At 68.9% G+C, this 53849-nt stretch carries 61 protein-coding genes, 3 tRNA genes and 1 other RNA gene (2 of these 65 only partly in view); 23 read left to right on the top strand and 42 right to left on the bottom strand.

Going from position 1 to position 53849, the window contains the following annotated elements; genetic code table 11:
• The 3 genes from murA to leuC all read right to left on the bottom strand — a co-directional run.
• On the bottom strand, nt 1–974 hold the 5' portion of the coding sequence (gene murA / locus DEA06_RS02405; protein WP_116646341.1) for a UDP-N-acetylglucosamine 1-carboxyvinyltransferase. Its footprint begins 391 nt before the window's first position; only the first 974 of its 1365 coding nucleotides appear in the window; it begins with the start codon at nt 972–974; its stop codon lies off the left edge, out of view.
• Nucleotides 975–1037: 63 nt separating this feature from the next.
• The gene (gene leuD / locus DEA06_RS02400; protein WP_116646340.1) at nt 1038–1634 is read right to left on the bottom strand and encodes a 3-isopropylmalate dehydratase small subunit; all 597 of its coding nucleotides are present in this window, start codon (nt 1632–1634) and stop codon (nt 1038–1040) included.
• 1 nt (nt 1635) lies between these two features.
• Entirely contained in the window at nt 1636–3129 is a 1494-nt protein-coding gene (gene leuC / locus DEA06_RS02395) for a 3-isopropylmalate dehydratase large subunit (RefSeq protein WP_116646339.1), read from the bottom strand.
• 350 nt (nt 3130–3479) lie between these two features.
• Here leuC and DEA06_RS02390 point away from each other — a divergent pair, with 350 nt between their 5' ends.
• The 3 genes from DEA06_RS02390 (at nt 3480) to DEA06_RS02380 (ending at nt 6499) form a co-directional block, all read left to right on the top strand.
• Complete coding sequence (locus DEA06_RS02390; RefSeq protein ID WP_116646338.1) at nt 3480–3743, top strand: GlsB/YeaQ/YmgE family stress response membrane protein; 264 nt, start codon at nt 3480–3482, stop codon at nt 3741–3743.
• Between the two features lie 135 nt (nt 3744–3878).
• Nucleotides 3879–5189 (top strand): PLP-dependent transferase, encoded by a 1311-nt coding sequence (locus DEA06_RS02385; protein WP_116646337.1) that lies wholly within the window; start codon nt 3879–3881, stop codon nt 5187–5189.
• Nucleotides 5186–6499, top strand: a complete 1314-nt coding sequence (locus DEA06_RS02380; RefSeq protein WP_116646336.1) for an LLM class flavin-dependent oxidoreductase — start codon at nt 5186–5188, stop codon at nt 6497–6499. The genes DEA06_RS02385 and DEA06_RS02380 overlap by 4 nt, the downstream gene beginning before the upstream one ends.
• Nucleotides 6500–6531: 32 nt before the next feature.
• Here the strand turns inward: DEA06_RS02380 and DEA06_RS02375 are convergent, their stop codons facing one another.
• A complete protein-coding gene (locus DEA06_RS02375; RefSeq protein ID WP_116646335.1) occupies nt 6532–7611 on the bottom strand; it encodes a TerC family protein in 1080 nt (359 codons plus the stop codon).
• Between the two features lie 159 nt (nt 7612–7770).
• Here DEA06_RS02375 and DEA06_RS02370 point away from each other — a divergent pair, with 159 nt between their 5' ends.
• Both DEA06_RS02370 and DEA06_RS02365 read left to right on the top strand, forming a co-directional pair.
• The gene (locus DEA06_RS02370; RefSeq protein WP_116646797.1) at nt 7771–8325 is read left to right on the top strand and encodes a sigma-70 family RNA polymerase sigma factor; all 555 of its coding nucleotides are present in this window, start codon (nt 7771–7773) and stop codon (nt 8323–8325) included.
• Nucleotides 8322–9428, top strand: coding sequence for a DUF4349 domain-containing protein (locus tag DEA06_RS02365; protein WP_116646334.1), 1107 nt, complete (start codon nt 8322–8324; stop codon nt 9426–9428). The genes DEA06_RS02370 and DEA06_RS02365 overlap by 4 nt, the downstream gene beginning before the upstream one ends.
• 25 nt (nt 9429–9453) lie before the next feature.
• Here the strand turns inward: DEA06_RS02365 and DEA06_RS02360 are convergent, their stop codons facing one another.
• Nucleotides 9454–9846 carry a glucose-6-phosphate dehydrogenase gene (locus DEA06_RS02360; protein ID WP_116646333.1) on the bottom strand — a complete coding sequence of 131 codons (393 nt, stop codon included), beginning with the start codon at nt 9844–9846 and terminating at the stop codon, nt 9454–9456.
• Between the two features lie 139 nt (nt 9847–9985).
• On the opposite strand from DEA06_RS02360, the gene DEA06_RS02355 reads away from it, so the two are divergent.
• The 5 genes from DEA06_RS02355 (at nt 9986) to DEA06_RS02340 (ending at nt 11727) form a co-directional block, all read left to right on the top strand.
• Entirely contained in the window at nt 9986–10243 is a 258-nt protein-coding gene (locus DEA06_RS02355; protein WP_240606773.1) for a hypothetical protein, read from the top strand.
• A gap of 24 nt (nt 10244–10267) precedes the next feature.
• A complete protein-coding gene (locus DEA06_RS02350; RefSeq protein ID WP_116646332.1) occupies nt 10268–10690 on the top strand; it encodes a Rid family hydrolase in 423 nt (140 codons plus the stop codon).
• Nucleotides 10691–10771: 81 nt separating this feature from the next.
• Nucleotides 10772–11248 (top strand): DUF1990 family protein, encoded by a 477-nt coding sequence (locus DEA06_RS02345; RefSeq protein WP_116646331.1) that lies wholly within the window; start codon nt 10772–10774, stop codon nt 11246–11248.
• A gap of 92 nt (nt 11249–11340) precedes the next feature.
• A complete protein-coding gene (locus tag DEA06_RS16440; RefSeq protein ID WP_165817902.1) occupies nt 11341–11508 on the top strand; it encodes a hypothetical protein in 168 nt (55 codons plus the stop codon).
• 30 nt (nt 11509–11538) lie between these two features.
• Nucleotides 11539–11727: a hypothetical protein gene (locus DEA06_RS02340; RefSeq protein ID WP_116646330.1), complete on the top strand. Its 189-nt coding sequence runs from the start codon at nt 11539–11541 to the stop codon at nt 11725–11727.
• 89 nt (nt 11728–11816) lie between these two features.
• Here the strand turns inward: DEA06_RS02340 and DEA06_RS02335 are convergent.
• Nucleotides 11817–11889: transfer RNA gene (locus tag DEA06_RS02335), tRNA-Glu, on the bottom strand.
• 107 nt (nt 11890–11996) lie between these two features.
• Between DEA06_RS02335 and DEA06_RS02330 the strand changes: the two genes are divergently transcribed.
• Nucleotides 11997–12635: an MBL fold metallo-hydrolase gene (locus DEA06_RS02330; RefSeq protein WP_116646329.1), complete on the top strand. Its 639-nt coding sequence runs from the start codon at nt 11997–11999 to the stop codon at nt 12633–12635.
• Between the two features lie 167 nt (nt 12636–12802).
• On the opposite strand, the gene DEA06_RS02325 is transcribed toward DEA06_RS02330, so the two are convergent.
• Both DEA06_RS02325 and DEA06_RS02320 read right to left on the bottom strand, forming a co-directional pair.
• Nucleotides 12803–13486, bottom strand: a complete 684-nt coding sequence (locus DEA06_RS02325) for a hypothetical protein (protein WP_116646328.1) — start codon at nt 13484–13486, stop codon at nt 12803–12805.
• Nucleotides 13473–14021: a sigma-70 family RNA polymerase sigma factor gene (locus tag DEA06_RS02320; protein WP_240606772.1), complete on the bottom strand. Its 549-nt coding sequence runs from the start codon at nt 14019–14021 to the stop codon at nt 13473–13475. The genes DEA06_RS02325 and DEA06_RS02320 overlap by 14 nt, the downstream gene beginning before the upstream one ends.
• Nucleotides 14022–14206: 185 nt before the next feature.
• On the opposite strand from DEA06_RS02320, the gene DEA06_RS02315 reads away from it, so the two are divergent.
• Complete coding sequence (locus DEA06_RS02315) at nt 14207–14917, top strand: CHRD domain-containing protein (RefSeq protein ID WP_116646327.1); 711 nt, start codon at nt 14207–14209, stop codon at nt 14915–14917.
• Complete coding sequence (locus DEA06_RS02310; RefSeq protein WP_240606771.1) at nt 14914–15564, top strand: class F sortase; 651 nt, start codon at nt 14914–14916, stop codon at nt 15562–15564. The genes DEA06_RS02315 and DEA06_RS02310 overlap by 4 nt, the downstream gene beginning before the upstream one ends.
• 59 nt (nt 15565–15623) lie before the next feature.
• On the opposite strand, the gene DEA06_RS02305 is transcribed toward DEA06_RS02310, so the two are convergent.
• From DEA06_RS02305 to DEA06_RS02250, 12 genes are all read right to left on the bottom strand, one after another.
• A complete protein-coding gene (locus tag DEA06_RS02305) occupies nt 15624–15893 on the bottom strand; it encodes an HPr family phosphocarrier protein (RefSeq protein WP_116646326.1) in 270 nt (89 codons plus the stop codon).
• A 29-nt stretch (nt 15894–15922) separates the two neighbouring features.
• The gene (locus DEA06_RS02300) at nt 15923–17971 is read right to left on the bottom strand and encodes a fructose-specific PTS transporter subunit EIIC (RefSeq protein WP_116646325.1); all 2049 of its coding nucleotides are present in this window, start codon (nt 17969–17971) and stop codon (nt 15923–15925) included.
• Nucleotides 17972–17998: 27 nt separating this feature from the next.
• Nucleotides 17999–18955 (bottom strand): hexose kinase, encoded by a 957-nt coding sequence (locus tag DEA06_RS02295; RefSeq protein ID WP_165817901.1) that lies wholly within the window; start codon nt 18953–18955, stop codon nt 17999–18001.
• The gene (locus DEA06_RS02290) at nt 18952–19734 is read right to left on the bottom strand and encodes a DeoR/GlpR family DNA-binding transcription regulator (RefSeq protein ID WP_116646323.1); all 783 of its coding nucleotides are present in this window, start codon (nt 19732–19734) and stop codon (nt 18952–18954) included. Before DEA06_RS02290 ends, DEA06_RS02295 begins: the two co-directional genes overlap by 4 nt.
• A 91-nt stretch (nt 19735–19825) precedes the next feature.
• Nucleotides 19826–20917 (bottom strand): acyl-CoA desaturase, encoded by a 1092-nt coding sequence (locus DEA06_RS02285; protein ID WP_240606810.1) that lies wholly within the window; start codon nt 20915–20917, stop codon nt 19826–19828.
• 187 nt (nt 20918–21104) lie between these two features.
• Nucleotides 21105–21176, bottom strand: a tRNA-Gln gene (locus DEA06_RS02280).
• A 70-nt stretch (nt 21177–21246) separates the two neighbouring features.
• On the bottom strand, nt 21247–22761 hold the full coding sequence (gene gltX / locus DEA06_RS02275; protein ID WP_116646321.1) for a glutamate--tRNA ligase: 1515 nt from the start codon (nt 22759–22761) through the stop codon (nt 21247–21249).
• Between the two features lie 11 nt (nt 22762–22772).
• On the bottom strand, nt 22773–24017 hold the full coding sequence (locus tag DEA06_RS02270) for an MFS transporter (protein ID WP_116646320.1): 1245 nt from the start codon (nt 24015–24017) through the stop codon (nt 22773–22775).
• Nucleotides 24014–24778: a fumarylacetoacetate hydrolase family protein gene (locus DEA06_RS02265; protein ID WP_116646319.1), complete on the bottom strand. Its 765-nt coding sequence runs from the start codon at nt 24776–24778 to the stop codon at nt 24014–24016. The genes DEA06_RS02270 and DEA06_RS02265 overlap by 4 nt, the downstream gene beginning before the upstream one ends.
• Nucleotides 24779–24913: 135 nt before the next feature.
• Nucleotides 24914–26020 (bottom strand): branched-chain amino acid aminotransferase, encoded by a 1107-nt coding sequence (locus tag DEA06_RS02260; RefSeq protein WP_116646318.1) that lies wholly within the window; start codon nt 26018–26020, stop codon nt 24914–24916.
• Nucleotides 26021–26084: 64 nt separating this feature from the next.
• Nucleotides 26085–27149 carry a 3-isopropylmalate dehydrogenase gene (locus DEA06_RS02255; RefSeq protein ID WP_116646317.1) on the bottom strand — a complete coding sequence of 355 codons (1065 nt, stop codon included), beginning with the start codon at nt 27147–27149 and terminating at the stop codon, nt 26085–26087.
• A 34-nt stretch (nt 27150–27183) separates the two neighbouring features.
• Complete coding sequence (locus tag DEA06_RS02250; RefSeq protein WP_116646316.1) at nt 27184–28737, bottom strand: MFS transporter; 1554 nt, start codon at nt 28735–28737, stop codon at nt 27184–27186.
• An 80-nt stretch (nt 28738–28817) separates the two neighbouring features.
• On the opposite strand from DEA06_RS02250, the gene DEA06_RS02245 reads away from it, so the two are divergent.
• On the top strand, nt 28818–29378 hold the full coding sequence (locus DEA06_RS02245) for a TetR/AcrR family transcriptional regulator (protein WP_116646315.1): 561 nt from the start codon (nt 28818–28820) through the stop codon (nt 29376–29378).
• A 42-nt stretch (nt 29379–29420) separates the two neighbouring features.
• Here the strand turns inward: DEA06_RS02245 and serA are convergent, their stop codons facing one another.
• The 10 genes from serA to otsA form a co-directional block, all read right to left on the bottom strand.
• The gene (serA, locus tag DEA06_RS02240) at nt 29421–31025 is read right to left on the bottom strand and encodes a phosphoglycerate dehydrogenase (protein WP_116646314.1); all 1605 of its coding nucleotides are present in this window, start codon (nt 31023–31025) and stop codon (nt 29421–29423) included.
• A 154-nt stretch (nt 31026–31179) separates the two neighbouring features.
• Entirely contained in the window at nt 31180–31527 is a 348-nt protein-coding gene (locus DEA06_RS02235; RefSeq protein ID WP_116646313.1) for a bacitracin resistance protein, read from the bottom strand.
• Nucleotides 31524–32030: a DNA polymerase III subunit gamma/tau gene (locus DEA06_RS02230; protein WP_116646312.1), complete on the bottom strand. Its 507-nt coding sequence runs from the start codon at nt 32028–32030 to the stop codon at nt 31524–31526. Before DEA06_RS02230 ends, DEA06_RS02235 begins: the two co-directional genes overlap by 4 nt.
• Nucleotides 32031–32057: 27 nt before the next feature.
• Complete coding sequence (locus tag DEA06_RS02225) at nt 32058–32675, bottom strand: cyclodeaminase/cyclohydrolase family protein (RefSeq protein WP_116646311.1); 618 nt, start codon at nt 32673–32675, stop codon at nt 32058–32060.
• 100 nt (nt 32676–32775) lie between these two features.
• On the bottom strand, nt 32776–33801 hold the full coding sequence (gene ilvC, locus DEA06_RS02220; protein ID WP_116646310.1) for a ketol-acid reductoisomerase: 1026 nt from the start codon (nt 33799–33801) through the stop codon (nt 32776–32778).
• A 107-nt stretch (nt 33802–33908) separates the two neighbouring features.
• The gene (gene ilvN / locus DEA06_RS02215) at nt 33909–34418 is read right to left on the bottom strand and encodes an acetolactate synthase small subunit (protein ID WP_116646309.1); all 510 of its coding nucleotides are present in this window, start codon (nt 34416–34418) and stop codon (nt 33909–33911) included.
• Between the two features lie 11 nt (nt 34419–34429).
• Nucleotides 34430–36238: an acetolactate synthase large subunit gene (locus DEA06_RS02210; protein WP_116646308.1), complete on the bottom strand. Its 1809-nt coding sequence runs from the start codon at nt 36236–36238 to the stop codon at nt 34430–34432.
• A gap of 37 nt (nt 36239–36275) precedes the next feature.
• Nucleotides 36276–37982, bottom strand: a complete 1707-nt coding sequence (gene ilvD, locus DEA06_RS02205) for a dihydroxy-acid dehydratase (RefSeq protein WP_116646307.1) — start codon at nt 37980–37982, stop codon at nt 36276–36278.
• A 9-nt stretch (nt 37983–37991) separates the two neighbouring features.
• Entirely contained in the window at nt 37992–38774 is a 783-nt protein-coding gene (gene otsB / locus DEA06_RS02200) for a trehalose-phosphatase (RefSeq protein ID WP_346427019.1), read from the bottom strand.
• Nucleotides 38775–38779: 5 nt separating this feature from the next.
• The gene (gene otsA, locus DEA06_RS02195; protein WP_116646305.1) at nt 38780–40195 is read right to left on the bottom strand and encodes an alpha,alpha-trehalose-phosphate synthase (UDP-forming); all 1416 of its coding nucleotides are present in this window, start codon (nt 40193–40195) and stop codon (nt 38780–38782) included.
• Nucleotides 40196–40309: 114 nt separating this feature from the next.
• Here otsA and DEA06_RS02190 point away from each other — a divergent pair, with 114 nt between their 5' ends.
• The 3 genes from DEA06_RS02190 to DEA06_RS02180 are packed head-to-tail and all read left to right on the top strand — an operon-like array spanning nt 40310 to nt 42260.
• Nucleotides 40310–40567, top strand: a complete 258-nt coding sequence (locus tag DEA06_RS02190) for a hypothetical protein (RefSeq protein WP_116646304.1) — start codon at nt 40310–40312, stop codon at nt 40565–40567.
• Between the two features lie 38 nt (nt 40568–40605).
• Nucleotides 40606–41037 carry a MarR family transcriptional regulator gene (locus tag DEA06_RS02185; RefSeq protein WP_116646303.1) on the top strand — a complete coding sequence of 144 codons (432 nt, stop codon included), beginning with the start codon at nt 40606–40608 and terminating at the stop codon, nt 41035–41037.
• On the top strand, nt 41034–42260 hold the full coding sequence (locus DEA06_RS02180; RefSeq protein WP_116646302.1) for an MFS transporter: 1227 nt from the start codon (nt 41034–41036) through the stop codon (nt 42258–42260). Before DEA06_RS02185 ends, DEA06_RS02180 begins: the two co-directional genes overlap by 4 nt.
• Before the next feature lie 166 nt (nt 42261–42426).
• Here the strand turns inward: DEA06_RS02180 and DEA06_RS02175 are convergent.
• Nucleotides 42427–42499 (bottom strand) — tRNA-Lys (locus DEA06_RS02175).
• 126 nt (nt 42500–42625) lie between these two features.
• On the opposite strand from DEA06_RS02175, the gene DEA06_RS02170 reads away from it, so the two are divergent.
• Nucleotides 42626–43435, top strand: coding sequence for an inositol monophosphatase family protein (locus DEA06_RS02170; RefSeq protein ID WP_240606770.1), 810 nt, complete (start codon nt 42626–42628; stop codon nt 43433–43435).
• Nucleotides 43432–44007, top strand: a complete 576-nt coding sequence (locus tag DEA06_RS02165; RefSeq protein WP_240606769.1) for a hypothetical protein — start codon at nt 43432–43434, stop codon at nt 44005–44007. Before DEA06_RS02170 ends, DEA06_RS02165 begins: the two co-directional genes overlap by 4 nt.
• Here the strand turns inward: DEA06_RS02165 and DEA06_RS02160 are convergent.
• The 4 genes from DEA06_RS02160 to DEA06_RS02145 form a co-directional block, all read right to left on the bottom strand.
• The gene (locus tag DEA06_RS02160; protein ID WP_116646301.1) at nt 43985–45079 is read right to left on the bottom strand and encodes an acyltransferase; all 1095 of its coding nucleotides are present in this window, start codon (nt 45077–45079) and stop codon (nt 43985–43987) included. The genes DEA06_RS02165 and DEA06_RS02160 overlap by 23 nt on opposite strands.
• Nucleotides 45080–45259: 180 nt before the next feature.
• The gene (locus DEA06_RS02155) at nt 45260–45526 is read right to left on the bottom strand and encodes a hypothetical protein (protein WP_116646300.1); all 267 of its coding nucleotides are present in this window, start codon (nt 45524–45526) and stop codon (nt 45260–45262) included.
• Between the two features lie 59 nt (nt 45527–45585).
• The gene (locus DEA06_RS02150; protein ID WP_116646299.1) at nt 45586–46377 is read right to left on the bottom strand and encodes a hypothetical protein; all 792 of its coding nucleotides are present in this window, start codon (nt 46375–46377) and stop codon (nt 45586–45588) included.
• The gene (locus tag DEA06_RS02145) at nt 46374–47030 is read right to left on the bottom strand and encodes a SatD family protein (RefSeq protein WP_116646298.1); all 657 of its coding nucleotides are present in this window, start codon (nt 47028–47030) and stop codon (nt 46374–46376) included. The genes DEA06_RS02150 and DEA06_RS02145 overlap by 4 nt, the downstream gene beginning before the upstream one ends.
• A gap of 261 nt (nt 47031–47291) precedes the next feature.
• Between DEA06_RS02145 and DEA06_RS02140 the strand changes: the two genes are divergently transcribed.
• Nucleotides 47292–47681, top strand: coding sequence for a ribonuclease inhibitor (locus tag DEA06_RS02140; RefSeq protein ID WP_116646297.1), 390 nt, complete (start codon nt 47292–47294; stop codon nt 47679–47681).
• 11 nt (nt 47682–47692) lie between these two features.
• On the opposite strand, the gene DEA06_RS02135 is transcribed toward DEA06_RS02140, so the two are convergent.
• From DEA06_RS02135 to DEA06_RS02115, 5 genes are read right to left on the bottom strand one after another with little or no spacing between them, the layout of a single operon-like run.
• Nucleotides 47693–48130, bottom strand: a complete 438-nt coding sequence (locus DEA06_RS02135) for a VOC family protein (RefSeq protein ID WP_116646296.1) — start codon at nt 48128–48130, stop codon at nt 47693–47695.
• Between the two features lie 10 nt (nt 48131–48140).
• Nucleotides 48141–48590 (bottom strand): hypothetical protein, encoded by a 450-nt coding sequence (locus DEA06_RS02130; protein WP_116646295.1) that lies wholly within the window; start codon nt 48588–48590, stop codon nt 48141–48143.
• Entirely contained in the window at nt 48587–49381 is a 795-nt protein-coding gene (locus tag DEA06_RS02125) for a CPBP family intramembrane glutamic endopeptidase (protein WP_116646294.1), read from the bottom strand. The genes DEA06_RS02130 and DEA06_RS02125 overlap by 4 nt, the downstream gene beginning before the upstream one ends.
• Nucleotides 49382–49421: 40 nt before the next feature.
• The gene (locus DEA06_RS02120) at nt 49422–49793 is read right to left on the bottom strand and encodes a hypothetical protein (RefSeq protein ID WP_116646293.1); all 372 of its coding nucleotides are present in this window, start codon (nt 49791–49793) and stop codon (nt 49422–49424) included.
• Nucleotides 49793–50305: a hypothetical protein gene (locus DEA06_RS02115; protein ID WP_165817900.1), complete on the bottom strand. Its 513-nt coding sequence runs from the start codon at nt 50303–50305 to the stop codon at nt 49793–49795. Before DEA06_RS02115 ends, DEA06_RS02120 begins: the two co-directional genes overlap by 1 nt.
• A 166-nt stretch (nt 50306–50471) precedes the next feature.
• Between DEA06_RS02115 and DEA06_RS02110 the strand changes: the two genes are divergently transcribed.
• Nucleotides 50472–51326, top strand: coding sequence for a MarR family transcriptional regulator (locus tag DEA06_RS02110; protein ID WP_165817899.1), 855 nt, complete (start codon nt 50472–50474; stop codon nt 51324–51326).
• 57 nt (nt 51327–51383) lie between these two features.
• On the opposite strand, the gene DEA06_RS16765 is transcribed toward DEA06_RS02110, so the two are convergent.
• Both DEA06_RS16765 and ssrA read right to left on the bottom strand, forming a co-directional pair.
• Nucleotides 51384–51626 carry a hypothetical protein gene (locus DEA06_RS16765; RefSeq protein ID WP_240606768.1) on the bottom strand — a complete coding sequence of 81 codons (243 nt, stop codon included), beginning with the start codon at nt 51624–51626 and terminating at the stop codon, nt 51384–51386.
• 454 nt (nt 51627–52080) lie between these two features.
• Nucleotides 52081–52450, bottom strand: a transfer-messenger RNA (tmRNA) gene (gene ssrA, locus DEA06_RS02100).
• A gap of 155 nt (nt 52451–52605) precedes the next feature.
• Here ssrA and DEA06_RS02095 point away from each other — a divergent pair.
• Both DEA06_RS02095 and DEA06_RS02090 read left to right on the top strand, forming a co-directional pair.
• A complete protein-coding gene (locus DEA06_RS02095) occupies nt 52606–53427 on the top strand; it encodes a siderophore-interacting protein (protein WP_116646289.1) in 822 nt (273 codons plus the stop codon).
• A 54-nt stretch (nt 53428–53481) separates the two neighbouring features.
• On the top strand, nt 53482–53849 hold the 5' portion of the coding sequence (locus DEA06_RS02090) for an SIMPL domain-containing protein (protein ID WP_116646288.1). Its footprint extends 292 nt past the window's final position; only the first 368 of its 660 coding nucleotides appear in the window; the start codon lies at nt 53482–53484; the stop codon falls past the right edge of the window.

Genomic DNA, 53849 nt, shown 5'->3' with positions numbered 1-53849 from the left:
GTCATGAACCCGGGGTGCACGTCGGTCTCGACCACGACCGGACGCAGTTCGCCTCCGCGGAAGAAGCGGATGCCGTCCTCGTGGATGTCGAACTCGCCCCCGACCTTGCGGAAGACGTTGAGGAACGTGAGCATCTCCTGCTGGCGGGCACCGCCGACGAAGATGTCGCCGTCGGTCGCGAGCGCGGCGGCGGCCCACGACGCGGCCTCGTTGCGGTCGAAGATGCACCGGTGGTCGTAGCCGCGGAGCTGGTCGACACCCTCGATGAGGATGACGCGGTTGGGCTCGTAGGAGATGATCGCGCCCATCTTCTGCAGCACAGCGATCAGGTCCATGATCTCGGGTTCGATGGCGGCGTTGCGCAGCTCGGTGACGCCCTTCGCCCGCACGGCCGTGAGCAGCACCTGCTCGGTCGCGCCGACGCTCGGGTACGGCAACTCGATCTGGGCGCCGTGGAGGCCGTCGGGGGCGGTGATGCGGATGCCCTCGTACGTCTTGTCGACGACCGCACCGAACGCCCGGAGGGCGTCCATGTGGAAGTTGATCGGGCGATCGCCGATGCGGCAGCCACCGAGGTCGGGGATGAGCGCCTCGCCGAGGAGGTGCAGGAGCGGTCCGCAGAACAGGATCGGGATGCGGGAAGCCCCCGCGTACGCGTCGATCTGCTCGAAGTTCGCCGACACGGCGCCGCTCGGATCGAACACGAGTTCGCCGGGGTTCTCGCCGTCCGTGACGTGAACGCCGTGCACCTCGAGGAGCGAGCGGACGACCCCGACGTCACTGATGTCGGGAACGTCGCGCAGGATGCTCGTCGAGTTGCCGAGCAGCACCGCGACCATGGCCTTCGTCGCGAGGTTCTTCGCGCCCTTGACCTCCACGCGCCCGGTGAGCGGCCTGCCGCCGCGGATGCGAAGCGTCTCGCCCTCTTCGGAAGAAGATGCCGGCGCGACCGCGCCCGTGACGACTGAACTCATTCGATGGACCTCACTTGTATGGACGAGGGGCGGAAGAACCGGCCCGGGTGGGGTCGATCTGGCTTACGGAACAGGAAGTGTCCGCGGCCGCCATGCCTCGCGACGAGCCTCGAACTGCGCGATCTTGTCTTCGTTGCGCAGGGTGAGCCCGATGTCGTCGAGCCCTTCGAGAAGCCGCCACCTAGTGTAATCGTCGATGTCGAAGGCGACCTGGAGGTCGCCGATGCTCGCGCGCCGCTCACGCAGATCCACGGTCATCTCGACACCCGGCTGCGCGTCGACCGCGGCCCAGATCCGCTCGATGTCGTCCTCTGTCACGACGCCGGCCACGAGGCCCTGCTTGCCCGAATTGCCGCGGAAGATGTCGGCGAATCGCGAACTCAGCACGACCCGGAAGCCGTAATCGCGCAGCGCCCAGACCGCGTGTTCGCGACTGGAACCGGTGCCGAAATCCGGACCGGCGACGAGGATCGACGCGCCGGCGAAGGCGGGCTGGTTGAGCACGAACTCCGGATCCTGACGCCAGCTCGAGAAGAGGGCGTCTTCGAAACCGGTCTTCGTGACCCGCTTGAGATACACGGCGGGGATGATCTGGTCGGTGTCGACGGCCGAGCGCTTCAGCGGCGCGACGACTCCTGTGTGCGTGGTGAAAGCATCCATGTCAGACCTCCACCTCCGTTCCCTGGTTCTGCGTACTCGGCTCATCGGAGAGCGGGGCGAGGTCGCTCGGGCTGGACAGCGTGCCGCGCACGGCCGTCGCCGCAGCGACCAGCGGCGACACGAGGTGCGTTCGTCCGCCCTTGCCCTGGCGCCCTTCGAAATTGCGGTTCGACGTCGACGCGCACCGCTCGCCGGGTGCGAGCTGGTCGGGGTTCATGCCCAGACACATCGAGCAGCCGGCGAACCGCCATTCGGCACCGAAATCGGTGAAGATCTTGTCGAGCCCCTCGGCCTCCGCCTCGAGACGAACGCGCGCGGAACCCGGAACGACCATCACCCTGACGCCGTCAGCCTTCGTGCGACCCTCGATCACCGATGCGAAGGCGCGGAGATCCTCGATGCGGCTGTTGGTGCAGGAGCCCATGAACACCGCGTCGACCGCGACCTCCTTGAGCGGCATACCCGGAGTGAGATCCATGTACTCGATCGCACGCTCGGCCGCGGCGCGTTCGTTCGCGTCGGCGAACTGCGACGGGGTCGGCACGACGTCACTGAGCGAGACACCCTGTCCGGGGTTCGTGCCCCAGGTCACGAAGGGCTCGAGCTCGTTCGCGTCGAGGAACACCTCGGCGTCGTAGACCGCGCCCTCGTCGCTCGGGAGGGTGCGCCAGTAGGCGACCGCGTCGTCCCAGTCCTGCCCCGTGGGCGCGTGATCGCGACCGCGCACGTACTCGAAGGTGATGTCGTCGGGCGCGACCATTCCGGCGCGAGCACCGGCCTCGATCGACATGTTGCACATCGTCATGCGCCCCTCCATCGAGAGGGCGCGGATCGCACTGCCGCGGAACTCGAGCACGTAGCCCTGCCCGCCGTTCGTGCCGATCTTGGCGATGACCGCGAGGATGATGTCTTTCGCGGTGACTCCGGGCTTGAGGTCGCCCTCGACCGTGATGGCCATCGTCTTGAACGGCTTCAGCGGCAGCGTCTGGGTCGCCAGCACGTGCTCGACCTCGCTCGTGCCGATGCCGAAGGCCATCGCGCCGAACGCACCGTGGGTCGACGTGTGGGAGTCGCCGCAGACGACCGTCACTCCGGGCATGGTCAGACCGAGCTGCGGACCGACGACGTGGACGATCCCCTGCTCGGCGTCTCCGAGCGAGTGGATGCGCACCCCGAACTCGGCGGCGTTGCGCCGCAGGGTCTCGATCTGGGTGCGACTCGTCAGATCGGCGATCGGCTTGTCGATGTCGAGCGTCGGGGTGTTGTGGTCCTCGGTCGCGATCGTCAGATCGAGGCGGCGAACCGGTCGACCCTCCGTGCGCAGACCATCGAAGGCCTGCGGGCTGGTGACCTCGTGCACCAGGTGGAGGTCGATGTAGATGAGATCGGGCTCGCCGTTCTCGCCTTTGACCACCAGATGGTCGTCCCAGACCTTCTCGGCCAGGGTGCGCGGACGATCGGGCACGACGATGTCGTCGAAGGATGCTGTGCTCATGAACTCTGTCGTTCTCCTCGGGTGGGGATTTCGGCCCGCGATGAACTCCGCGACGAGAGAGGCCTAGATGAACGAGGTCTCGCCGCGGCCGCTAAGAAGGAGACGAGCGATCCGCACGGCGTCAGAATACCACCGCCCATCGCCCGCTCGCGGAACCTGCGCTCCCCGGAACTGCCGGATCACAAGACGAGTGATGTGTCAAGGTCTCTTCGCGAAACTCTCACCGCTTCTACAGTGAGGGACGCGTACGAAGACACGACCGGTGTCCGCAGGTGACCACCACCAGCGCCGGTCAGCGGCTTCTCACCCGGAAGTCGCGTCGCTCGTATTCAGTGAAAGGACTTCTCGCCATGGGCTTCCTCGGATTCCTCCTCCTCGGCCTCATCGCCGGCGCCATCGCCAAACTGATCCTCCCCGGCAAGCAGGGCGGCGGCTGGCTCATCACGCTGCTGCTCGGCGTCGTGGGCGCACTCCTCGGCGGATGGATCGGCAGCGCCATCTTCGGTGTCGGTGTCGACAGCTTCTTCGAGATCAGCAGCTGGCTGCTGGCTATCGGTGGTTCGATCATCGTTCTGCTGATCTACGGCCTCATCGTGGGACGCCGCAAGGCCTGACCACTCGTTTCCACGAAGGAGTCGTCCCCTCGGGGCGGCTCCTTCGTGGTTTCCGCGTAACACGGCGCCCCAGACTTTCGTCTGAGGGCAGGGCCCGTGTCAGCCTGTTCCGATGACCAGGCAGGAGAGCGACGCATGACCGAGTCGACCGGATTCACCACGCGCCAGGTGCATGTCGCAGACGAGACGGTGTCGGCCGAGCCCCGTGCGCTCCCCATCTATCTGACAGCCGGTTTCCGGTTCAGCGATGTCGAGCACTCCGCCGACCATTTCGGCACGGGGGCCGGCTTCGGGTATTCGCGCACCGGCAACCCCACGGTCGACGCCGTCGAGCGGCGCCTGGCATCGCTCGAGGGCGGCGACCAGGCCATCCTCGTCGCCAGCGGGCAGGCCGCCGTCGTCTCGGCACTGCTGTCTCTGCTCAGCGCCGGTGATCACCTCGTCGCCGCGACGCAGATCTACGAGGGCACCCGCGGGGCCATCATCCACAACCTCGAACGCCTCGGCATCGAGACGACGTTCGTCGATGCCACCTCGCTCGACGACTGGCGGGCAGCGATCAGGCCGAACACGAAGGCGCTCTTCGCCGAGTCGCTCTCGAATGCCCGCAATGACGTGCTGGATGTCGCCGCGGTCTCGGGCATCGGAGACGAGCGTGGAGTGCCGCTGATCGTCGACAGCACCTTCACCACCCCCTACCTCCTCCGCCCGATCGAGCACGGCGCGGCCATCGTCGTCCACTCCGCGAGCAAATTCCTCGCCGGTCAAGGCTCGGTCCTCGGCGGTGTGATCGTCGACGACGGGCGGTTCGATGCGGCGAAGTCGGGCCACCTCTATCCCCACCTGACCACGGCCGACCGCCTCGGTGGCCCGAGCTACGCCGAGAAGTACGGTCGGCGAGCTCGCGGCCAGTACATCCGCGAGAGCGTTGTGCCACGTCTGGGCCCCACCCCCTCGCCCCTCAACGCCTTCTTCATCGGGCAGGGGATCGAGACCCTCAGCCTGCGGGTCGAACGCCAGAGCGCCAACGCCCTCGCGGTGGCCCGGTGGCTCGCGGCCCGGCCGGAGGTCGTCGGAGTGGACTACGTCGGATTGCCGTCGCATCCGCATCACGCACTCGCCGAGCGCTACCTGCCCCGCGGCAGCGGGTCGGTGTTCACCTTCACCCTCGCCGGGGGCAAGGAGGCGGCCAGCCACATCGCCGAGTCGGTCGAGATCATCACGCACATGACCCATCTCGGCGACGTGCGGTCGCTGATCCTGCACCCGGCCAGCACGAGCCACGCGGGTCGAACGGAGGCCGAGCGAGCGGAGGCCGGTGTATTCCCCGGCACGCTCCGCGTCTCGATCGGTATCGAAGACATCGACGACCTGTTGCGCGACCTCGGTCGCGCATTCGACAGCCTGCCGGCCTCGGCCTCTCAGCGCGAGGTGGTCGTGCTGTGACGAAGCTGCAGCACTTCGGATGGTTCCTCGCACGCGGCTTCGGACCGCACGGGTGGGGTCATCCCTACCTGGACTGGAACTACCGGTGGACGAGCCCCGACCTCTACCAGGAGTCTGCGCGCGCACTCGAGCAGGCAGGATTCGATCTCGTCATCATCGAGGACGCTCCGTCGCTCGGAAGCGCCGACACGATCGACCTCCGGGTGCGCCACGCCTTCGGAGGACCCAAACTCGACCCCCTGCTGCTCGCGCCCTACCTGTTCGCCGCGACGCAGCACCTCGGTATCGCGCCCACGGTGAACCCGGCGGCCTACCTGCCGTACACCGCCGCCCGGCAGTTCGCGACGCTACAGCACCTCAGCGGTCACCGCCTCGGACTGAACGTGGTCACCGATACCGGCAGTGCGCGCCACTTCGGCACCGCTGCCCAGCTCGGCCACGATGCCGCCTACGACCGCGCAGAGGAGTGGCTCGCCGGCATCCGCGATCTCTGGCGCAGCTGGGACGACGGCGCTCTGCTCGAGGACACCGCGACCGGCCGGTACGCAGACGGCACGCGGCTGCGCACCGTGCGCCACCGCGGGGAGCACTTCGGTTTCGACGGCCCGCTCAACGCCGTGCCCTTCACCGATGGCGAACCTTCGATCGTCTCCCCCGGCGGCTCCGGCCGCGGTCTGGCTTTCGCCGGCGCCAACTCCGACGTGCAGCTCGCGCTGGCCCCTCTCGACGAGGCCAGCATCACGGCCTACCGCGGGCGCATCCACGACGCCGCGCGAGCCGCCGGCCGCAGTCCTGACGACGTCAAGGTGCTGTTCGCGATCCAGCCCGTGATCGTCTCCTCGCCGGAGGAGGCCGACCGGCTGGTCGCCGCATCCGCTCATCCCGACGATGCCGCACTGGCTCTGATCGCGCAGCGCCAGTCGAGCGACCTCGAGACCGACCTCACCGCCCTCGATCTCGACAAACCGCTCGATGTCGGAATCTTCGGCGACCACGTCTCGCAGGGCAGTATCCGCCGCCTCATCGGGGCGCACGACGCCTCCGCTCCCCTCCGTCAGGTGCTCACCGCGCACGCGCGGCTGGGGCGCCTGTCGGACGGTTCGGGGTTCGTCGGCACGGCCGTGGAGCTCGCCGACCGCATCGAGGAACTCGGCACCTGGGGCAACGACGGCGTGCTCCTCTGGGGCGATCTGCACCCGGTCACGGTGCACCGCATGCTCGACGAGCTCGTGCCGATCCTTCGCCGCCGCGGCATCCTCCGCTCGGAGTACACCGGCGGCGGTCTCGGATCAAACCTGGCGGCGTTCTAGCCCCTCATCGCCCGCGCGATCCGGTCTCGCGGTCAGCGGCGTTCGTCGGGCGCGGGCGGCTGCTCCACCGTGGCGGGCGTGCCCTTCTCGTCAGCGACCGCAGCGGCGGCATCTTCGGGGGCCTGCGGCGACTTCTCGCGTGACGAGGCGATGAGGCTGGCGATCGTGGCGACCGCCATCGACAGCACGATCACCGCGAGCGAGACCCACGTCGAGATCTCGGGAGCCCACTCGATGTGCTCTCCGCCGTTGATGAAGGGCAGCTCGTTCACGTGCATCGCGTGCAGCACGAGCTTCACGCCGATGAAGGCCAGGATGAACGCGATCCCGTAGTGCAGGTAACGGAGTCGATCGAGCAGGTCGCCGAGCAGGAAGTAGAGCTGGCGCAGCCCCATGAGGGCGAAGATGTTCGCGGTGAAGACGATGAACGGGCTGGTCGTGATCCCGAAGATGGCGGGGATCGAGTCGATCGCGAACAGCAGATCGGTCACGCCGATCGCGACGAACACGATGATCATCGGGGTGAACATCTTCTTGCCGTTCACGACCGTGCGCACCTTGGCGCCGTCGTAATCGTCGCTGATGTTCACGGTGCGTCGGATGAGGCGGACGATAAAGTTCTCGCGCTTCGCGTCGTCGTCGTGCGCGTCGTCGCCGGGGAAAGCCTGACGGATCGCCGTGTACACGAGGAACGCACCGAAGACGTAGAAGATCGGGCTGAAGTTCTCGATGACGGTCGCACCGACGAGGATGAACGCGCCACGCAGCAGCAGCGCGATGATGATGCCGACCATCAGCACTTCCTGCTGATACCGACGCGGCACCGAGAACTGCGACATGATCAGCACGAAGACGAACAGGTTGTCGATCGAGAGGCTGTATTCCGTCAACCAACCGGCGACGAACTGCCCGGCGAACTCGCCACCGGCGACGATCCACATGATGCCCGCGAAGATGAGGGCGAGCGTGACGTAGAACACCACCCAGAGAGTGGATTCGCGCGTGGACGGGATGTGCGGGCGCTTGAGGATGATCAGCAGGTCGGCGACGAGGATCAGCGTCAGCACGACGAGCGAGCCGATCTCGAAAGCGAGCGGGAGTTCCAGGTCCATGACGGCCTTTCGAAGCGGGGGTGTGACGGAGGCCGAAAGTGTTGCCGGGCGAGTCTACCCCCGTGTCGAAATGGTCTGAGACGATCCCGCCGGAGGCGACACCTCTAGGTGAGAGACAATGCACCGAAGGCTGACGGATGCTTCGGGGACGGGATGCTGATGATCGACGCGATCGACGATGCCACGCTCATCGCGCGCGCCGCCGGCGGGTCGGAGGTGGCGTTCCGCACGCTCTACCGCGCCCACGTGCGGCCGGTCTACTGGATCGCGCATCGGCTGCTCGGCAACGCCACCGACGCCGAGGACGTCACCCAGGAGACGTTCGTCGTCGCGTGGCGGAAGCTGCCCGCTCTGCGCCTCGAGGGAACCTCGGCTCTGCCGTGGCTCGCGACGATCTGCCGCCTGCAGGCGTCGAACCGACTGCGCTCGAGAGCCCGAGACCGCGCGCGCACGACGGAAGTCCACGACGGCATCCCCGACACCGTCGACGTCGAGAAGCAGGTGATCGATGCAGCGACCGTCGAGGCGATCCTCCGGGAAGTGTCGGCGCTCACCCCGCTCGACCGCGAGATCTTCCGGTTGTGCACGGAGGAGGGCTACGGCTACCAGGCCGCGGCAGACCATCTCGGGGTCGCGCACGGAGTGGTCCGCAACCGTCTCTCCCGCATCCGCACCCGGGTGCGCGGCGCTGTCACCGAGACGGAGAGCTCATGAACACCACTCCCCCCACCGAATCCGCGCTCCCCGATCTCCCCGACGAGCGTGTCGAGGCGATGGAGAAGCGCGTGTTCGCGCGTATCGGTGCCGAGCGGAAGATGCAGGTGGCCCGACGGACGGTTCGTCGCCGATGGTGGGCGGGCGGAGCGGCCGCCGCGGCCGTTGTGGTGCTCGCCGCCGTGATCGCGCCCTACATCTCGGTGAGCACCACGGCGACCAGCAGCGCAGGGTCGAGCGCTGCCGACGCGACGGCCGTGGTCCCCGGGCGCGGAGTGTCGGGTGCCACCGAGGAGGGGTGGGTGTCGCTCGACGGTGCGGCCGTTCCGGGGGCGGAGCCGGGCTCAGGAGCCGCGGACGGCGCACGGGAGATCGCCACGACCGCCTCGGCGAACGTCGTCGTCGACGACGTGGCCGACGCCGCCCGCGCCATCGGCGACGACGCGGAGGCGCGGGGAGGCTACGTGGAGACGGCGAGCATCGACTCCGCCCCGAATACGCGCGGGTCTTCCGGCGGCGCCTCGGACACGATGGTCGCGCCCTACCCGTACCCCGCGGACGGTGGGTGGATCAGCGTGCGCGTGCCGTCGGATCAGCTGACCGACGCCGTCGAGGCGCTTGACGCGCTCGGGGAGGTCACGTCGTCGAGCATCGCGCGGCAGGACGTCACCGACCAGGCGATCGACCTGCGGGCACGTGTCGCCGCATCCGAGGCCTCCATCGCACGCCTCACGGAGCTCATCGGTCAGGCCCAGTCGGTCGCCGATCTCATCGCGGCCGAGTCGGCGCTCGCCGATCGCCAGGCCACGCTGGACTCCGACCGGCAACAGCTGGAGTCGCTGGAGGATCAGGTGTCGCTCTCGACACTGACGGTGCAGCTGACCCCGGTGACGCCGACCGTCACGGCGGATCCCGCCGGCTTCGGCGACGGCATCGTCGCGGGGTGGAACGGACTCGTCGCCACCCTCAACGGCATCGTGGTGGCGATCGGATTCCTGCTGCCGTGGATCGCAGTCGTCGGCGTCATCGCGATCGTGGCGTGGGGCGTGGTGCGACTCGTGCGCGTGCGGAAGGGTGCAGCGGCGGGGCGGCCGAGCGAGTGACTCGCTCGCCGAATCCGGCGTGAGCTCAGGCCGCCCAGCCGCACATTCCGCACTCGCCGGTCGCGGTGACCTCGACGAAGCAGTTCGGACAGGTCTCTCGCTGCTTCTCCACGATCGGCTCGCGACGAGCGGTGGGCGCTCGGCGCTCGCGGGTCGGTGCCGGTCGCGAGCGACCCACCGTCTCGGTCACGGGAGCGGCGAACACCGGACGGTGGTCCGCGCAGTAGAAGCGGACGAACCCGCCGTGGTCGTTCGGGTGGCGGTGCTTCACGACCCACAGCTCGGTGCGCGGCTTCGGTTCGGCCGTGGAGCCGCACGTGAAGCACCGGGTCGGTTCGCCCGGGGCGACGTCTGCGACGATCATCGGCGTCTCGAACGGGATGCTGTCGCGCCAATCGGCTGAGGAGACAACTCTCATGGGGTGGCCCTTCGTTGCGAGATGCGCGTGCGGGTGAACGCGGGTCTCTCCTACCGAGGCTAGTCGACCCGCACCGGCGCGGGTGGCAGACCTGTCAACCCGGGCCTCACGAGGACGGAACGCTCGTAGCGTCGCTCCCATGAACGCAGACAACGGCACGCCCGCGACGACCGAGACCGAGGGCCTCACCGATCCCGAATCGGTGCGGAAGGATCGCACGTACAGCCCGGCAAGCGAAAGCGAGACCGAGCAGAAGCAGGGCGAAACACTCTCCGACAACGTCGACTCCGACATCGATTCCGACCAGGTCGAGGTGGCCCCCGGCACCGGAGGCCCCGACGACGTCGGAGAGATCGAGGTCGACCCCGGCGATCTGAATCTGCCCTGGAAGGCCTGAAAACCCCCGTGGGAGGATCGGAGTATGCCGCGCGCCGTCCAGCTGATCCGATCCTCCGCCCTCTCGAACGTCGCGGAATACGCTTACGCCGCCACCGCCCCGAAGGATGCGCGCCTGATCTTCCTGGCCGGAGCGTGCCCGCTGGATGCTGACGGCGCGACCGTCGGCCGCGGAGACGTCGCCGCCCAGGCCGAGGCGTGCGTGGGCACGCTGAAGCTCGCCCTGGATGCCGCCGGCGCCACGATGAATGACGTGATCACCACGCGTGTGCTGGTCGCCTCCGCGAGCCAGAGCGACCTGGTCGCGGCGTGGGAGGTCGTGCGCGACGCCTTCGGCGATCACGACGTTCCCAGCACTCTGCTCGGAGTCACCGTCCTCGGGTACACCGACCAGCTCGTAGAGATCGAATCGGTCGCCGCCGTGCTCGATGAGAGGGCACCGGTGTGACACGTTCGTTCTCGGTCGAGACGAGTTCGCAGCATCCTGTCGAGGCCCTGTTCGACCTGTCGCTCGACGCGCGGTGCGCCGATGACTGACCCCTCCGCGACCGTCTGGCGCACCGGCGACGCGGACTTCCGCCGTTCCGAGGTGTCATCGGCGATCGGCACGGGCGAGGACGTGTGGGTGCGGGCCTCGGCAGACCTGCTCCGGTGGCGCGTCAAGACGCGCAGCGGCTTCGCCGTGAAAGGACCGACGCCGGTCTCGGTCGGTGATCGTCCGCTGATCCACGCGCGTGTTCTCGGCGTCACGGTGATCGAGCCCGTAGAGGTGGTCGAGGTGGTGGAGGAGCACAATCGCGTCGCTTTCGCCTACCGCACCCTCCCCGGGCATCCCGTGCACGGCGAGGAGGCGTTCATCGTGCACAGAGACGACGACGACGTCGTGCGTATCACCGTACGATCGCTCACCGCGCCCTCCGATGTCGCGGGATGGCGCGCGGTGCACCCCCTCCTCCGCCTGGCGCAAGGCGTCGCTCGTCGCCGCTACCTTCGCGCGCTCTCCTGACACGGCCCGCACTCGCACGCGGCGCTCGTCAACCCCGCGCGGGCAGCGAGGGCCGCGGCGTAGGTTCGTGAACCCCGACAGAGGAGACAACGATGACGACCAACTCCCTCCCGCCGATCGTGCCCGGCCCTGACGACGACGCCGCGACGAACGCGACGAGAGAGGTCGAGGGCGACGAAGTGCTCGACGCCGATGCGAACGACGACGTGATCGACAGCGCCGACGCCGACCGCCTCGCCGCCACAGACCCCGACGCGTGACGCGTCGACACCCGACAGGAGAATGACACGATGACGGATACGAGCCCCCAGCGCGATGCCGACGACGCCCACGCCGACGACGGCCCCCCGACCGATGCACTCACCGACGAGGTGAAGGCCGACTCCGCGGAGAGCGTCGTCGCCGAGACGGAGGCCGGTGAGACGTCGGCCGAAGAGAACGGCGAATCGACGGCACGCGTCGAGGAACCCACCGACTGAACGCCGAGACCCCCGTGGACGCAGCGTGCGGATGCTGCGTCCACGGAACGAGAAATGCCCGTCCATTCGGACGGGCATTTCTCGTGTTGTGACCCCAGCGGGATTCGAACCCGCGTTACCGCCGTGAGAGGGCGGCGTACTAGGCCGCTATACGATGGGGCCGTTGCGACAACCGTTCAATTATGCCACGGCGATGACGGCTCGGCCAAATCGAGGCAGGCCCGCCCCCGGAGGTTGCCGTCCGCGGTGCGGGCGAGTTGACTCGCACCATGCGAGTGACGAAGTACGAACATGCCGCCCTCCGCCTCGAGGTCGCGGGCAAGGCCCTCCTCATCGATCCCGGTGCGTTCACCAGTCCGCTCGACGACCTGCAGAGCGTCGTCGGTGTCGTCATCACCCACGAGCACCCCGATCATTGGACCGCCGAGCACCTCGACCGGGTTCTCGCCGCGGTGCCGGGCGTCCCCCTCTACGCGCCCGAAGGAGTCGCGAAGGCGGCTGCGGGCTTCGACATCACCGTCGTGCATCCCGGGGACACCGTTGCCCTCGACCCGTTCGAACTCGAGTTCTTCGGCGGGACTCACGAGGTCATCCACTCCTCCCTCCCCACGGTCGACAACGTCGGGGTTCTTGTGAACGGACAGTTCTACTACCCGGGCGACTCCTACGCCCTGCCGAAGGGGCACGACATCGCCCTGCTCGCCGCGCCGCTCGGAGCCCCGTGGCTCAAGGTCGGCGACGCGATGGACTTCGTTCTCGCGGTGAAGCCCCGGCGCGCGTTCGGCACCCACGACATGACGGTCTCGCAGATCGGCCGCGATATGCACCGCGCTCGCCTCACCTGGGCGGTCGAGGAGAACGGCGGGGAGTTCCTCGCGCTCGACCCGGGCGACTCCACCGACCTCTGACGCCTCTTCATCGCCACCCCTGGGCGAGCTCGCCTCGCACGAACTCAGGATGGATGCCTGCCGGCTCCCGCGCATCCGCAGGATTCCGGGACGCCCGCGGTCGCCTCACTCCTTCCATCCTGAGTTCGGGCGAGATGAGTGGGGCGACGGCTCGGCTGCGGCGCCCGTCACACCTCGGGCAGGTCGGCGGATGCCACCGCCCCGGTACGGGAGTCGCGGATCTCGAGACGCACGACGTCTTCCCGCCGCACCGCCGCGTTGACGCTGCAATGGATCGGCACGTTCGAGCCCAGCATCGCGCCCGCCGAGAACTCCGTACCGTCCGAACCGACGAGCACGATGGCGTACGTCACCCCGACGTCGAGTCCGGTGGCGTCGAGGATGGCCTCCGTGCCCCACGTGTGCGCGACCAGGTCGGCATCGATGGCCGCACCCGACGGTTCGTCGCGCAGGTCGACGGTCTCGAGCGCGCCGAGGGTTCCGGGAGGCCCGGTCGGGGTCGTACCGGCGGGCGGGAGGGCCACACCGACGGCCAGACCCAGGGCGAGGCACGCGGCCCCGACCGCGGGCAGGACCCACCGCCGCCGACTCGCCGATCGCAGAGGGGTGACGTTGACGGGAGCGGCGTGCGGGAGGCCCGTGACCCGGTCGCGGAGCGCCGCATCCGGCTCTGACTCCCGCCACGTCATCCCCTCGAGGTCCGCGGTCAGTCGTCGGAGCTCGGCGATCTCGCCGTCGATCCAGGGATGCTGCGCGCGGAGCGCGTCGAGCTCGCGCTGCTCGTCGGGCGACAACTCGCCGGCGACGGCCCCCGCGATCAACTCGGCGGTGCGGTCATCAGGACTGTGCATCGGGTTCGTCCGATCCTTCGAGGTGGCCGCGGAGGGCCCGGAGTGCGTGGAAGGCGCGTGTGCGCAGGGTCGCGACGGGCGTCCCCGTCGCGTCGGCGAGCTCTTGATACGACCGCCCGTCGAGGTGCACCGCGACGACGACCTCGCGGTGGGCGTCGCTCAGCCGGGAGAGCCCCTCGACGATGCGCAGCCGCTCGAGTGGATCGCGGTCGGTCGACGGCTGCTGCTCCAGCAGGGCATCCGAGCCGATCCGCCCGAGTCGGGCGCGCGCCCGGAGGGCATCGGCCACGACGTTCCTCGCGATCGCGAACAGCCAGGTGCGCTCACTCGCACGGTGCGGGTCGAACCGATCGCGCGATCGCCACGCGCGCAAGAACGTCTCCTGCACGCAGTCCTCCGCGAGGGCGCGGTCGCGCAGCGCGTTGACGGCGAACCCGAGGAGCACCGATCCGTGGTCGTCGAATGCCCGCGACGTATCGAAGTCGATCGGCTGCTCCATCACGCTCCCCGCGCGCATCTCGACGACTGCCGCCACGGGCTCACGCTCCTCACAGGCTAGACGACCGCACCTCCGACCGAGGTCCTGCGGGTGATACCGCGATCGTCGCCGCCGTGTTCATTCGGGCCGAAGAAAGATGCCGCCGGCGTGAACGCCAGCGGCCTCTGCCGCGTATCCCCCTCCAACGGAGGCATCCCGCGTCCGCGTCGAAAGGTCGAGACATGTCGAACAACACACTCCCCCGCACGATCGCGCTCGGTGCCGTCGCTGCCGTGGGCCTGGTGGCCCTGGCCTCGCCGGCCCACGCCGAGACCGAGGTGGCCGAGCCCTCGTCGTTCACGAGCGCTTTCACCGTGATGGCCACGCCCGACCAGGTCATCAACAGCGACGGGGTCGTCACTCCGGGCCAGGAGGGAGCGACCGGTTCGTTCACCTTCCGCATCAACAGCGACGAAGAGATCATCTGCTACGACATCACCCTCAACGGCGTCTCGGGCGACTACCAGAGCCCCGCCAAGACGGCGACGCACATCCACGAAGCCGCGGTCGGCAAGCCCGGCCCGCCGCGCATCGCGTTCCCCAACCCCGCACCGGTCGGTGACGGCCCTCGCACGAGCTCCGGCTGCCTGCAGGGCCCGTTCACCACGGGCATCGTGACCGACGGCGTCGACAGCGGCGAGGGCTTCTCGCTCGCTGAGATCGAGGCGAACCCCGCCGGGTTCACCGGCGACTCGCACACGGTGGACTTCGCCGCCGGTGTCGTGCGCGGACAGCTCTCGGCCGTGCCTGTCGGCGGAGTCAGCACCGGTGCCGGCGGCACCGCGACGTCGAGCGTCGACGCTCTCGGCCTGACGCTCGCCGGTGCCGGCGTGGTGGGCCTCCTCGCGGCCCTGGGTGTCACGTCGCGGCGTCGTCTCCACGCGAGCGCGTGATCGCGGCTCCTTCCCGCATCACCGAGCGCCGCCGTGTCCGCACGGCGGTGCTCGGTTCCGTGTGCGCCGCGGTTCTCGCGACCGCCCTCGCGCTCGGCGGCTGCTCGTCTGCGCCCCGCGTCGAATCCGCTCCGTCGGGGCCGGCCGTCGCCGAGCCCACGCGCACGGCGCCTGAGGCGCCGCCGACCGCCGCAACCGTCGAGGCGCTCGCACCCGCGAGCGTGCGGATCCCCGCGATCGAGCTCGACGAGCCCCTGATCGACCTCGGCATCACCGAGAAAGGCGACATGGAGGTGCCGGAGGACTTCGACGACGTCGGCTGGTTCACCGGAGGCGGTCGCCCCGGGGGCCGAGGCCCCACGGTGATCGCCGCGCACGTCGACTCCCCCACCGGCCCCGCCGTCTTCCTGCGCCTCGAGCAGCTGGCGCCGGGCGACACCGTGGAGGTCACCGACACGGCGGGAACGACGTTCTCCTACGTCGTCACCGAGGTGGCTGATTATCCGAAGTCGGCGTTCCCCACCAGCCGCGTCTTCGGGGCGGTCGCCGACGACGAACTCCGACTCATCACGTGCGGCGGCGTCTTCGACACGGCGGCGGCCTCCTACGTCGACAACCGCGTGGTCTACGCCGAGCGCACCGCCTGACCCCGGAAACGACGGATGCTGCGGACCCACGTGGGTCCGCAGCATCCGATCCGTTCGTGCTACTGAGCGTCGAGGTCGGTCTCGAGCAGGGTCACCAGCTCGTCGAGCGCCTGGTCGGCGCCCTCGCCCTCAGCCTTGAGCGTCACCACGGTGCCCTTGGCAGCGCCGAGGCCCATGAGCGACAGGATGCTGCCGGCGTTCAGGTCGGCGCCACCGGCGACGGCGATCGTCACGGGAATCTTCTTCTCCTGGACGGCCTGGACGAAGAGCTTCGCGGGACGCGCGTGCAGCCCGGAGCTGCTGGCGATGGTGGCCTGACGTTCTGCCATGGTGCTTCCTTCCGATGGGTGTATATCGATCATGCCGGAACGGCGGCGAGCTGCGGCGCTTCGGCGTCGTTCAGCTCCTTGCGGCCGACCCACTTCTTCAGCGCGACCACGATGAGGGCCGACACGACGGTGCCCGCCACGATCGAGATGAGGAAGCCCCAGAACGGGTTGATCGCGAAGAACACGAAGAGCCCGCCGTGGGGGGCGTACGACTGCACCGAGAAGGCCATGCTGAGTGCACCCGTGACCGCGCCGCCCACCATCGAGGCGGGGATGACGCGCAGCGGGTCGGCAGCAGCGAACGGGATCGCACCCTCGCTGATGAACGACGCGCCCAGCAGCCAGGCCGCGACACCGTTCTCGCGCTCGACCGGGGTGAACGACTTGCGCGCGAGCACCGTGGAGGCCAGCGCCATGGCGAGCGGGGGAACCATGCCCGCCGACATCACGGCGGCCATGATCAGGTACGGCGCGGTGTTGTCCACCGTGGCGGCGGCGAGTCCGGCCGTCGCGAACGCGTAGGCGACCTTGTTGACCGGTCCGCCGAGGTCGAAGCACATCATGAGCCCGAGGATGACTCCGAGCAGCACGGCGCCGACGCCGCTCTGCGACATCGAGGTGAGCCAGTCGGTCAGCACGGTCATGAGCGCGGCGATCGGGCGACCGAGGAAGAGCACCATGAGTCCCGAAGCGAAGATCGATCCGAGCAGCGGGATGATGACGACCGGCATGAGACCCCGAAGGAAGCGGGGCACGTCGAGGCGTCCGAGCCACCAGGCGATGAAGCCTGCGAGCAGACCACCGATGATGCCGCCGATGAAGCCGGCGTTCATCAGCACGGCGACCGCACCCGCGACGAATCCGGGGGCGATACCCGGACGATCGGCTATCGCGAACGCGATGTAGCCGGCGAGGGCGGAGACGAGGAAGCCCATCGACGTCGCACCGATCATGAACGCCACCGACCCGAGGTACTGCCCGAGGGGTCCGATGGGCGAGGTGATGTCGGTCGTCGGGAGATCCCACAGCGAGTTCTGGGTGATGACCGTCGCGGCATTGGTGGTGACCTCGAAACCGCCGAGCAGGAAGCCGAGCGCGATGAGCAGACCGCCACCGGCGACGAACGGGATCATGTAGCTCACACCGGTCAGCAGGATGCGCTGGATGCGCGCGCCCCACGACACCGGGGCCGTCTCGGCGGCGGCCGAGGTCGCCTCCCCCGTGACGCGTGCAGCGTTCGGGTTCTTCGCTGCGGCGATGGCCTCGGCGATGAGCTGCCTCGGCTGCTCGATACCCCGTTTCACGCCCGAACGCACGACCGGCTTGCCGGCGAAACGCTGGGGTTCGCGAACGTCGACGTCGGTGGCGAAGATGACCGCGTCGGCGTTGTCGATCACGCTCTGCGGAAGAGCCTTGTAGCCGCTCGAGCCCTGGGGCTCGACGATGAGATCGACGCCCTCCTCTTTGCCCGCCGCCGTCAGCGCGTCGGCCGCCATGAAGGTGTGCGCGATACCCGTGGCGCACGCGGTCACGGCGACGATACGGGTGGGCGAGGATTCCGGCGACGCTTGAGCGCGGGCTTCCGCGCGGGTCGGTGCCGGAGCCGGCTCCGCCGCCGAAGCGGGCGCGGGCTCGATCGCGGCGCTCACGATACCGACCGCCTGCGCGGGGGTCGACGCCGATCGCAGACCCGCCATGAAGTCGGGGTTCATGAGGCTGCGCGCCAGCTGCGACAGCACGGCGAGGTGCGCCTCGTCGGCCCCCGCAGGGGCGGCGATGAGGAACACGATGTCGGCCGGCCCGTCCGGTGCGCCGAAGTCGACCCCGGGGCTCAGCCGGGCGAAGGCGAGCGTGGGCTCGGTCACCGATGCGCTGCGTGCGTGCGGGATGCCGATTCCGCCGGGGAGACCGGTCTCGTCCTTCTCCTCGCGCGCCCAGGCGTCGGCGAACAGCTCATCGGCGTCACGCGCCCGACCGTTCGCGACGACGCGTTCGGCGAGGGCCCGGATGACGTCGGCTTTGCCGTCGCCCAGCGGCACGTCAAGGCTGACGAGCTCAGGTGTGATGATGCGGGACATGTCATGACCTCCGTGGTCAGGGGTGGATCAGTGTGCGGGGACGAACGGGAGAACGCGGATGCTTCCGGGAGGAAGGTCTGCAGGGGTGGGGGCCTGGGTTCCGGGCAGCATGGCTGCGGCAGCGCCGTACGCGACCGCGTTGGCGAGACGCTCGGCGGGCGCCGCGCCGGCGACATCGGCGAGGAGATAGCCCGCCAGCGAGCTGTCGCCCGCACCGACGGTGCTCACCACAGCGATTTTCGGAGCGACGGCGCGCAGCACCTCGTCGCCGGTGACCAGAAGGGCCCCCGCACCGCCGAGGGTGACGAGTGCGGCGGCAGCGTGGGAGGGGACGACCGTGCGTGCCCGCCGCACGGCCTCCGAGACCAGATCGACGTCGCCCGACGGGTCTTCTCGCACGAGCGCGGCGAGTTCCTCGTCGTTGGGCTTGATGAGGTCGGGGCGCCCATCGCGCACGACAGCCTCGAGCGCGGCTCCGGAGGCGTCCACCGCGACGCGGGGCGCACGATCACCCCACGCATCGCGCACGGCGCGGATGACGTCGGTGTAGAAGGTCTCCCCCGCCCCCGGAGGAACCGACCCGGCCAGCACGAGCCAGTCGGCGTCGGCGCAGGCCTCGACGACCGCCGCGGTGAGCTCGGCGGCGCCTCCTGCGTCCATCACCGGTCCGGGGAGGTTGATCTTGGTGGTCGTGCCCGCCGGGTCGGTCACGGTCAGATTCGCACGCACGCGCCCCGCAGAGGCGACCGCCCGCACGGGGATACCGGTGGTCGCCAGCAACTCGCGGTACGGATCGTGGTCGCCGACCGGAACGACGGCGAGCGTGGCCCTCCCCGCAGCGGCGATGACCCTGGCGACGTTGACGCCCTTGCCCCCGGCGTCCTCCCGCGCGTCGGTCGCGGACTGCACTTCACCGACCTCGAGCGGAGCAGACAGCGTGACGGCGCGATCGATCGACGGATTCGCGGTGAGGGTGACGATCATGCGACCCACACCTCCGCCCCGGCGTCGCCGAGCGCGTTCGACAGACCGCTCTCGGGAGCCGCGTCGGAGACGAGGTCGTCGATGTCGGTGAGCCCACCGAAACGAACGAGCAGCTCCGCTCCGAACTTCTCCGCGTCGGTGACGACGACCACTCGCCGCGCCGCCGCGATGATCGCGGCCTTCACGGCCGCCTCATCGGGATCAGGGGTGCTCAGTCCGAAGCCCTCGCTGAGGCCGTTCGTACCGACGAAGGCGACGTCCGGTCGCAGATGGGAGATCGCGGCGACCGTCTCTGCGCCGACCGCGGCGGCCGTCAGGCCACGGATGCGCCCGCCGATGACGGTCAACCCGAGGTCGGACCCGGCGAGATCGTGGGCGATCGTCATCGAGTGCGTGACGATCTCGGCGCCCCCACGGGAGTTTGCGAGGTGGAGCGGGAGGGCGGCGGCGACGGCCGCCACGGTCGTTCCCGCGTCGAGGTAGACCGATCCGCGGAATCCGGCGTCGAGGAGTGCAGCCGCACGCCGGCCGATGGCCTGCTTCGCGTCGCCCTTGCGCAGCGCGCGCTCAGACACCGGTGTTTCGACGGTGCTCCCTCGGTCTGTCGCGACGGCGCCGCCGTGGACACGACGGAGCGTGCCCGCCTCTTCGAGAAGCGCGAGGTCGCGACGGATCGTCTCGGTCGTCACGCCGAAGCGGGTCGACAGGTCGACGACGCCGACGCGGCCCTCTTCGCGCAGCAGTCGCTCGACGAGCTCTTGTCGCTCCATTGCGTACATCGTGGTCCTCCCGATGGAATTCCCACACAGTACAACAGATACGCAGATAAAGCCACACGCACCCACGGACGCGGTGAAACGGCGTTCGCCCTCAGCCCTGCGCTCCGATCGCCGCTCGTTGCTGCACGAGAGGACAGGCGAAGGCATCCCGCTCCCCCAGCCCCACGCGATTGATGTAGCGCGTGACGATCGCGTACGAAGTGAACAGACCCACGCTCGTGTACGGCACGCCCTTCTCTGCGCAATACGCCGCGATCAACGGGGCGGCTTTTCGCAGATGGGGGCGCGGCATCGAGGGGAACAGATGGTGCTCGATCTGGTAGTTGAGACCGCCGAGGAGCACGTCGATGATTCTCCCGCCACGGACGTTGCGGCTCATCAGCACCTGGCGGCGCAGGAAGTCGAAGGTCGCGTCGCGCGGCACCACCGGCATGCCCTTGTGGTTGGGCGCGAACGACACACCCATGTAGAAACCGAACAGTCCGAGTTGCACGACGAGGAACACCGCCGCGATGCCGGGCGAGAGCACGAGGAAGACGATCACCGCGAAGCCCCCGAGCCGTACGAGGAGGAAGGCGATCTCGACCCAGCGACGAGCAAGATGCTCGCGGGTCACCACCCGGCGCAGGCCGGACGCGTGGAGCGCGACGCCCTCGAGCAACAGGATCGGGAAGAAGAAGATCCCCTGGTGCGAGCGGAGCCAGCGCAGGATCGGACCCCGGGGAGTCGCGGCCTCCTCCGCAGTGACGGCGATGACGGGAAGGTCGATATCGGGGTCGGCGTCGATCTTGTTCGGATTCGCATGGTGGCGCGTGTGCTTGTGCTGCCACCAGCCGTAGCTCATCCCCACGAACAGGTCGCCGAGGATGAGGCAGATCCAGTCGTTCCACTTGCCCGAGACGAAGATCTGGCGATGCGCGGCATCATGCCCGAGGAAGGCGATCTGGGTGAATACGATGGCGAAGCCGGCAGCGGTGAACAGCTGCCACCACGTGTCGCCGATGAAGAAGAAAGCCACGATGCACCCGGCGAGGACGACCGGTGCGAGCACGAGCTTCGTCCAGTAGTAGCCGTAGCGGCGTCGGAGGAGCCCGCTCTCGCGGACCCGCTGCGCGAGTTCGGTGAACTCGCTGGTTCCTCGGCCCGCGCGATCACGGAGCGGGGAGGGGCTGACCGTTCTCATGCCGGTCATGAGTGATCCCGGGAGCGTCAGGCGGCCGCGAAGCGCGTCGGGCGCAGCCTCTCTGGGGAGATGTACGAAGTTTTCATGACGGCACAGTACGCCCCCAGCCTGGGCGCCTCACAGGCTGGGCGACACCCGCCGTCGGCACCAACGAAAAAACCCCGCCGGAGCGGGGATTTTCTTCCAGCTGGGGTACCTGGACTCGAACCAAGAACAACGGTACCAGAAACCGCCGTGTTGCCAATTACACCATACCCCACCGGGCTGCGACCGAAGCCGTGCCGAGGATCAACTCTAGCCGACGGCGGCGGTCGCGCCAAACCGAGACGCTACTGCGCCAGATGATCCACGAGTGCGCCCAGGCGTCGGATCGATTCCGCCTTGCCGAGCAGCTCCATCGACTCGAAGAGCGGAGGCGAGATCCGCCGGCCCGTCAGCGCGACGCGCGGCGGTCCGTAGGCCACACGCGGCTTCAGCCCGAGCTCGTCCACCAGTGCCCGCGAGAGGGCATCCTGCACGCCCGCGGCGGTGAACTCCTCCGCCGGCACGAGCTCGAGCGCACCGACGCACGCGACGAGCACCTCACCGGCGTTCGCGGGCAGACCCTTGAGTGCGTCCTCCTGGTAGGTGATCTCGTCGGTGAAGAGGAAGCCGAGCATGCCCGGCACGTCACCGAGCATCTGCACGCGCTCCTGCACCAGCGGAGCGGACGCCGCGATCATCGCAGTCTCTTCGGGGGTCGGAATCGCCTCGATCACACCAGCCTGGGCGAGGTAGGGCACGATCCGCTCGGCAAAGTCCGCAGCATCTAACATGCGGATGTGGTCGCCGTTGATGGACTCGGCCTTCTTCTGGTCGAAGCGCGCCGGATTCGGATTCACGTCTGCGATGTCGAAGGCCGCGACGAGCTCGTCGAGCGAGAAGACGTCGCGGTCGGCGGCGATCGACCACCCGAGGAGGGCCAGGTAGTTCAGCAGACCCTCGTGGATGAAGCCCTTCTCGCGCTGAAGGAAGAGGTCAGCCTTCGGGTCGCGCTTGGAGAGCTTCTTGTTGCCCTCCTCGCCGAGCACGAGGGGCATATGCCCGAAGCGCGGCACGAAGTCGGTGACACCGGCATCGACGAGTGCGCGGTAGAGGGACAGCTGCCGTGCGGTCGACGGCATGAGGTCTTCACCGCGAATCACGTGGGTGATGCCCATGAGCGCGTCATCGACGGGGTTCACGAAGGTGTAGAGCGGCACTCCCCCGGCACGGACGATCACGAAGTCGGGGAACGACCCCGCGGGGAAGGTCACCTCACCACGGATCAGGTCGACGTAGGTGAGGTCCTCATCGGGCACGCGCAGACGCCAGGCCGGCTCACGGCCCTCGGCGCGGAAGGCCGCCTTCTGCTCGTCGGTGAGGGTGCGATCGAAGTTGTCGTATCCGAGCTGCGTGGCCCGCCCGTTGGCGACGTTGCGCTCGTCGATCTCCTCGGCGGTCGAATAGCTCTCGTACACGACGCCGGCTTCGACGAGCTTCGCCAGCACGTCGCGGTAGATCTCGTGGCGCTGCGACTGCCGGTAGGGGGCATGTGGTCCGCCGACCTCGACACCCTCGTCCCAGTCGATCCGCAGCCAACGGAGCGCGTCGAGGAGCTGCGCGTAGCTCTCCTCACTGTCGCGCGCGGCGTCGGTGTCTTCGATGCGGAAGATGAGCTTGCCGCCGTGGTGCCGGGCGTACGCCCAGTTGAACAGAGCCGTGCGGACGAGGCCGACGTGCGGCAGGCCGGTGGGGCTCGGACAGAAGCGGACGCGGACGTCGGCTCCCGTAGCGGTCGTGGTGCGGGGATCGGGTGTAGACATCGCGCTCCAGCCTAGTCGCGGGAGGGGCGCCCCCATCGAGCGAGCATCGTCACCAGAGCGACGAGCACCAGCGCGCACCACGCCAGTCCGTCATAGCCGATCGCAGCCAGAGCGACGCCGGCGAGCACCGAGCCGACGGCGGCGCTGAGAGTCATGACGGTATCGCTGAGCCCCTGACGGCGCGGACGTCGTTCGGTCGGTGTCGATTCGGTCAGCAGGGCGGCGCCGGCGACCGTCGCGGCGCTCCAGCCGAGGCCGAGAAGGAGAAGGGCAAGCGTCACTCCCACCTGCGAATGGGTGAAGAGCGCCGCGCACACGAGGGAGGCGGCGAGGATCGCCTGCCCGAGGAGAACCACGGGCAATCTTCCGATGCGATCGGCGAGCCACCCGAACAGCGGCGAGAGGCCGTACATCCCGAAGACGTGGACGGCGATGGTGATGCCGACGGTGGCGGTCACCTCGCCGCCCGAAGACAGATGCGCCAGGTGCACCGGGGTCATCGCCATGACCGACGCCATCACCACGTGGCTACCCGACACGGCGAAGATCGCGTATCGCGCGACGCGCGGACGGTCGACCGCGTCGATCCGGCTGGCCCCCGCTCCTCCCGAGCGCTCCAACCTCTGCGCCCACAGCAACGGGTCGGGGCGGAGCGCGACGAGGTAGAGCGCGAGGGCGGCTCCCTGCGCGGCGAACGAGAACAGGTAGGAGCCGGTGAGCGCGGGCATGCCGATCATCCGACCGAGACTCTCGCCCGGACCGACCAGCAACGGACCGGCGACGCCGCCGACGGTCGTCGCCCAGACCACGACGGAGAGGTCGCGCGCGCGTCTTCGGTCGGTGGCGAGGTCGGTCGCTGCGAACCGGGATTGAAGGTTCCCGGCGTTACCCATTCCGATGAGAACGACGCCCGCCAGCAGCAGCGGGAATGATCTGACCACCGCCGACGCGACGACGATCGCAATACCGACCAGCGCGAGGGTGTTGCCGAGGGTGAGCGCGAGCCGCCGGCCGCGCCGAGCCGCCAGACGCGCCAGCGGGATTGCGGCGAGAGCCGCGCCCAAGGTCACCGACGCCGTCGCGAAACCCGACAGCCCGTCCTGGCCCGAGAGATCGGCGGCCAGCAGGGCGCCGAGCGACACGGTCGCGCCGAACGCCACGCCGCCGAGCACCTGCCCGGCCGCCAGCACACGCACCGTGCGGCGCTGTGCGCGCTCGATGTCTGCCGTCAGCGGCGTCCCCGCCGCTGCGCTCATGCGTCGCGCGCGGGGTTTCGGAGGATGCCGAGACCGGTGATCTCGACCTCGACCACGTCGCCGGCTCCGAACGCGCCGATCCCGGCCGGGGTTCCGGTGAGGATCACGTCGCCGGGCAGCAGTGTGAATGCCGCCGAGGCGTAGGCGATGACGTCGGGGATCGAGTGGATCATGTCCGAGATCGGCGCCTGCTGCACGACGTCGCCGTTCAGGCGTGTCGTGAGAGTGGCGGATGCGGCGTCGAAGTCCGTCTCGATGGCCGGGCCCAACGGGCAGAACGTGTCGAAGCCCTTGGCTCGCGCCCACTGGCCGTCGCTCTTCTGCAGGTCGCGGGCGGTGACGTCGTTGGCGATCGTGTACCCGAAGACGTAGTCGAGAGCCTGAGCGGCCGGCACGTTCTTCGCGATGCGTCCGATGACCACGGCGAGTTCGCCTTCGTAGTCGGTGCGCTCGGACTGCGGCGGACGCACGATCGAGTCGTTGGGTCCGATGACCGCGGTGTTCGGCTTGAAGAAGAGCAACGGCTCCTTCGGAGCCTCACCGCCCATCTCGGCGGCATGATCGGCGTAGTTCTTGCCGACGCAGACGACCTTCGACCGAGGGATCACCGGTGCGAGAAGGGCGACGTCGGCGACGGGTACGCGCTCCCCCGTTGTCTCGTACCCGGCGAACATCGGATCGCCCGCGAGCACGACGAGCTCCGTTCCGTCGACGATGCCGTAGCGGATGGCGTCCTGGTGGCTGAAGCGTGCGATTCTCACCCGCCCAGCCTACTCAGACGGCACCACGGCCGCCCGCCCGGACGCTTCCACAGGCTCAGCGACCGGGTGGGCGGCCGGGCACCGAGCGCAGCCGGCCCCTGAGCTCGTCGAAGGGGCAGGCTGCGCTGCGGAGGGTCAGGCGTCGAGACGCAGCATCCACCCGTGCTTGTCTTCGGCGCGGCCGTACTGGATGTCGGTGAGCTCCTGGCGGAGCTCGAGGGCGAGCGTGCCCGTCGGCTGCTCGTCGAAGAAGTCGCGGCCCTTGAGCACGCCGATCGGGGTGACGACGGCGGCAGTGCCGCAGGCGAACACCTCGGCGATCTCACCGGAAGCGACGCCCTCGCGCCACTCGGTGAGCGAAACGGCGCGCCCCTCGACCTTGTGGCCGCGATCGATGGCGAGCTGCAGGATCGAGTCGCGCGTGATGCCCTCAAGGATCGACTCGGACTGCGGCGTGACGATGCGGCCGTCCTTGTAGACGAAGACGATGTTCATGCCGCCGAGCTCCTCGACGTTGCGAGCCTCGTCGAGGAAGACGACCTGGTCGCACTCGTGCTCGTAGGCCTCCGCCTGCGGCAGCAGGCTGGCCGCGTAGTTGCCGCCCGTCTTCGCGGCACCCGTGCCACCCTTACCGGCACGGGCGTAGTCTTCGCTGAGCCAGATCGAGACCGGCTTCACACCGCCGGTGAAGTACGCACCGGCGGGGCTCGCGATGACGTAGTAGTTCACCTTGTGCGCGGGGCGCACGCCGAGGAACGCCTCCTTGGCGAACATGAACGGGCGCAGGTACAGGCTCTGGTCGTCGCCGGAAGGCACCCACGCGCCGTCGGCGGCGATGAGTTCACGCAGCGACTGGATGAAGTACGGCGCGGGCAGCTCGGGAAGTGCGAGACGACGAGCGCTGCGCTGAAGGCGGCGGGCGTTCTGGTCGGGGCGGAAGGTGTGGATCGATCCGTCGGCGTGGCGGTAGGCCTTGATGCCCTCGAAGACCTCCTGGCCGTAGTGGAGCACGGCCGCGGCCGGGTCGAGCGCGATCGGGCCGTACGGCGAGACGCGCGGGCGGTGCCATCCGCCGCCGACCGACCAGCAGATGTCGACCATGTGATCGGTGAAGCTCTTGCCGAAGCCGGGGTCGGCGAGGATCGCCTCCCGCTCCGACGCGCTCTTCGCGTTCAGGTTGCGGCGGACGAGGAACTCGAGCGGGTCGAGTCCGGTGTCGGGATCGGTGTCGATGGTAGTCATGTGACGTCTGCTTTCATGCCGGGGTACCGCGGCGGAGATCGGCGGGCGGACCCGCGCATTCAGATTACGCCCGGAGGCGTTCGACGATGGCGTCGCCGATCTGCATCGTGGTGCGAGGAGAGTCGTCCCTCGCCGCGATATCGTCTTCGGCCGCGCGGGTCACGCGGGCGGCCTCGTCGGAGAGCCCGAGGTGATCGAGCAGAAGCGAGACGGAGAGGATCGCGGCCGTGGGGTCGGCCTTGTGCTGTCCTGCGATATCGGGCGCTGATCCGTGAACGGGCTCGAACATCGAAGGGAACGCGCCGTCGGGATTGATGTTCCCGGATGCGGCGAGACCGATGCCACCGGTGACGGCGCCGGCCAGGTCGGTGAGGATGTCTCCGAAGAGGTTGTCGGTGACGATCACGTCGAAGCGGCCCGGGTTCGTGACCAGGAAGATCGTCGCCGCGTCGACGTGCAGGTAGTCTACGGCCACGTCCGGATGCTCGGCCCCGACGGCGTCGACCAGGCGCTTCCAGAGGCCACCCGAGTTCACCAGCACATTCGTCTTGTGCACGAGCGTCAGCTTCTTGCGGCGACGCTCGGCGAGCTCGAACGCGTACCTCACCACCCGCTCCACCCCGAAGGCGGTGTTGACGGAGGTCTCATTCGCGATCTCGTGCGGCGTGCCGACGCGGATCGAGCCGCCGTTGCCCACGTATGGCCCCTCGGTCCCCTCACGGACGACCACGAAGTCGATGTCGCCGGGCGCGGCCAGCGGCCCGGGAGCCCCGGGGTAGAGCTTGGACGGACGGAGGTTGACGTAGTGGTCGAGCGCGAAGCGCAGACGCAGCAGCAGTCCGCGCTCGATGTTCGCGTCTTTCAGGCGCGGGTCTCCGGGGGTGCCCCCCACCGCGCCCAGCAGGATCGCGTCGTGCGATGCGATCTCGGCGAGGTCCGCATCGGTGAGGGTGTCGCCGGTCTCGAGGAAACGCCCCGCGCCCAGAGCGAACCGCGTGCGTTCGAACGTGACGCCCGCGCCTGCGGTCACCGCATCCAGCACCTTCTCCGCCTCGGCGATGACCTCGGGACCGATTCCGTCACCGGGGATCACGGCGAGCTTCACGACACGCGACGGCGTAGTTTCCACGGGGGTGTGCTCCTTCGACAGGGAGCCGCGCCCCTCAGCCCTTGCGGCTGCGGGACGGTGCGGCTTTCGACCCCTTCAGAGTAGTAGCCGCCACGACGCCCGCCACGACGATGAGCGCAGCCCCGATGATCGACGTGACGACCACGCCGGAATCGAACGCATGCGCTGCGGCCTGGCGGAGCGCCTCGGCGAGCTCGGGAGAGAGCCCTTCCGAGGCGCGGATGGCGCCGGCGAGCGTCTCGCGCGCCGCGTCGCCGGCCTCGGCGGGAACCCCAGCCGGAAGGACCAGCTGTGCGCGGTAGGCGGCGGTGAGGATGCCGCCGAGCACCGCCGTACCGAGCACCGCTCCGAGTTCGTACGCCGTCTCAGACACGGCGCTCGCAGCTCCGGCCTTCTCCCCCGGCGCGCTGGCGAGGATCAGCTCGTTGCTGACGGTCTCGGCCGCGCCGATGCCGAGCCCGAGCGCGGCGAACGCGGCGATCAACAGGCCGAGCTCTGCCGTGGACACGGCGACGAGCACGTATCCGAGCGCCGAGAAGGACAGCGCGACCGGAACGATGATGCGCGGCGGGAATCGCTGGGCGATCGGCACGACCACCAGGCCCGACACGATCATCGCCGCGAGTCCGGGGACCAGCGCGAAACCCGACTCCATCGGGCTGAGGCCGACGATCAGCTGCAGATGCTGCGCGACGAAGTAGAGGAAACCGACGAGGCCGACGACGCTGAGGAGGTTGACCACGATCGCGCCGCTGAAGGTGCCGCGTCGGAAGAGCGACATGTCGAGCATCGGCGTCGTCAGGCGCTTCTGCCGTCGGACGAACAGAGCGCCGAATCCCAGGCCGACGAGGAAGAGGACCGGGATCGCGGGCACCAGTCCCTCGACCGCGAACTCCTTGATGCCGTACACGATCGGGATCATCGTCGCCAGCGACAGCAGCACGCTCAGCAGATCGAACCGGCCCGGGTGGGGGTCGCGGCTCTCGGGCACGAGGATCGGCGCGAGGACGAGGAGCGGGATCAGCACCGGCACCGACAGCAGGAACACCGACCCCCACTCGAAGTGCTCGAGGAGGAACCCGCCGACGATCGGGCCGAGGGCCGACCCGGCGGAGAAGCCCGCCGCCCAGATGGCGATGGCGATGCGCCGCTGATCGCGGTTCGCGAAGATCGTGCGCAGCAGCGACAGGGTCGAGGGCATGAGCATGGCACCGAAGACGCCCATGCCTGCGCGCGCGGCGATGAGCAGCGCAGCGCTGGGGGCGAAGGCGGCGAGCACCGAGACGACTCCGAAGCCGGTGGCGCCGATCAGCAGCATCCGGCGTCGACCGAAGCGGTCACCGAGCGTGCCCATGGTCACCAGCAGCGCCGCGAGCACGAGCGCGTACGAATCGACGATCCAGAGCTGCTCGATGCTCGTCGGGGCGAGGTCGGAGGCGATCGACGGGAGCGCGAAGCTCAGCACCGTGTTGTCGACGGAGACCAGGATCACCGGCAGCATCAGCACCGCCAGAGCGAGCCATCCGCGCCAACTGGCACGGGGCACGTCCACTGTGGAGGTGGGCTGGGTGAGGGTGGAGCTGGCCATGAGTGTTCGTTCCGTTTCTAAACCGTCTAGCCGGTATAGTATCAGAGGATCGCCCGCCTCCCCTCGATACGATCGGACCTATGAGCCGCCCACCCCGTGCCCGCGAAAGCGTGCTCGACGCATTCGCCCGCATCCTCGCCGACGACGGCGAGCGAGCGGCCACCATGGACGCCACGGCGCGCGAAGCCGGGGTCTCCAAGGGCGGACTGCTGTATCACTTCGGGTCGAAAGAGGCCCTCGAGGCCGGGCTCATGGAGCGCATGGAGGCGCTCGCTGTCGACGACATCGAAGAGATCAAGCGCGCCCCCGAAGGCCCGGTGGCCGCATTCATGCGCACGTCGATCCACACCGGATCGGTGCTCGACCAGGCGATCGTGGCCGTCTCACGACTGGCGCAGAACGGCAGCGCTCCCGCCGTCGAGGCGCTGCGGCGCGTTCGAGTGCTCTGGGAGGAGGCCCTCCGGCCTCTGGCGAAGGATGAGACCGCGCTGCAGTTGATCCTGCTGGTGAGCGACGGCCTCTACTTCAACAACGCGCTCACGGTCGGATCGGTGCCCGGACCGCAGCTCGACGCCGACGACATCGCCGCGCTGATCCGGCTGGTCGAAGCATCCACCATCCCCGACGCCGCCGCACCGTAGCGACGACGCCGAGGGTCGGATGCTGCGTGCGCAGCGCGGGGCTCAGGCCTCGGTGATCTCGATCTGACGGAACAGGTCGGCACCCACGGCCTCGCCCATCTCGGCGAGCAGCTCGTCGGGCACGGGCGAGTCGACGGTGAGCACCGAGAGGGCGCGCCCGCCGGCGTCGGCGTGGGCGACCTGGAGTCCTTCGATGTTGATGTCGACGTCGCCGAGCGCGCGAGCGTAGATCGCGACGATCCCCGGGCGGTCGGCGTAGCGCATCACCACGTGGTGGCGCTCGATCGGCACCTCGATCTCGTAACCGTTGATCCCGACGATCTTCGGCACCATGCGGGTACCGGCGAGCGTGCCCGACACGGTGAGCACAGAGCCGTCGGACAGCGTGCCGCGCAGGGTCGTGAGGTTGCGGTAGAGCGGGCTCTCGGCCTCGACGACCAGACGGGTCTCGATGCCGCGCTGCTCTGCGAACAGCGGCGCGTTCACGTAGGAGACGGTCTCACTCACGATGTTCGTGAGGATCCCCTTGAGAGCTGCGAGACGGTAGACGCTCACGTCGTAGCCGGCGAGCTCGCCGCGCACCTCGATCTCGAGGTTCGTCAGCGCGCCCTGCGCGAGGCCGGTGAAGAACTGTCCGAGCGACTCGACCAGAGCGATGCCGGGGCGCACGAACGGGTCGATGACGCCGCCGGCGACGTTCACCGCGTCGGGCACGAGGTCGCCCTCGAGCGCGAGCTTGACCGACTTGGCGACCGACACGCCCGCCTTCTCCTGGGCCTCGTCGGTCGACGCTCCGAGGTGGGGCGTCACCACGACGTTCGGCAGGTCGAGCAGACGCGCCGCGGTGCCGCCCGCGACGGGAGGTTCGGTGGTGAAGACGTCGAGGCCCGCGCCGGCGATCTCGCCCGTCGTCAGAGCGTCGAACAGCGCCTCCTCGTCGATGAGACCACCGCGCGCGACGTTCACGACGTAGGCGGTCGGCTTCATGCGACGCAGCTGCTCGGTGCTGATCATGCCGGTCGTCTCGGCCGTCTTCGGCATGTGGATGGAGACGAAATCGCTCTGGTCGAGCAGATCGTCGAGGCTCAGCAGCTCGACGTCCAGCTGCTGCGCGCGGGCACTGGTGACGTAGGGGTCGTAGGCGACGACGCGCACGTCGAACGCCTGAAGACGCGCGGCGATGAGCGCACCGATGCGGCCAAGCCCGATGATGCCGACCGTCTTCTCGTACAGCTCCGTGCCCGTGAACGAGCTGCGCTTCCAGGCTCCTGCCGCGAGCGAGGCGTGGGCCGCGGGAATGTGACGGGCAAGGCTCAGGATGTGGCCGACCGTCAGCTCTGCCGCCGAGATGATGTTCGAGGTCGGGGCGTTGACGACCATGACGCCGGCGGTGGTCGCCGCCTTGATGTCGACGTTGTCGAGTCCGACGCCGGCTCGGGCGACGACCTTCAGCTTCGGCGCCGCGGCGAGAGCCTCGGCGTCGACCTTCGTCGCGGAGCGCACCAGGATCGCGTGCGCATCGGCCAGAGCGGCGAGAAGCGCGGGGCGGTCGGTGCCGTCGACGTTGCGGACGTCGAAGTCGGGCCCGAGGGCCTCGACCGTGGCGGGAGAGAGTTCTTCGGCGATGAGGACGACGGGCTTCGTCACAGACAGATCCTTCGGCGGTACGCGAGAGCGGTGGATGCGGCGGACCGACGGTCACACGACCGAGGGCACGGGTTGGGCCAGCCTATCGCGGCCCGACACCCACGCCCGATCGTGTGACGGGCCGCTCACGTGCGGTCGCCAGAGGCGGAGTGACTCAGCCCAGCAGCTCCGCACCCTTCGTCGCCGCGTAGGCCAAGACGTTGAACCAGAACACCGCCGAGAGACCGAGCCCCGTCAGGAGGACGAGCGCGAACTGCCCGGCCCGGCGGCGGTAACCGACGGCGAACGCGGCCCCGAAGGCGAGGAGCGGGAAGACAGCTGCCGAGAGCAGCAGCGCCCACCCCGCGGCGTTGATCCCCAGAGGCCCGGTCGCCTGCGACACCAGCAGCCCGACGGAGTTCCACACGATGTACGCGTAGAAGAGACCGAATCCGCCCGCGATGGCCACCACCATCCACGTGGGGTTCCGCCGCGTGGTCGGAGACTCTTCGACAGCGGTCATACGCCGACTCCCGTCTGCAGGAAAGGCCACGGCACGACGAGCACGAGCCCGACGAGAAGGGCGACGAAGCGCACCCAGGTACGCGACCGGCGGGTCAGCACGAACGCGGTGAGGAACCAGATCGGTCCTGCCAGGGTGGCGCCCCAGGTTCCCGCGGCGTACATCACGGGGTCGACGAGGAGTCCCGAGACCGCCTGGAGCCGGAGCCCCGCGATGACCCACCCGATGGCGAAGAAGATGTAGGCGCCCGCGATCAGACCGATCGATACGAGCGCGGCATTGCCCATGGCGGCCGGTTCGGCGGCCTGCTCGGGCTCGCGCTCGACGAGGTCCGCCGGCTCGGGTTCGGCCGCTGCTCGCGCGGGTCGTTGCTCGACAGCGGCGGGCGCAGCATCCGGGACCGGCTCGTCGATCGTCGCGCGGGACGTGTCGGCGCCGACGTCGAGCGTGGGGTCGTCGTCTCCGTCCCAGCTCAGGGCGTCATCGTCGCGGCGGGTGGTCACTCCCCCAGCGTAATGCGCGGGGTCGCGTCAGGTGCCCGATACCGCCACGCGGATGGCGTCGATCTCGTCCCGCACCCGCCCGCCTCGCTCGCCGACCTCGTCGACGCCGACGAGCGGTGCGTCGTCGTCGCCCTCGGTGGCATGCTTGCGCGCCAGACGGACGTTCGCGTGGAGGTTGATCAGCGCCGCGCCGAGCCCGGCGGCCAGCGCCTCGGCGGCCACGCCCGTGTCGGCGACCACGCTCGGGTTGCCGACGTCTGCGACCGTCCGCAGCTCCGCGGCGAGGGCGATGCCGACCTCGGCGAGCTCGGCCGACGACAGCGACGCCGCGACGGCTTCACGATGCAACGGGATGCTGCGGGCGGGATCGCGGGAGGCCAGGGCGGCACCGAGCGCGCGGGAGCGGATGCCGTCTTCGTTCGCCGCGCGCAGGGCTCTCTCGCGCAGCTCGCCGACGCGACCGCCCGCGGCGACGGCAGCCGGCTCGTCGGGCGTGTAGCCGCACACCATGTGCAGGAGCGCCGCGGCGAGCCCCATCATCACCCCGGCGGCCGATCCGCCGCCCGGAGCCCCGGTGGGCTCGGCGAGCTTCGCCAGCCAGGTGTCGAGCGCGATCGAGGTGGGTACGTCTCCGTCGGCGTTCATCCGGCCACCCTAAACGGCGAGACCCGTCCCCCGCAGCGAGACCCCGACACAATGTCGGGGTCTCGCCGGTGGGAACGGGTCTCGTGGTCGACCGGCGGGGTCAGCGCGCAGCAGACCCCTCGGTGTAGTCGGTGTCGGTCTGCTTCCAGGCGAAGAGCGAACGCAGCTCCTTGCCCGTGGCCTCGATCGGGTGCCCGGCGGCCTTCTCGCGCAGGGCGAGGAACTCGGGGGCTCCGGCGTCCTGGTCGTCAATGAAGCGCTTCGCGAACGCACCCGACTGGATGTCGGCGAGAACGGCCTGCATGTTCTCCTTGACGTGCGCGTCGATCACGCGGGGGCCCGAGACGTAGTCGCCGTACTCGGCCGTGTCGGAGACCGACCAGCGCTGCTTGGCGATGCCGCCCTCCCACATGAGGTCGACGATGAGCTTGAGCTCGTGGAGCACCTCGAAGTACGCGATCTCGGGCTGGTAGCCGGCCTCGCTGAGGGTCTCGAACCCGTACTGGACGAGCTGCGACACACCGCCGCAGAGAACGGCCTGCTCGCCGAAGAGGTCGGTCTCGGTCTCTTCGGTGAAGGTGGTCTTGATGACGCCGGCACGGGTGCCGCCGATCGCCTTCGCGTACGACTTGGCGGTGTCCCACGCCTGGCCCGACGCGTCGTTCTCGACGGCGATGATGTCGGGGATGCCGCGGCCGGCGACGAACTCGCGGCGCACGGTGTGACCGGGCGCCTTCGGTGCGACGAGGATGACGTCGACGCCCTCGGGCGCGTCGATGTAGCCGAAGCGGATGTTGAACCCGTGCGCGAACGCGAGGGTCTTACCCGGGGTCAGCTTGTCTTTGATCGACTCGCTGAAGATCGACCGCTGGTGCTGGTCGGGCGCGAGGATCATGATCAGGTCGGCCCACTCGGCCGCATCGGCGACCGACTTGACCTCGAAGCCGTCCTCCTGGGCCTTCGGAGCGGACTTCGAGCCGTCCTTGAGGGCGATGACGACGTCGACGCCCGAGTCGCGCAGGTTCTGCGCGTGGGCGTGGCCCTGCGAGCCGTAGCCGACGACCGCGACCTTCTTGCTCTGGATGAGCGACAGGTCGGCGTCGTCGTCGTAGAAGATCTCTGCCATTTCGGTGTTTCTCCTTGTGAGGTGTGGTCCCTTCGACAAGCTCAGGGACCGGGTTCTGGGAGTTCGGCCCCTGAGCGTGTCGAAGGGTCCGAACGGTGTGCGATGGGTCAGCCGCGCAGCACGCGTTCGGTGATGCTCTTGCCTCCGCGACCGATGGCGAGGAGCCCGGACTGGGCCTGCTCCTTGATGCCGAACGGTTCGAGCGCGCGCAGGAAGGCCTCGACCTTGCCGTGGTCGCCGGTGATCTCGGCCACGATCGCGTCGGGGGCGTAGTCGACGACCGAGGCGCGGAAGAGCGCGACGACCTCGAGCACGTTCGAACGGGTGGCGTTGTCGGCCCGCACCTTCACGAGCATGTGCTCGCGCTGCACGGATGCTGCGGGGTCGAGCTCGACGATCTTGATGACGTTGATCAGCTTGTTCAGCTGCTTCGTCACCTGCTCGAGCGGGAGCCCTTCGACGTCGACGACGACGGTGATGCGTGAGAGGCCGTCGACCTCGGTCACACCCACCGCGAGCGACTCGATGTTGAACCCGCGACGGGCGAACAGCCCCGCCACGCGGGTGAGCAGGCCCGGCTTGTCCTCGACGAGGAGGCTCAGCACGTGTCTTGCCATGACGATCCCCCTCAGTCTTCCTGGTCGAACGCCGGAGCGTGTTCGCGGGCGTATTGGACGTAGCTGTTGCTGACGCCCTGCGGCACCATCGGCCACACCATGGAGTCGGCGCTCACGACGAAGTCGATCACGACCGGACGATCGTTCGTCTCGAGGGCGAGCTTGATCGCCGCATCCACCTCGTCTTCACGCTCGACGCGGATGGCCAGGCAGCCATAGGCCTCGGCGAGCTTGAGGAAGTCGGGGATGCGCACGCTGCCGTGACCGGTGTTCAGGTCGGTGTTCGAGTAGCGGCCGTCATAGAACAGCGTCTGCCACTGGCGCACCATGCCGAGCGACGAGTTGTTGATGATCGCGACCTTGATCGGGATGTTGTTGATCGTGCAGGTGGCGAGCTCCTGATTGGTCATCTGGAAGCATCCGTCGCCGTCGATCGCCCACACCACGCGGTCGGGTTCGGCGACCTTCGCGCCCATCGCCGCCGGCACGGAGTAGCCCATCGTTCCGGCCCCGCCGGAGTTGAGCCAGGAGTTGGGCCGCTCGTACTTGATGAACTGCGCCGACCACATCTGGTGCTGTCCGACGCCCGAGGCGAAGATGCCCTCGGGTCCGGTCAGCTCGCCGATGCGCTGGATCACGTGCTGCGGGGCGAGGAGGCCGTCGGTCGTCGGTGCGTACCCGAGCGGGAACTCCGCCCGCAGCCCATCGAGGAACGACCACCATTCCTCGGTGTCGGGCTTCGTGTCACCGGCGACCGCACGGTACGCGGCCTCGAGGTCGACCAGCACGTCTTTGAGGTCACCCACGATGGGCACCTCCGCGGCGCGGATCTTGCCGATCTCGGCGGGGTCGATGTCGACGTGCACGACCTGGGCGTGGGGTGCGAAGAGCGCGGCCTTGCCTGTCACGCGGTCATCGAACCGCGCACCGAGCGAGACGAGCAGGTCGGCCTCCTGCAGCGCGAGCACCGCGGGAACCGTTCCGTGCATGCCGGGCATGCCGAGCTGCTGCGGGTGGGAGTCGGGGAACGCCCCGCGCGCCATCAGGGTCGTGACGACGGGCGCACCCGTGGCCTCGGCGAGAGCGAGCAGTTCCGCCGACGCGCGGGAGCGGATCACGCCGCCGCCCACGTACAGGACGGGCTTCTTGGCGGTGGCGAGCAGCTGGGCCGCGGCCTGGATCTGCTTTCCGTGCGCCTTGGTCACGGGACGGTAGCCCGGAAGGTCGATCTTCGGCGGCCAGACGAACGGCGCCTCAGCCTGCTGGGCGTCTTTCGTGATGTCGACGAGCACCGGTCCGGGGCGGCCGGTGCCGGCGATCTCGAAGGCCGACGCGATCGCGCCCGGGATCTCGGACGCATCCTTCACCAGGATCGAGTGTTTGGTGATCGGCATCGTGATGCCGACGATGTCGGCCTCCTGGAAGGCGTCGGTACCCATCAGGGTCGAGAACACCTGCCCGGTGATGCAGACGATCGGCACCGAGTCCATGTAGGCGTCGGCGATCGCGGTGACGAGGTTCGTCGCACCCGGACCGGACGTCGCGATCGCGACACCGATGCGGCCGGATGCTGAGGCGTAGCCCTCGGCGGCGTGACCGGCGCCCTGCTCGTGACGCACGAGGATGTGGCGGATCTCGGACGTGTCCATGAGCGGGTCGTAGACGGGCAGGATGGCGCCGCCGGGCAGACCGAACACGTCGGTGACGCCGAGCAGCTCGAGCGATCGGACGACGGCCTGCGCGCCCGTCATGATCGGCGCGGCGGCTGCGGCGGAGCGGGCGGGTGGCCGGGGTACGGCCGTGGTTGAGTCGGCAGACATGGTGAAGCTCCTTGGAGCGGTGATGGGGGGCGGGCCGTCAGCCCGTGACGGCGCCGCGGGCGGCGGACTGCACGAGCTTCGAGTACTTGGCCAGGACGCCACGGGTATAGCGCGGGGGAAGCGGCTCCCAGCCAGAGCGGCGGGAGCTCAGCTCGGTCTCGTCGACGAGTAGGTCGAGAGTGCGAGCCGCGATATCGACCCGTATCAGATCACCATCGCGCACGAAGGCGATGGGACCAGCGTCCACCGCTTCGGGTGCTATGTGGCCGATGCACAGGCCGGTTGTGCCGCCTGAGAATCGTCCGTCCGTCAAGAGTAGTACATCCTTGCCGAGCCCGGCCCCCTTGATGGCGGCGGTGATGGCGAGCATCTCGCGCATGCCGGGGCCGCCCTTGGGGCCCTCGTAGCGGATGACCACGACGTCGCCGGCGTGGATCTCGCCGGCCTCCAGCGCGTCCATCGCGCCGCGCTCGCGCTCGAAGACGCGAGCGGGTCCTTCGAACACGTCCGCGTCGAACCCGGCCGACTTCACGACCGCGCCCTCGGGCGCGATCGAGCCGTGCAGGATCGTGATCCCGCCGCTCTCGTGGATCGGGTTGTCGAACGTGTGGATGACGGTGCCGTCGATCGGGTCGGGGTCGAGATCGCGCAGGTTCTCGGCGAGCGTCTTACCCGTCACCGTCAGCGCGTCGCCGTGCAGCAGGCCCTCGTCGAGCATCGCCTTCATGATCACGGGGATGCCGCCATGCCGGTCGACGTCGTTCATGACGTACTTGCCGAACGGCTTCATGTCGGCCACATGGGGCGTCTTGTCGCCGATGCGGTTGAAGTCGTGGAGCGAGAGCTCGACCTCGGCCTCGTTCGCGATCGCGAGGAGGTGGAGCACGACGTTCGTCGATCCGCCGAGCGCCATCGCCAGGGCGATCGCGTTCTCGAAGGCTTCCTTCGTCAGGATGTCGCGCGTGGTGATCCCCTGGCGCAGCAGGTTGACGACTGCCTCGCCCGATCGGTGCGCGAAGTAGTCGCGGCGACGGTCGGCCGACGGCGGGGCGGCCGATCCGGGGAGGCTCAGACCGAGCGCCTCGGCCACCGAGGCCATCGTGTTGGCGGTGTACATGCCGCCGCAGGCGCCTTCGCCCGGAGCGATCGCGCACTCGATGCGCTTGAGGTCCGCTTCGCTCATCTTGCCCGCCAGACACGCACCGACCGCCTCGAACGAGTCGATGATCGTGACGTCCTTCTCGGTGCCGTCGCTGAGCTTCACCCAACCCGGGGCGATGGAGCCCGCGTAGAGGAAGACGCTCGAGAGGTCGAGACGGGCGCTGGCCATGAGCATGCCGGGGATCGACTTGTCGCAGCCGGCGAGCAGCACCGACCCGTCGAGGCGCTCGGCCATCATCACGGTCTCGACCGAATCGGCGATGACCTCGCGGGAGACGAGCGAGAAGTGCATGCCCTCGTGGCCCATCGAGATGCCGTCCGAGACCGAGATGGTTCCGAACTGGAGCGGGTAGCCGCCCCCGGCGTGGACGCCTTCCTTGGCGCCCTGGGCGAGCCGGTCGAGGCTCAGGTTGCAGGGGGTGATCTCGTTCCAGCTCGACGCGATGCCGATCTGGGGCTTGTCCCAGTCGGCGTCGCCCATGCCCACGGCACGGAGCATTCCGCGCGACGTGGTGGCTTCGATGCCGTCGGTCACCACGCGGCTGCGGGGTTTGATGTCGATGGAGTTGTCGGGGTGGGCCATATCGGCAGTCTATTCCGGGCGCGCGGCTCGCCGACGCGCCAGGTCGTCCAGCAGCGCGGCGAATGCGGGGATGTCGGAGACCGACACGGTCGCGGCCGTTTCCTTGGTGCCCACGTGCACGCCGAGATCGCCGTCCGAGAGACTGCGCAGCGCGTCTTCGTCGGTGACGTCGTCCCCCGCGAAGAGCACGGCCGTCGATGCCGTCTGCTCCCGCAGCGCAGCGACCGCCGTGTCTTTGCCCTCGTGGCGGAAGGCGAACTCGACGATGTTCTGGCCCGTCCGGCGACGCCATGACGGGGCCTCGGCCGCCACGATCGCGTCGACGGCATCGTTCGCCGCCGTCCGCGACGCATCATCCTTCACCATCCGGGTGTGAACCGCGAAGCCGAAGGTCTTCGGCTCGATCCAGACGCCCGGATGATCGGCGACCGCCGCTTGAGCCTCGGCGAACAGCCGGTCGCGGAGGCGGACGTCGTCCGACTCCTCCTGCGGCTCGATCATCCCCTCCCCGGGGCGCCAGTACTCCGCACCGTGCGACCCGGCGAGCAGCCACGGCGAGTCGTCGCCGTGCTCCGCGATGACGCGGAGGTCGGACAGACTGCGACCGGAGACGAGCGCGACCGTCGTGTCGGGCAGCGCGGCCAGCGACTGCAGTGCCGTGCGGGCGGCGGGCAGCATCCGCGACTGCATCGGGTCATCGGCGTGCGGCGAGATCGTGCCGTCGAAGTCGAGGGCGACGAGCAGACGGGGCGTCGCCGCGAGGGCGTCGAGCAGCGCGTCGGAGTTCGGCATGGTCATCACTCCACCACCGATCCGGGTCCGTGGAAGACCGACAGCGCCTCGAGGAACTCGCGCGACCAGTCTTCGACGTCGTGCTCGCGCACGCGGCGCCGCAGCGCTCTCATGCGCCGCCCCTGCTCGGCGGCGGGCATCTCGATGGCGCGCATGATGGCGTCCTTCAGCCCGCCGATGTCGTGCGGGTTGATGTGGATCGCGCTGCCGAGCTCGTCGGCGGCACCCGCGAACTCGCTCAGCACGAGCACCCCGCGGTTGTCGACGCGGCTGGCGACGTACTCCTTCGCGACGAGGTTCATCCCGTCGCGCAACGCCGTGACGAGCATCACGTCGGCGGCGAGGTACAGCGCGACCATCTCCTCGCGGGGATACGCCTGGTGCAGGTATCGGATGGCGGTGTGGCCCATGGTGTCGTAGTCGCCGTTGACGCGGCCGACCGCCAGCTCGATCTCGTCGCGCAGCTGCACGTACGCCTCGACCCGCTCGCGGCTCGGGCTCGCGACCTGCACGAGCGTCACGTCGTCGACCGACACGCGCCCGTCTTCGAGCAGCTCTCCGAAAGCCTTCAGGCGGTGCCGGATGCCCTTGGTGTAATCGAGGCGGTCGACCCCGAGAAGGATCTTCTTCGGGTTTCCGAGACTCTCGCGGATCTCGGCCGCACGCGCCTGGATCTCGGGCCGCTGGGCGAGTTCGATGTACGAATCGGCGTCGATCGAGATCGGGAACGCCTTCGCGAGAGCCCGTCGTGTGCCGCCCTGACCGTCGGGCACCGTGATGCCCGACGCCTTCGTCTCATACCGGAGCTGACGGCGGACGGCACGGGCGAAGTTGCCCGCATCGGCCACCCTCTGGAAGCCGATGACATCGGCACCGAGCAGACCCTCGAGCACTTGCCGACGCCACGGCAACTGCGAGTACAGGCCATAGGCGGGGAACGGGATGTGGTGGAAGTACCCGATGGTGAGATCGGGGCGCGCTTCGCGCAGCATCCGTGGCACGAGCTGCAGCTGGTAGTCCTGCACCCACACGATCGCGTTCTCGTCGGCCGCGGCGGCTGCAGCCTCGGCGAAGCGCCGGTTCACCCGCACGTAGGCGTCCCACCACTGCCGCCGGTATCGGGGCGCCGCGATCACGTCGTGGTACAGCGGCCAGATCGTGTCGTTCGAGAAGCCCTCGTAGTAGTTCTCGATATCTTCGGCGGTCAGCATGACCGGCACGAGGTGCGATCCCTCGAACTCGAAGGGCTCCAACTCGACGTCGGGCTGCCCGGCCCACCCGACCCAGGCGCCGTCGGCCTTGCGCATCACCGGCTCGAGAGCGGTGACGAGACCTCCGGGCGACCGGCGCCACGGCTCGTCATCACCCGACCGATCGACGGGAAGTCGGTTTGCGACGACGACGAAATCGGCCTTGGTCACGGAAATTCTCCTCGCTGGGCGGAATCCCAGGCTAACAGCGGGCGGCGGACGGCCCCGGCGGGTGCCTGTCAAGCCTGCGTCGGGTACGCTGCCGGCCCCGGTAGCGTGTGAGGCATGCGCAAGTACATCTTCGGAACCGGTCTCCTGAGCGCCATCACGAGCGGCCTCACGCTCCTTCGGAGCCTGCGCAGCAACGAGCCGTTCACGTGGCGGACGGCGCTGGGTTGGCTGAGCTGGGGAATCACCCTCGCCCTGGCGATCGGCGCTGTCGTCGATACCCGCCGCTCGTCCCGCGGCAAGCTCATCGCGGGCGACTCGCCGCTGTCGAAGGGCGAGCAGAAGCGCCTTCTCAAGGAACGCGTGAAGCGCTAACCCATACCTAGGGTATATATCCGCGTTATGCTTCTTGCATGACGCGTGCAGAAGACATCCAGCGGCTGATCATCGCCGCGAACGCACTCACCCGCATGGCGGCGCTCACGCTCGACAACGAGACCCCGTCGGCGCAGTGGCGCACCCTCAAGCTCCTTCGCGACCAGGGTCCGCTGCGGGTGGGCGAGCTCGCGGTGCTCAGCCGCATCTCGCAGCCCGGGATGACCCGCCTGGTGGGCCAGATGGTCGAGGCAGGGTTCCTCGAACGGGCACCGGATGCTGCGGACTCCCGCGCATCCGTCGTCTCCGTGACCGAGGCCGGCGACGCCGCGCTCGACACGTGGCTCGTACGGCTGCAGGACGCGCTCCTGCCCTTCTTCTCCGACCTCGACGACGACGACTGGGAGGCGGTCCGACGGACGGCGGATCTCATCTCACGCAAGACCGCGATGACGGAGGCCGTGCGATGAGCGGTGCCTCCGCCACGAGTGTCTGGCGCCAGCCCGCCCAGGTCTGGGCTGTCGCATTCGCCTGCGTCGTCGCGTTCATGGGGATCGGTCTCGTCGATCCGATCCTCCCGGCGATCGCAGAATCGCTCCAGGCGAGCCCCGTCGAGACCGAGCTGCTCTTCACGAGCTACCTCCTCGTCACCGGGCTCGCGATGCTCGTCACGAGCTGGGTGTCGAGCCGTATCGGCGCGAAGCGCACCCTGCTCGTGGGGCTCGCCCTCATCGTCGTCTTCGCCCTCCTGTGCGCGGTGAGCGGCAGCGTCGACGCGGTGATCGGGTTCCGGGCCGGCTGGGGCTTGGGCAATGCGCTGTTCATCTCGACGGCGCTCGCGACGATCGTCGGCTCGGCGAGCGGTGGCAGCGCCGCGGCGATCATCCTGTACGAGGCAGCCCTCGGGCTGGGCATCGCGATCGGACCCCTCCTGGGCGGTCTCCTCGGCGAGGTCAGCTGGCGCGGACCGTTCTTCGGTGTCGTCGCCCTCATGGCCATCGCGTTCATCGCCGTGCTGCTTCTGCTCCGCGGCAAGGAGCCCACGCCCACACCGACGCGCCTGTCGGCACCGATCCGGGCACTGCGGCAACCGCCTCTCGCCGTGCTGGCGGTCACGGCGCTGTTCTACAACATCGCCTTCTTCGTGCTGTTGGCCTTCTCACCGTTCCCGCTGGGCTTCGGCGCCATGGGGATCGGCTTCACGTTCTTCGGGTGGGGCGTGGCCCTCGCGATCACCAGCGTCTGGGTCGCCCCGCTTCTCCTGCGCACGATGCGCCGCACGACCGCGATGCTGATCGTGCTGCCGCTTCTCGCCGTCGACCTCGTCGTCGCGGGATTCGTCGCCGGCTCGCCCGCCGCGCTCGTGACCTGCATCATCGTGGGCGGCCTCTTGCTCGGCCTCATGAACACGGTCCTCACCGAGTCGGTGATGGAGGCGACCGACCTCCCCCGCTCGGTCGCCAGCTCGGCGTACTCGGCCGTGCGCTTCCTCGGAGGAGCCGCCGCTCCCCCGCTCGCAGCCCTCTTGTGGCACGCATTCACCGTCAGCGTGCCGTACTGGTTCGCCGCCGCATCCGTCGCCCTCGCCGTCGTCACCCTGCTCATCGGGCGCCGCGCTCTGGCACGGATCGACGAACGCGAAGCGGATGCTGCGGAGGAGGGCGCCGCCATCCTCGTCGGCGACGCCGCCTGACGCTCACCCGATCACCACACAAGGGCTCCGGTCCACCTCCTGCTGCGGCATTCCGAGGTGGATCGGAGCCTTTTCGCAGTGATCCAGGGGGCAGGCCCCGCGCCACCACGGGCCCGGAAAAGCGAAAAAGCCCCGGAAACTGGCGAGAGTTTCCGAGGCTGATCCGTGCACCCCCTCGGACTTGAACCGAGAACCCACTGATTAAGAGTCAGTTGCTCTGCCGATTGAGCTAGAGGTGCGTGGAGCGCCGGGGTGGAGCCCGGCGAACCGAGGGTTTACATTACCAGTCCTTACCGCTCCCCGCGAATCGAGGTCGGCTCGCCGGTATCGTGGAGCCTGTGTCCCCCACCGAGGTTTCTTCCCCCGTGCCCGGCAGTACCTTCGCAGACGACCTCTTTCTGGCCCTCCGGATCGCGGATGCCGCCGACGCGGTGTCGATGAGCCGCTTCGACGCGGCCGACCTCGACGTGCAGACCAAAGCAGACGATTCCGCGGTCACCGAGGCAGACCTCGCGACCGAGCGCGTCATCCGAGACCTGTTGTCCGCGGAGCGTCCGGACGACGGGGTGTTCGGCGAAGAGTTCGGCGTCTCGGGCAGTGCGACCCGTCAATGGATCATCGATCCCATCGACGGCACCTCGAACTACCTCAAGGGCATTCCCGTGTGGGCGACGCTCATCGCCCTTGCCGTCGACGGCGTGCCCCGGGTGGGTGTCGTGAGCGCACCGTCGCTCGGACGCCGCTGGTGGGCCGCTGAGGGCGGCGGAGCATGGACGAACACCCCGGAGGGCGACAGCCGACGCATCCACGTCTCGACGGTCGACACGGTCGAGAAGGCGAGCGTCAGCTTCCAGAGCATCGAGCAGTGGGATGCGGCGGGCAAGCTCCCCGCGTTGCTGCGGCTCTCGCGCGCCGTCTGGCGCGACCGCGGCTACGGCGATGCCCTGCCCTACATGTGGCTCGCCGAAGGGCGCCTCGAGTTCGTCGCCGAGTTCGGCGTGAAGGAGTACGACCTCGCCGCGCTCGTTCCGGTGGTCCACGAGGCCGGCGGGAGATTCACCTCCTTCGACGGAGAGGACACCCTCTCGGCGCGGTCGTCGCTCGCGACGAACGGCGTCCTGCACGCGGACTTCCTCGACCTGATCCACGCCGACGGATCGGACGCCGCTTCGTGACCGCCCTCCGGCGCAGCATCCTCGCAACGCTCTCGCTGGGGGCTGCCTCCGTTGCACTCGCGGCGTGCGTCGCGGCTCCCGCAGCCACTCCGACCACCCCTCCGCCCTCGAGTGCGTCGAGCGCTCCCCCCGTGGCCTCGCCCGAACCGAGCGTGAGCGCGACGTCGGATGCCGAAGCGACGTGCGCGTCGCTCCTCCCCGCATCGACCGTCGCCGACTTCGAGGAGCTCGGCTGGACCTCCCAGGAAGGACCCTTCTACGCCGGCGGTGTCGAGCTCGCCGACGGCATCCAGTGCACCTGGGGCGACTATTCGGTCGCGACCGATCACGTGCAGATCTACGGCTGGGCTCCGATCACCGACGCAGCCGCCTCCACGGCGAAGAACGAGCTGCTGTCGGGTGGATGGCGCAGCGAAGAGAGCGCCGACGGCCTGTACATCACCGAGAGCACCGACACGGCCATCGCGACCGACGACGAGGGGTACGGCATCACCTATCTCTTCGGCGACGGATGGGTCACGATCTCCGACACGAAGCAGGGCCTGCTGCTCATCGAGCGCCCGGCGAGCTGAGCAGGGCGGATCCGGGCAGCTGGGTGGGCCTGCGCGCTCCCGGTGCCCGGTGCAGCCACGGCGCTCGGTACATCCACGGAGCCACTCGGTGCACCACACGGTACAGAGCCAGGGCGGTGGCTACGACGACCACGGTGACCGCGATCGGATACACCGACGACACGAGCGGATTGCCGAAGACCGCTTGAGCGATCTCCCGCGGGAGCAGTCCGATCAGAGCGTCGACAGCGATCGCCAGAGGCAGCTGCACCACGTAGATCGGCAGGGTGCGACGGCCGACCCACACGGTCGATCGGGGAAGCAGCCCCTGCGCCTCCATGAGCTTCAGCAGTGACACCACCGCCGTGACCCCGGCCACGGTCGACAGCAGCAGGTAGGTGGTCCACAGCATCCGACTCTCGGCCTCGTGCATCGCGTTCACACCGGCCATGAGGCCGAGCGCGCCCGCGAGCACGAGCGGGGCGCTGCCACGGATGCTGCGCAGCAGACCCGGCGCGTAGGCGCCGAGCAGGAAGAACACCAGGTACTCCGGCATCGGCGTGCGGTCGAAGACGTCGGGCAGGCGGTCGGTGAAGGCCGTCCACGACACCCACGCCGCGCCGGCGAGGGCCACCGGGGCGATGCGCGCGCCGGCCTTCGCGATGGTGAAGTACGCGGCGAGAGCGACGAGGAACCAGAGGTTGTTCGGAGCGTACGTCAGCTGCGCGGCGAGCTCGCGCACGGTCGAGGCGGCCGCCGTGCCGGCGTGAGGGACCATCAGGAAGAACACGGTCTGCGCCAGCAGCCACACGGCGTACAGGTAGTACAGGCTCAGCGTGCGGGTGCGCAGCACCGTGCCCCAGGGTCGCGCGATGGCACTCGCGGCGAAGTAGCCGGCGATGAGGAAGAACAAGGGCATGCGCACCGGGAGCAGAAGGTCACGCAGGTCGATCCATGCGCTCTGCGCCGGGCCCCACATCGTCCAGGTGGCCTCCGGCCCCTCCTTGAGGAAGACATGGCCGAGCACCACGGCGAGGATCGCGAGCCCCCGGGCGCTGTCGGCCCAGAGTTCGCGGCGCGCGGAGAAGATCATGCGTCTCGTTCCTGTTGCAGCCACAGCGGGGCCACACGTCGGATGGAGCGCGGCGGCGACGACACGCGAAGAAGAACGACCGGGGGGACGGTCACTCACAATTTTCCCATAGTTCACACACAGCGCGGTCACCGTCGACCCGCAGCCGCGCTCGCTCCCCCTCCTCCGAGGGCGTGCAGCTCAGCGGTAGGGGTTCACAGCCTCGCTCGCGGCCTCCGGATCGGCGCCCGCCGCGTGGCCCTGATCCCACGCGTCTCCGCGAGCCTCCCGGTCGCGCGAGAGGGCGTCGGTGTCGAGGATGCGGCGGGCCAGGCGAACCCACTCCCCCCAGTGCGCCTCGACGGCCGCACCATCGAGCTGCGCTCGCACCTCCCACTTCTCCGGGGCGGCGCTGGGCGCGATGGAGAGCCCGCCGACGCTGAGACGGTCACGACGCGGATCGGACATGGCACGACCTTTCTGGTGCGACTATCAGCCTCACGCTGATAACCCGTGAATATCAGCTGTCAACTGATACGAAGATCCTCGGGAGTGGCGCCCACGGCCCACAGCAGGCCCGCCGCGGCCAGTGCGATGGCCCAGCTCGCCATGCTGCCGACGAGGAAGTACTCGGCCTGCGTGCCGCCGGCGTTGTCTTTCTGGATCTCGGGGAAGCGCACGATTCCCTTGGCGGCGATGAAAGCGGCCAGCAGGGCGACGGCGCTCGTGAAGATCAAGCCGACGACGAACAAGCGCTCGAGGGGTCCGATGAGACGGCCCCCGCGCAGTTGCTTGGTCGGAACGGCCGGCTCGGGCGGCGCCGGGCGACGTAGCCGCGCCATGAGCCCCCGCCGGACGACGGGAGCCGTCGCGACGACGTCCGCGGCGTCGGAGCGCTCGCTCTGGAGAGCGACCCGCACGACGATGTTGGCCGACTCGAGCAGGAAGCACGCGACCCCGAGCGCGAGCACGGCCTTGCCGAACGCGGCCGGCCCCGCTGCATCCACCTCCATCCAGCCCTCGGCGACTCCGGGAGCCCACACGACCAACGCGACAACCGCGACCGCAAGACCGATGACGGGCCAGAAGCTCGCTATCGCCGCATCTTTCGTGCTCGGCATGAGCGCCAACCAGGCCAGGGCGATCACCGCGAAAACGATCGCCAGAGGCCACGCGACGACGGCGGTGCCCAGCACCGCGCCGAGAAGCACCACGGCGACGCTGGCGCCGATGCGGGCGGAGCGAGAGCCGCGGCCGAGGAACTGTCGCGCGAGATCGGCGACGCCGACGGTGAGGAGAAGAAGGCCGGCCGTGATCATCGCAGTGCCTCCGGGAGGTTCGAGGTCAGTTCCTGGAGTCCGAGCGACAGCGCCGACGAGCCCGCGCGCGCGAGGGCCTGCGAGACGGCCGACTGGGTGATCCCCTCATCCGCCGCGAGCGACTCTTGCGAGCGGCCGAGCCAGGTGCCGTAGGTCAGGCGGCGCGCCCTCTCCCCCATGCCCCCGACGATGTGATCTTTCGTGACGAGGTAGGCGTTCACCGACGAGAGATACGCGGTCGTCTCCACGGATTCCGCGTCACCGCTCGCGATCCACGTGCGCGCGCGAGGAACCCTCGACTCCTCCCACCGGTGCACCGTCTCGATCGCCCGGCGCGCAGCCCACCACCCGGGGCCGTCCTCGATCGCGTGATCGGCGCGGGAAGTGACGGCGCGCACGTCGCCGGCGCCGATCCCGAACCGCAGCTCGGCATCGATCGGAAGACGCAGCTGCAGCAGCGAGAGCGCGAGCAGGGCCGTGGCGAGATCGGCGTACACGCCCTGGAACTCATCGCCCACGGTGGGAACCAGTGCGCGCACGGCCGGGGCGAACTCCTCGACCTCGCGCACCGCATCCTCGATCGTCAGCTGCGCACGACCGCGGTCGGCCAGCTTCCTCGAGCCGACGATGTCAGCGATCACGGCGAACTGCATGCCATAAGCATATAGCTGATTCTTCGGAAGTATAAGAGATGGTCTAATACGCCGCCAGGTGGCACCCGTCTTCCTCGCGCACGACCGGCTGATCATTCGCTCTTCCGCGCCGCCCTCTCGGACCGCCTAATGACCGTACTCAGGATGAACCGATCGGGCGAGCGTCGTGACCCCCGTCTTTTCGGGCTCGGCCGGGGACTCGCACCGCGTTCATCCTGAATACGGTCGGGAGGGCGGCGCCCTCCTGGGCAGGATGGACACATGGCCACGTTCACGATCCGCGGGGCGGTGGCGCGCAGCATCCCCTCGTTCTACGACGAGCTCAACCGCCTGTTCATGACGGGCGAAGACTGGAAACTCGGCCCCAGCCTCGACGCGCTCGACGATCTGCTCTACGGCGGATACGGCGCGCTCCAGGGCGACGACGCGGTTCGGGTGGTCTGGTCGGATCATGCCGTCAGCCGCGAAGCGCTCGGGCGCGAGACCACCGCCGCGTACTACCGAGAGAAGCTCCGCCATCCCGAGACGTACTCGCGGGAGCACTTCAGCGAGCTTCTCGCGCAGCTCGAGACGGGCACCGGCCAGACCTACTTCGACATCATCCTCGAGATCTTCGCCCACCATCCCGGCATCGACCTCGTGCTCGACTGACGGCGACGACGTCAGCTCTTGGTGAGATCCTGGGCGAGCATCACGATGATGCCGCTCGGCCCCCGCAGATACGTGAGCTTGTAGACGTCCTGATAGTTGGCGACGCCTCGCAGTGGGTAGCAGCCGTGCTGCGCGGCGATGGCGAGCGACTCGTCGATGTCGTCCACCGAGAACGCGACCCGGTGCATACCGATCTCATTCGGGAGGGTGGGGTCCGTCTCGATCGCTTCGGGATGGATGTATTCGAAGAGCTCGAGGCGTCCGAGGCCGTCGGGTGTCTGCAGCATCGCGATGCGCACGTGGTTGCCGTCGAGCCCGACAGCCGTATCCGCCCACTCACCGCTCACCGTGTCGCGGCCGACGACAGCGAGCCCGAGGTCGGTGAAGAAAGCGATCGTCGCGTCGAGGTCGCGAACGGCGATCCCCACGTTCTCCCATGCGATGCCCATGCAGCGGATGCTACCGAGTCTCGCCGCCGGGGCGAAGGGGCGGATGCTGCGCCCTGACACGCCGGCCATCTCGCCACGCCTTCCACGCCCCGGTCGACCAGAGCGCCCAGATGACGAGCAGCGGCTGGAAGACCAGCCGGATACCGCGCGCGAGATCGGTGTCGAGCCCGAACGCGTCGGTGCCGCGCACGAACTGCTCGATGTTGCCGGGGAAGACGGCGACGAAGAACGCCGCCACGATCCACCCGATCGGCACGCGCCACCGCGACAGCAGCGCCACCGCGAGACCCAGGACGATCTCCACGACACCCGACGCGACGACCACGAGGTCGACGGGCAACGGAAGCCATGACGGCACCTGCGCGACGAACGACTGACGAGCGAAGGTGAGGTGACCGACGCCGGCGAAGACCAGACCCGCCCCCAGCAGCCAGCGAGCGAGGGTGCGGATAAGACTCATGTGCCGAGCGTAGGCGCCCGGAGGATCCGTTCGTCCGCCCCGCGGATCACGAAGGCGACAGCGACGAGGGCGATGACGATCGCTGCGATCTCGAGCACACCGCTGAGGGCCGCCAGCGGCCCCGGGGTGCCGCGCCCGACGCCGAACGTCGAGAAGTCCCACAGGCCGTGCAGAACCATGGCCCAGAGCAGGCTGCCCGTCACGCGCCGGAGGATGTAGAAGATCGTGCCGGCTCCGAAGGCGAAGATGACCTGCCGCAGCGTCGACACGGAATCCTGACCGCTGAACGCGTTGACGAGGTGCATGAGCCCGAACAGGGCCGACGTGAGAAACCACACCCACGCCTCGGAGAGTCGGCTGCGCAGACCCACGAGCAGCAGACCCCGCGTGGTGAGCTCCTCCGTGAAACCGACGAGCAGCAGAACCACGGATGCTGCGAAGAATGCGGCGTCGTACGAGCCCCAGTCCGTCGAGGCGAGATTGGCGACGAGGGCCACCGCCATGATGACCGGCGCGATGATCGGCCACCTGTGAGCCGCACGATGCCGGTCTCGAAGCGCCGGGCGCCACCACCCGAGCAGCGTCGTGGTGATCGCGAGGAGGATCGCACCGACGATGAGCGAGAGCCCGGCGCCGAGGAACAGGTTGCTGCCGCTGTCGCCGAGGTCTGTGTAGGCAATCCCCGTGGCCTGCTGGACGCCGAAGACGACGGCGACGTAGACGAGATAGACGACGAGCCCGATCCACACGCGGGGGTGGACTCGGTATCGATCTGTCGAGTGGAGGGTCATGCGAATCTCTCTGAGAGTGCGGTGGAAGGCGAGTCGGCGATCAGTGCCGGAAGAACTCGTTCGCCCGCTTCGTGTAGAGCAGCGCGATGCCGACAAGGGCGACCAGACCCGAGATGATCGGCGCGACGAGGTTCGCCGGGTTCGCCGCCAGAGCGAAGATCGCCGTGAGCAACGACAGGACGAACGAGATGGTGACCAGGATGCGCGCGACGTTGCTTCCGCTGAAGAGGAAGAAGGTGACGACGAAGGAGACCAGTCCGACCACGATCGCGATCCACGCCGCTTCCGTGCCGACGCCGTTCGGGCTCAGCACGCGCGTCAAGACGAGGATCCCGGAAATGATCTGCGCCGCCGCTCCGATCCACGCCAGCACGGCGATGAGGACGACGCCACCGGGGCGCTGACCGGCCATCATGACTTCTCTCCATCCGCGTCGACGGCCGTCGATCCGTCGGCCTCGACCTCGCCGAGCAGATCCTTCAAGCCGAGACCCCCGATGTTCTGCGCTTCGACCTCGAGCGTCGTCCCCGTCGTCGTGTCGGTCAGACCGATGACCAGAACAGTGCCTCGCCGATGCTTTGTGACCTCGAGGTGTTCGCGCTCGATGTGAGCGACGGGGTGCAGATGCTTCCAGCCGCCGACCAATCCGGTGCTCGTGCGACCGAGGACGTACAGGCGCTTCGGCGAAAGCGCCAAGACGAGGGAGGGATAGCTGCCCTTCGAGGCGGCGTTGACCCTCTCGCCGATCATGCCGCCCGCCACGCCCCACGCCGTGGTGTTGCTCCCACCACCGGCGACTCCGGCTGCCGCGCCGAGCACCCCGGCGAAGGTCGAGCCTCGAGGCATGACCACGGCGACATCGAGCACCTCATCGTCTGGAATTACTGCCTGTGCGCCCTCACGGGCATGTTCTTCTCTCGACATCCGCGTGCTTCCCATCCAATCGACGGCCGACCCGGATGGCCGGACATGTGGTCGTGAACCGAGGCTAATGGAAATCAGGACAATCCTGAGCAAACTTTCCGGGCTTGACTCCTCGCGCGGGTTGCACCACAGTTCGCCTGCTTCAATGAGTCGGAGGGGGACGATCATGGATGCGAGCGCACGGAACCGGGCGATGGATCTGTTGGGGAGATTCAGCGACGAGTTGACCCACCTCTTCGACGACGCCTTCGGCACCAGGTGGGCCGAGATCGAGGACATCCTCGCGATCGCCGAGCTTTTGCGAGCACGATCCGTGACCACCCGGCGCCTCGCCGACAGCAGCGGACTGGACCGACGCGCTATCTCGCGCATGGTCGTCCGCTTACGGTCGGACGAATTGGTCACGACCCGACCGTCGCAGGCCGACAAGCGCGCCGTCGAGGTCGTCCTCACCGACCGCGGCGAGCGGCGAGCGGACGTTCTGCGCACCTCTCTAGACGGCTTCTTCCGAGCGAGCGCCAACATCGCACACGAGATCAGCGAGGGGCTGCACCCCGCCTCGACCTCGCCGCTCCCCCGCGAACCCGCCGACGCGGTGGATCTCCTCCGACGCGTCTGCGAGGCGGGTGTCGCGCTCGTGAACACGATGCCCGGTACGGCGACCGAGGGACAGCTGGCCGCTCGCCAACGGGCGGCGCTCGTGCAGATCGTGTCGCAGGGCGGCGTCCGGCCGAACGACCTCTCTCCCGCCCTCGGGGTGTCGCGGGCGGGCGTGGCCTATATCGTCGACCAGCTCTGCGCGAAGGGGTTCGTGTCGCGCCGCCGAGGCGCCGTGCCCGAAGACCGTCGCGCCGTCGTGCTCGAGGCCACCGCGGATGGCGTACACGCCGTCCAGGCGGTCATGGACGGGATCGAACGTCAACGAGAGAGCCTGGCGAACCTGTTCGCCGAAGTCGCGAACTGGCACCAGCCCGTGGACGAGGCCGCACCGGCCGGCCTGCCCGCGAACGCGGGCGGCTGAATCCTGACCTCGACGGCGCGCAAACTCGACGGCGCGCAAGTGCGCTGGCGCTCCCCTTCAGGGCGCAACCGCTCGGGCCAGGATGAGGGAGGCCGGGATATGGCCCGCCGCGAGCACGAGCGCTGATGCACTGATCCAGGGGTTTTCCAACCACGCGCCTGTGGCGAGGAACACGACCACAGGCAGGATCGCCATCGGAACAGGCACCTTCCAGACGCGACCATACAACGCCACGCTTCGACGCCCCTGCACGAGGTACCGCGCCCAGAGCGTGTAGTACGCGATCAGGCCGGCGCTCACCGCTACCATCCACAGCCATCGGGGAGGGCCCGCCTCGGTGATTGCGGGAACGGTGAGACACAACGCCTGCCCCGCACGCTCCGTGACCGTGAGAGGCACCGGCAGTCGAGCTGATGGCAACCCATCCCGCGGCGGCAGCCACAACAGCAGGAGGCTGGGCGCGAAAACCAAGATCGCAACCAACAGCCCGATCGGCGAGAACCCCACGTGCGCCCCGCTCTCGTCCGAGCATCGCCGGGGCCTGAGCCGCCGGCCCGCGCCACCCCAGCGGTCACGCCGTCACAAATCTAACGGCGAGCCGCCGACCCCATCGCGCGCATGTTTTTCCGCCCCGGGTACAAGCGGGCCGCACGCGCGAGACCTGAACGGGAGCGCGACGGCTCTCATGAACGACGAAGGCCCCCGATCCTTGTGTTTCCACGGGATCGAAGGCCTTCATCTGGTGACAGCGGTGCAGTGGAGATGGGGGGAATCGAACCCCCGTCCATCACTGGGAAAGTGCGGTTTCTCCGGGCGCAGTCTGTGCAGACGTTCTGCTCGGCTCCGACCTTTGTCACAGACACCTAAGTCGACGAGCCCAGCCCCGGAAGAGTCCCGCGTGACGTCGAGGCGCCGTCACGCAGCTAATCCCCTAAATGACGCCGGGATCCGTAGCGGGAACACCTACGGTCCGACGGACTATCGGGCTCGCTTATGCAGCGAGGGCGAAGTCAGTGCGCTTGGTTTCGGCACTTATTGTTTTGCAGAGATCGTTAACGAGATAACCCTGCATCCTCGGCCCGCTTCACGCAGAATCACAAGCGATGTCGAAACCGATCATCCCCGTGGTCCTCCGTCGGAGGGACCGCTGTCACACTGTGGAGTTGCCAACCCGGCTGCCGAAGCACCCGAGCCCTACAGACTATAACGGTTCTCGCCTCGGCGCATTCCCGGCTCCGCGGACCAGCTCGCCCCTCGGACCGCCCCGTACGATGTAAGGGTGCCCTCACCTTCTCGTCGACCCGCCCCCACGCAGACCACCCTCCAGGTGGTCGAGACGATCCGGCTCACGCCCGGACTGGTGCGGGTGGTGCTCGGAGGTGCGGAGCTGGTCGATTTCCCCGACCGCCCCGAGACCGATGCGTACGCGAAGCTGTTCTTCCCCCCGGCCGGCAGCGCTCTGCGCCCGCCGTACGACCTCGCGGCTCTGCGCGACGAGGTCGCTTTCGACGAGCTGCCCACGGTCCGCACTTACACGATCCGCCGCGTCGACCTCGACCGTGGCGTGATGGAGATCGACTTCGTCGTGCACGGTGACACCGGAGTCGCAGGCCCCTGGGCGGCGAACGCGCAGCCCGGCGACGAACTCACGATGTCCGCCCCCGGCGGGGGTTTCTCCCCCGACCCGGAGGTCGACAGCATCCTGCTCATCGGCGACGAATCGGCGATTCCCGCGATCTCCGCCGCGCTCGAGTCGCTGCACGATGATGCTCAGGTCACCGTGCTGCTCGAGGCCCGGTCGGCCGAGCATCGCGCCGAGCTGCCCGCCTCTCCCGCAAAGGTGACCTGGATCGACGAAGATCACGATGCTCCGGGCGCGCGTCTCGTCGACGCGGTGGCCGCGCTCGACTGGCCCGCGGGTCGCGTGCAGGTCTTCGCGCATGGTGAGCGAGGGGCGATGAAGGCCCTGCGTCCGATCCTCGTCGAGCGAGGCGTCGAGCGCTCCGACCTGTCGCTCTCGGCGTACTGGGCGGCCGGCCGCACCGAAGACGCGTTCCAGGCTGAGAAGCGCCTGCCCGTGGGGCAGATCTTCCCCGCCTGACTCTCCGACCGACGCACCGCGCGCCCGCTCAGGCAGAGCCCGTAGGCTCGGCGCATGAGCGAGGTCGTCATCACCGTCCGAGGCGAGCAGGAGCGCCGGGTCGCTCCTGAGCGGGCCGTCGTGCAGCTGTCCGTGAGAGCGGACGGGCCCGAACGCGGACCCGTGGTCGAGCGTGTGAACGCGGCCACGGCACCGATACGCGATGGTCTCGACGCCCACCAGCGCTCCGGCGAGGTCGCCGAGTGGTCGAGCGGACGCGTCTCGGTCTGGTCGGAACGCCCCTGGAACAACGAGGGACGACAGCTGCCGCCGGTGCACCACGCCTCCGTCGACATCTCGGCGTCGTTCGCCGACTTCACCGCGCTGTCGTGGTGGCTCGGCGAGACCGCCGACGCCGACGAGGTTCAGGTCACGTCGATCTC

It is taken from the genome of Microbacterium sp. Gd 4-13, assembly GCF_003095395.1.
Taxonomy (GTDB): domain Bacteria; phylum Actinomycetota; class Actinomycetes; order Actinomycetales; family Microbacteriaceae; genus Microbacterium.
This window is presented reverse-complemented; position numbering and strand designations above follow the sequence as displayed.

What these genes read in the sequence shown, in the direction of transcription:
- leuD (WP_116646340.1), bottom strand. Translation starts at nt 1,634, where the DNA reads ATGGATGCTTTCACCACGCACACAGGAGTCGTCGCGCCGCTGAAGCGC.
- leuC (WP_116646339.1), bottom strand. Translation starts at nt 3,129, where the DNA reads ATGAGCACAGCATCCTTCGACGACATCGTCGTGCCCGATCGTCCGCGC.
- DEA06_RS02390 (WP_116646338.1), top strand. Translation starts at nt 3,480, where the DNA reads ATGGGCTTCCTCGGATTCCTCCTCCTCGGCCTCATCGCCGGCGCCATC.
- DEA06_RS02385 (WP_116646337.1), top strand. Translation starts at nt 3,879, where the DNA reads ATGACCGAGTCGACCGGATTCACCACGCGCCAGGTGCATGTCGCAGAC.
- DEA06_RS02375 (WP_116646335.1), bottom strand. Translation starts at nt 7,611, where the DNA reads ATGGACCTGGAACTCCCGCTCGCTTTCGAGATCGGCTCGCTCGTCGTG.
- DEA06_RS02370 (WP_116646797.1), top strand. Translation starts at nt 7,771, where the DNA reads ATGATCGACGCGATCGACGATGCCACGCTCATCGCGCGCGCCGCCGGC.
- DEA06_RS02365 (WP_116646334.1), top strand. Translation starts at nt 8,322, where the DNA reads ATGAACACCACTCCCCCCACCGAATCCGCGCTCCCCGATCTCCCCGAC.
- DEA06_RS02360 (WP_116646333.1), bottom strand. Translation starts at nt 9,846, where the DNA reads ATGAGAGTTGTCTCCTCAGCCGATTGGCGCGACAGCATCCCGTTCGAG.
- DEA06_RS02355 (WP_240606773.1), top strand. Translation starts at nt 9,986, where the DNA reads ATGAACGCAGACAACGGCACGCCCGCGACGACCGAGACCGAGGGCCTC.
- DEA06_RS02350 (WP_116646332.1), top strand. Translation starts at nt 10,268, where the DNA reads ATGCCGCGCGCCGTCCAGCTGATCCGATCCTCCGCCCTCTCGAACGTC.
- DEA06_RS02345 (WP_116646331.1), top strand. Translation starts at nt 10,772, where the DNA reads ATGACTGACCCCTCCGCGACCGTCTGGCGCACCGGCGACGCGGACTTC.
- DEA06_RS16440 (WP_165817902.1), top strand. Translation starts at nt 11,341, where the DNA reads ATGACGACCAACTCCCTCCCGCCGATCGTGCCCGGCCCTGACGACGAC.
- DEA06_RS02340 (WP_116646330.1), top strand. Translation starts at nt 11,539, where the DNA reads ATGACGGATACGAGCCCCCAGCGCGATGCCGACGACGCCCACGCCGAC.
- DEA06_RS02330 (WP_116646329.1), top strand. Translation starts at nt 11,997, where the DNA reads ATGCGAGTGACGAAGTACGAACATGCCGCCCTCCGCCTCGAGGTCGCG.
- DEA06_RS02325 (WP_116646328.1), bottom strand. Translation starts at nt 13,486, where the DNA reads ATGCACAGTCCTGATGACCGCACCGCCGAGTTGATCGCGGGGGCCGTC.
- DEA06_RS02315 (WP_116646327.1), top strand. Translation starts at nt 14,207, where the DNA reads ATGTCGAACAACACACTCCCCCGCACGATCGCGCTCGGTGCCGTCGCT.
- DEA06_RS02305 (WP_116646326.1), bottom strand. Translation starts at nt 15,893, where the DNA reads ATGGCAGAACGTCAGGCCACCATCGCCAGCAGCTCCGGGCTGCACGCG.
- DEA06_RS02300 (WP_116646325.1), bottom strand. Translation starts at nt 17,971, where the DNA reads ATGTCCCGCATCATCACACCTGAGCTCGTCAGCCTTGACGTGCCGCTG.
- DEA06_RS02295 (WP_165817901.1), bottom strand. Translation starts at nt 18,955, where the DNA reads ATGATCGTCACCCTCACCGCGAATCCGTCGATCGATCGCGCCGTCACG.
- DEA06_RS02290 (WP_116646323.1), bottom strand. Translation starts at nt 19,734, where the DNA reads ATGTACGCAATGGAGCGACAAGAGCTCGTCGAGCGACTGCTGCGCGAA.
- DEA06_RS02285 (WP_240606810.1), bottom strand. Translation starts at nt 20,917, where the DNA reads ATGAGAACGGTCAGCCCCTCCCCGCTCCGTGATCGCGCGGGCCGAGGA.
- gltX (WP_116646321.1), bottom strand. Translation starts at nt 22,761, where the DNA reads ATGTCTACACCCGATCCCCGCACCACGACCGCTACGGGAGCCGACGTC.
- DEA06_RS02270 (WP_116646320.1), bottom strand. Translation starts at nt 24,017, where the DNA reads ATGAGCGCAGCGGCGGGGACGCCGCTGACGGCAGACATCGAGCGCGCA.
- DEA06_RS02260 (WP_116646318.1), bottom strand. Translation starts at nt 26,020, where the DNA reads ATGACTACCATCGACACCGATCCCGACACCGGACTCGACCCGCTCGAG.
- DEA06_RS02250 (WP_116646316.1), bottom strand. Translation starts at nt 28,737, where the DNA reads ATGGCCAGCTCCACCCTCACCCAGCCCACCTCCACAGTGGACGTGCCC.
- DEA06_RS02245 (WP_116646315.1), top strand. Translation starts at nt 28,818, where the DNA reads ATGAGCCGCCCACCCCGTGCCCGCGAAAGCGTGCTCGACGCATTCGCC.
- DEA06_RS02235 (WP_116646313.1), bottom strand. Translation starts at nt 31,527, where the DNA reads ATGACCGCTGTCGAAGAGTCTCCGACCACGCGGCGGAACCCCACGTGG.
- DEA06_RS02225 (WP_116646311.1), bottom strand. Translation starts at nt 32,675, where the DNA reads ATGAACGCCGACGGAGACGTACCCACCTCGATCGCGCTCGACACCTGG.
- ilvC (WP_116646310.1), bottom strand. Translation starts at nt 33,801, where the DNA reads ATGGCAGAGATCTTCTACGACGACGACGCCGACCTGTCGCTCATCCAG.
- ilvN (WP_116646309.1), bottom strand. Translation starts at nt 34,418, where the DNA reads ATGGCAAGACACGTGCTGAGCCTCCTCGTCGAGGACAAGCCGGGCCTG.
- DEA06_RS02210 (WP_116646308.1), bottom strand. Translation starts at nt 36,238, where the DNA reads ATGTCTGCCGACTCAACCACGGCCGTACCCCGGCCACCCGCCCGCTCC.
- ilvD (WP_116646307.1), bottom strand. Translation starts at nt 37,982, where the DNA reads ATGGCCCACCCCGACAACTCCATCGACATCAAACCCCGCAGCCGCGTG.
- otsB (WP_346427019.1), bottom strand. Translation starts at nt 38,774, where the DNA reads ATGCCGAACTCCGACGCGCTGCTCGACGCCCTCGCGGCGACGCCCCGT.
- DEA06_RS02190 (WP_116646304.1), top strand. Translation starts at nt 40,310, where the DNA reads ATGCGCAAGTACATCTTCGGAACCGGTCTCCTGAGCGCCATCACGAGC.
- DEA06_RS02185 (WP_116646303.1), top strand. Translation starts at nt 40,606, where the DNA reads ATGACGCGTGCAGAAGACATCCAGCGGCTGATCATCGCCGCGAACGCA.
- DEA06_RS02180 (WP_116646302.1), top strand. Translation starts at nt 41,034, where the DNA reads ATGAGCGGTGCCTCCGCCACGAGTGTCTGGCGCCAGCCCGCCCAGGTC.
- DEA06_RS02160 (WP_116646301.1), bottom strand. Translation starts at nt 45,079, where the DNA reads ATGATCTTCTCCGCGCGCCGCGAACTCTGGGCCGACAGCGCCCGGGGG.
- DEA06_RS02155 (WP_116646300.1), bottom strand. Translation starts at nt 45,526, where the DNA reads ATGTCCGATCCGCGTCGTGACCGTCTCAGCGTCGGCGGGCTCTCCATC.
- DEA06_RS02150 (WP_116646299.1), bottom strand. Translation starts at nt 46,377, where the DNA reads ATGATCACGGCCGGCCTTCTTCTCCTCACCGTCGGCGTCGCCGATCTC.
- DEA06_RS02145 (WP_116646298.1), bottom strand. Translation starts at nt 47,030, where the DNA reads ATGCAGTTCGCCGTGATCGCTGACATCGTCGGCTCGAGGAAGCTGGCC.
- DEA06_RS02140 (WP_116646297.1), top strand. Translation starts at nt 47,292, where the DNA reads ATGGCCACGTTCACGATCCGCGGGGCGGTGGCGCGCAGCATCCCCTCG.
- DEA06_RS02135 (WP_116646296.1), bottom strand. Translation starts at nt 48,130, where the DNA reads ATGGGCATCGCATGGGAGAACGTGGGGATCGCCGTTCGCGACCTCGAC.
- DEA06_RS02130 (WP_116646295.1), bottom strand. Translation starts at nt 48,590, where the DNA reads ATGAGTCTTATCCGCACCCTCGCTCGCTGGCTGCTGGGGGCGGGTCTG.
- DEA06_RS02125 (WP_116646294.1), bottom strand. Translation starts at nt 49,381, where the DNA reads ATGACCCTCCACTCGACAGATCGATACCGAGTCCACCCCCGCGTGTGG.
- DEA06_RS02120 (WP_116646293.1), bottom strand. Translation starts at nt 49,793, where the DNA reads ATGGCCGGTCAGCGCCCCGGTGGCGTCGTCCTCATCGCCGTGCTGGCG.
- DEA06_RS02115 (WP_165817900.1), bottom strand. Translation starts at nt 50,305, where the DNA reads ATGTCGAGAGAAGAACATGCCCGTGAGGGCGCACAGGCAGTAATTCCA.
- DEA06_RS02110 (WP_165817899.1), top strand. Translation starts at nt 50,472, where the DNA reads ATGGATGCGAGCGCACGGAACCGGGCGATGGATCTGTTGGGGAGATTC.